Below are 57,671 nucleotides of genomic sequence, written 5' to 3'. Positions count from 1 at the left end.
GCCTCGGTCGAGGCCGGTGTCGCCCGGATAGTCGCCGACTGCGGCCGGCTGGACGTGATCATCCACAACGCCGGGCACATGGCCTTCGGCCCCGCCGAAGCCTTCACCCCCGAACAGTTCGCCCAGCTCTACGACATCAACGTACTGAGCACCCAGCGGGTCAACCGCGCGGCCCTGCCGCAACTGCGCAAGCAGGGCCGGGGACTGGTGCTGTGGGTATCCTCCAGCAGCGCCCGCGGCGGCACCCCGCCCTACCTGGCGCCGTACTTCGCGGCCAAGGCGGCGATGGACTCCCTGGCGGTGTCCTATGCCGGGGAGCTGGCGCGCTGGGGCGTGGAGACCTCGATCATCGTGCCGGGCGCCTTCACCCAGGGCACCAACCACTTCGCGCACTCCGGCGCCCCGGCCGACCAGGCCCGCGCCGCCGAGTACAACCAGGGCCCCTATGCCGGCGTGCCGGAGCAGGCACTCAACGGCCTGGCCGCCCTGGAGCCGGCTGACGCCGATGTCACCGAGGTCGCGAAGGCCATCGTCGAGATCGTCGGCCTGCCCTTCGGCTCCCGGCCGTTGCGCCGGCATATCGACCCGTCCCAGGACGGTGCCGAGATCGTTAATGCCATGGCCGACCGGGTGCGCGCCGAGATGTTTCGCCGCATCGGCCTGGAAGACCTGCTCAAGCCCGCCGTTCGCTGAAACAACGGCACCGATGGCCCGGGCACTCCCCGGGCCATCGCTGCTTTCCACCGGCTTATTCGCGGAGACACTCATGCCCCCGACCACCGACTCGCCCGTTTCGTCCAACACCCTGCTGTTCCCGGCCTTCGCTTTTCGCGGAGCAGGACGCTACTCCCTGGACCACACTCTAGGTCGGGAACCTTGAACCGCCATCGACCCTGGGCTCACCCCTGAATTCCGCCCGCGAGGACTTCATCATGCACACCGCGATCATCACTTGCTTCGGCCTGATTCTCCTGGCGCTGATGCTGTTTATCGGCGAAAAGCTCGGCCTCGGCCGCCAGACCCTGGCCTACAGTTTCGTCGTACTCTGGCTGGCGCTGACGGTGATCAACGGCGCGGTGGGGATGGTCCACGCCGGCCAGCCCCTGAGCACGGAGCTGGCGGTCGGCAGTGTGGTGTTCGGCGTGCCGGTGGCGGCGCTGGTGTTGTTCACGGTATTGGGCCGGGCCTGAGGCCCCTGATCGCGGGCAAGCCTCGCTCCTACAGAAGCACGAGGTCTTCTGTAGGAGCAGGGGGGACGCCCAGTCCTTGCCCGCGATGACGGTGGCACAAACGCCACCGCCCCGCGATCAACGCACCAGGTGCAGGAACTGCATATGGCGTTCGTACTGGTCGAGGATGTCGTTGATGATCTGCTCCTTGGTGTAGCCCATCAGGTCATAGTCCTGGCTACCCTCGGCCAGGTGCACCTCGGCCCGGTAGTAACGCCGGTTGCGCATCTCCTTGGGCCCCATGCCGCCACGGGCGAAGGACGGGGTGAAGTAGCCGCGCATCTGCACCTGGTAGACGAACGGATGCTGGTCGCCATGGCCGATTTCCAGGCTGACGTTGTCGTTGGCCGGGTCCGGTTGGGTGATCACGTTCAGGCCTTTCTCGACGAACACCGCGGTCACTTCTTCGATGGCCGGGCGCACCGTCTGATCGAGGAAGCGATACACCTCGTCGCGCGACGGGAAATGCACCGCCTGGCTCAGGCGCTGGCGCCAGCCGCCCTTGCCGCGCCGCGAGGACGACGACACCGGCGCCAGCGAATGCAGCTGGGCGATCTGCTTCTGCGACTCGAGGTAGAAGGCCTTGTGCAGCCCCCACATCATCAGCAGCAGGATCATCGAGAACGGCAGCGAGGTCAGCACCACCGCCGACTTCAGCGAGTCGATGCTGCCGGCGAACAGCAGCGCGCTGGTGACCAGTGCGGTCATCGCGCCCCAGAACACCCGCAGCCATTTCGGCCCGTCTTCATCGGCATTGCCGCCCTTGGCCGACAGGGTAGAGAGCACCACGGTGCCGGAGTCGGCCGAGGTGACGAAGAACACGAAGCTGATGAACACCGTCACGGCGATGACAGTCTTGCTCCAGGGGTAGGTTTCCAGCAGCAGGTAGAGGGTCATCGAAGGGTTCTCGATGGCCGACATGCCCAGCGCGCTCATGCCATGGTTGAGCACCTGGTCGATGGCGCTGTTACCGAAGATCGACATCCAGGCCAGGGTGAAGCCCAGGGGAATCAGCAACACGCCGAACACGAATTCACGGATGGTCCGGCCACGGGAAATCCGCGCGATGAACAGGCCCACGAACGGCGACCATGCGATCCACCAGGCCCAGTAGAAGACGGTCCAGCCGCCCAGCCAGTCGCTGGGCTCGTCATAGGCGTAGAGGTCGAAACTCTTGGTCGGCAAGGCGCCGAGGTAATCGCCGAGGTTCTGGATCAGGGTGTTGAGCAGGTGCTGGGTGGGGCCGGCGAACAACACGAACAGCAGCAGCGCACAGGCCAGCAGCATGTTGATGTCGGACATCACCCGCACGCCCTTGTCGACGCCGGACACCGCGACAATGATCGCCGCGCCCATCATCAGGGTGATCAGGCCCACCTGGACCCACTGGGTGTGGGCGATGCCGAACAGATAATCCAGGCCGGAGTTGAGGTGCAGCACGCCAAAGCCCATGTCGGCGCCGAGGCCGAACACCGTGGCGATGATGCCGAAGCCATCCACCGCGTAGCCGATGGGGCCGTTGATGCGCTTGCCGATCAGCGGGTACAGCGCCGAACGCAGGGCCAGCGGCAGGTTATGCCGGTAGGCGAAATACGCCAGGGCCATGCCGACGAAGGCGAACACGCCCCAGCCATGCAGGCCCCAGTGCAGGAAGAGAATCTGCATGGCCTGGCGCGCCGCATCCGCGGTCCCGGCCTCGCCCTGGGGCGGTTGCAGCATGTGGGTCAGGGGTTCCGACACGCAGAAGAAGAACAGCGTGATGCTGATCCCGGCGGCGAACAGCATGCCGGCCCAGGACAGGTAACTGAATTCCGGTTCGTCGTGGTCGGCACCGAGCTTGATCTTGCCGTAGCCGGACAAGGCGGTGACCACCACGAAGATCAGGTACAGGGTCATGGCCAGCATGTAGTACCAGCCGACCGTATTGGCCGCCCAGTTTTGCGCGGCCAGCAGCCAGGCGCCGGCTTGTTCCGGCAGGGCAATGACCACCAGGCCGAAGGCCAGGATAAAGCTCGCGGCGAAGTAGAACACCGGCGGATTCATGCGGATCAGGCCGCTGGCGGGAATGGACGATGCACTCATCAAGCGTGCACCTCGAGGGGGTAAAACGCGGCTGAAAAGATCGGACTCAGCAAAGGTAAGCCTCCTGTTGTGAGCGGGCAGCGAGCTGCCGGTTTAACTTGAACAAGCGTTCAAGTTAAACACGGATAGGCGCGCAAGGACTAATCGCCGGGCTCGGCGGTCGCCTGATTTCGCAGGTTTTAAGAAAGGTCTGATGTGTGGCGGAGGGAATCGTTCAGCGTTAAATAAGCCGATTTCTGTAGCCGCTGCCGAAGGCTGCGCCAAGGCCCGCAGGGCCTGCAAAAGACCCAAGAGCGGCGCCCCTCTCGGGGCGATCGCAGCCCGCGGCAGCGGCTACATGATGCAAGCACCTCGGCTTATTTTTGCGACCCATCGTCATGCTGCAGGTTGGCCTGGGTCAGGTTGCACCCGGCCGGCACGCTGCGGGTCAGCCAGACATTGCCGCCGATGGTCGAGCCCTTGCCGATGGTGATGCGCCCGAGGATGGTCGCGCCGGCGTAGATCACCACGTCGTCCTCGACGATCGGGTGGCGCGGGTGGCCCTTCTGCAACTGGCCGTCCTCGTCCGCCGGGAAGCGCTTGGCACCCAGGGTCACGGCCTGGTAGATGCGCACACGCTCGCCGATGATCGCGGTCTCGCCGATCACCACACCGGTGCCGTGGTCGATGAAGAAACTGCGGCCGATCTGCGCCCCCGGGTGAATGTCGATGCCGGTGGCCGAGTGGGCGATTTCCGCGCTGATCCGCGCCAGCAGCGGCAGGCCGGCGCGGTACAGATGGTGGGCCAGGCGATGGTGGATCACCGCCAGGATGCCCGGGTAGCACAGCAGCACTTCATCGACGCTGCGCGCCGCCGGGTCGCCATGGTAGGCGGCCAGCACATCGGTATCGAGCAACACTCGCAGCCCCGGCAGGGCCAGGGCGAAATCCTGGATGATGCGGATGGCCCTGGCGTTGACGTCTTCGTCCGCCTCGCCGCTCTGGCGCGCGGCATAACGCAGCTCCAGGCGAGCCTGGGCGAGCAGCGCATTGAGGGCCGCGTCCAGGGTGTGGCCGACGTAGAAGTCCTCGCTTTCTTCGCGCAGGTCCACCGGGCCCAGGCGCATCGGGAACAAGGCCCCACACAGCGCCTCGAGAATCTCGGCCATGGCCGCGCGCGACGGCAGTTCCCGACCACCCTGCTCACCACTGACCCGCCCGTTGCGGGTACGCCACTGGTCGCGGGCATCACGCAGTTGACCGACTATGGTCTGCAATTGCCAATGGCTGGAACGCTCGCTCACGATAAGACTCCTCACTCAGGCGGCCGGACGGTCTGGCCGCGTAAACGACGTCACTTTACGGTATGCGTCCCAGGCCAAATTAAGAACTAATTGTGCTGGCCTAAGTACCTTTTGGCATAAGCGATTGACGGTTGCCCCGGTAAATATCGCTGCCTATAGTCCCTGACACCTCTGACAACCTGTGCGGCCTCATGATCAAACGACAGCTCGACCGTTTTAACCGTCTCGACCTGCTGGGCGGCGCCACCGCCCTGGAAAAACTCGAACGCCTGTCCACCTGGCTGGGCCGCGATGTCTACGTCAAGCGCGACGACACCACGCCGCTGGCCATGGGCGGCAACAAGCTGCGCAAACTCGAATACCTGGCCGCCGATGCGCTGGCCCAGGGCGCGGACACCCTGATCACCGCGGGCGCCATCCAGTCCAACCACGTACGCCAGACTGCGGCCCTGGCCGCCAGGCTCGGCCTGGGTTGCGTCGCCTTGCTGGAAAACCCCATCGGCACCGATGACAGCAATTACCTGGGCAACGGCAACCACCTGCTGCTCGACCTGTTCGACGCCAAGGTCGAGCTGGTGGAGAACCTGGACAACGCCGACGAGCAGTTGCAGGCCCTGGCCGAGCGCCTGCGCAGCAGCGGCAAGCAGCCGTACCTGGTGCCGATTGGCGGCTCCAATGCCCTCGGCGCGCTGGGTTACGTGCGCGCCGGCCTGGAGCTGGCGGAGCAGATCAACAACAGCGGGCTCGACTTCGCCGCCGTGGTGCTGGCCTCGGGCAGCGCCGGCACCCACAGCGGCCTGGCCCTGGCCTTGAGCGAAGTGTTGCCGCAGTTGCCGGTGATCGGCGTCACCGTGTCGCGCACCGACGAAGCGCAACGGCCGAAGGTCCAGGGCCTGGCCGAGCGCACCGCCGAATTGCTCGGGGTGACGTTGCCGGAGAGCTTCAAGGTGGAGTTGTGGGACGAATATTTCGCCCCGCGTTATGGCGAACCGAATGCCGGCACCCTGGCCGCGGTGAAACTGCTGGCAAGCCAGGAAGGCCTGCTGCTGGACCCGGTCTACACCGGCAAGGCCATGGCCGGCCTGCTCGACGGCATCGGCCGCCAGCGCTTCGACGACGGCCCGATCATCTTCCTGCATACCGGCGGCGCGCCGGCGCTGTTCGCTTATGCCGGTTCGTTTGCCTGAATACTGACCTGTAGCCGCTGCCGCAGGCTGCGATCGGCGGCGCAGCCGTCGTAAAACCTGCGCATGCGGCGCATCAGAAAAGACGCGTTCGCCGGATTTGCGCCTGCTACGTCGGAATGCCGCCCAAAACGATCGCAGCCTGCGGCAGCGGCTACAGAGGGTTGAGAACGTATATTTACAAAAAGCATAACAATGTGAATTTATATTATTTTTACATCTATAAGCAGCCACTTATAGTCGCGCCGCAGGCGAATTTGCCGCGAGACGCATACGCTGCATTTAGTGCAGGATAAGGCGCTCGTTCCCGCTCACCGATTGACCTGCATCTCCCAACCGCATCTGCATAAGAAAACACAGGGGCTTGTCATGATTTTTTCCGCACTACGTCGAAATATCCTCATTGGCTCGCTGGGTCTGGCCCTCGGTGCCGGGTTGCTGGGGCAAGCGGTTGCCGGTGAGCAACTGCAGAAGATCAAGGACGCCGGCACCATCAACGTCGGCCTGGAAGGCACTTATCCACCATTCAGCTACGTCGACGAAAGCGGCAAGCTGGCCGGCTTCGAAGTCGAGTTCTCCGAAGCCCTGGCGCAGAAGCTGGGCGTGAAGGTCAAACTGCAGCCGACCAAGTGGGACGGCATCCTCGCCGCCCTGGAGTCCAAGCGCCTGGACGCGGTGATCAACCAGGTGACCATCTCCGATGAGCGCAAGAAAAAATACGACTTCTCCACCCCCTACACCGTTTCCGGCATCCAGGCCCTGACCCAGAAGAAGAACGAAGGCAAGTTCAAGACCGCCGCCGATCTGGCCGGGCACAAGGTCGGTGTCGGCCTGGGCACCAACTACGAACAATGGCTCAAGGACAACGTGCCGCAAGCCATCATCAAGACCTACGACGACGATCCGACCAAGTACCAGGACCTGCGCGTAGGCCGTATCGACGCGATCCTGGTGGACCGCCTGGCCGCCTTCGAGCTGATCAAGAAAACCAACGACACCCTGGCCGTTTCCGGCGAGCCCTTCTCCCGCCAGGAAGCCGGCGTGGCCCTGCGCAAAGGCGAACCCGAACTGCTGGCCGCGGTGAACAAGGCGATCGAGGAACTGCGCGCCGACGGCACGCTGAAAAAGCTCTCGGAAAAATACTTCAACGCTGACGTCACTCAATAATGGAAGCAGGTTTTCAGTTCGAACTGTCTTTCCCGCAGTTGAGCCAGCAAATCGCCGAAACCACGCAGCTGTTGCTGAACTCCGCGCCCTTCCTGCTCAAGGGCGCGTATTTCACGGTCATCCTCAGCCTCGGCGGCATGTTCTTCGGATTGGCGCTGGGTTTCGCCCTGGCGCTGATGCGCCTGTCGCGCTTCAAGCTGCTGAGCTGGATCGCCCGCGTCTATGTGTCGTTCTTTCGCGGCACGCCGTTGCTGGTGCAACTGTTCGTGATCTATTACGGCCTGCCGCAGCTGGGTATCGAGCTTGACCCGCTGCCGGCGGCGCTGATCGGCTTCTCGTTGAACATGGCGGCCTATGCCTGCGAGATCCTCCGCGCGGCCATCGGCTCCATCGAGCGCGGGCAGTGGGAAGCGGCGGCCAGCATTGGCATGACCCGGGCCCAGACCCTGCGCCGGGCGATCCTGCCGCAAGCCATGCGCACGGCCCTGCCGCCCCTGGGCAACAGCTTTATCTCGCTGGTCAAGGACACGGCCCTGGCCGCCACCATCCAGGTCCCGGAACTGTTCCGCCAGGCACAGCTGATCACCGCCCGGACCTTCGAAGTCTTCACCATGTATCTTGCCGCCGCACTGATCTACTGGGTTCTGGCCAGCGTGCTGGCGCACCTGCAGAACCGACTGGAAGAGCGGGTCAATCGGCACGACCAGGAGTCCTGAACCCATGATTGTGGTTGAAAAACTGACGAAGCAGTTCAAGGGTCAGACCGTCCTCAATGGCATCGACCTGACGGTGGCGGAAGGCGAGGTGGTCGCCATCATCGGCCCCAGCGGCTCGGGCAAGACCACCTTTTTGCGCTGCCTGAATTTCCTCGAAGAACCTACCAGCGGCCGGATCAAGGTCGGCAACATCGAGATCGATGGCAGCCGCCCGCTGACCCAGCAGCAGGGCCTGGTGCGGCAACTGCGCCAGCAGGTGGGTTTCGTGTTCCAGAACTTCAACCTGTTCCCCCATCGCACCGCGCTGGAAAACGTCATCGAAGGCCCGCTGGTGGTGAAGAAGACGCCCCGCGAGCAGGCGCTGGCCCTGGGCCGCGGGCTGTTGGCCAAGGTCGGCCTGGCGGGCAAGGAAGACGCCTATCCGCGGCGCCTATCCGGCGGCCAGCAACAGCGCGTGGCGATTGCCCGGGCGCTGGCGATGGAGCCGGAAGTGATCCTGTTCGACGAACCGACCTCGGCCCTCGACCCGGAGCTGGTGGGCGAAGTACTGGCGACCATCCGCGGCCTGGCCGAAGAAAAGCGCACCATGGTCATCGTCACCCACGAAATGGGCTTCGCCCGCGACGTGGCCAACCGGGTGATCTTCTTCGACAAGGGGGTGATCGTCGAACAGGGCGAAGCCAAGGCGCTGTTCGCCAACCCCAGGGAAGAACGCACCCGGCAATTCCTCAGCAAGTTCCTCACCTCGGGCCATCCCCAGGCCTGAGTGGCGCCCTCGCTGCCGAGCCCGGGATGGGCTGTGCAGCGAACGCAAACCCGCCATCACATTCCGCCAGACACATCGCATACGCCGGTTTACGACGGCTACGCCGCCGAGCGCAGGCTACGCCAGCGGCTACAGAAACCACGCTCCCTTGTAACCACGCGCCCCTGTAACCACATCCCCTGTAACCGCTGCCGAGCAACGCGAGGCTGCGATCGGTCTGGGCGGCATTCCGACACAGCGGCCGCCAGGCCCGCCACTGCATTGCGCCCGGAAAACCGTATGCCCCGGTTTTACGACGGCTACGTCGCCGCGCGCAGGCTGCGCCAGCGGCTACAGGCCTCGGATCTATCTCCCATTACCCTTCGCCTTTTCCTACCTGCCGTATACGTAAACCCCTTCTATACATATTCCTAAAAGTTAGTTTATTTAATTTTTATACGCGCATAGGGTATATGCACCGGACCACCGGACATTCTTGAACCCGATTTCGCCGCCACGACGCGGCACTTCCAAAGATGTGAGGTAGGTATGGTCCGGAACACAATCACCCCAGTGCAGATCGCCAGGGCATTGCGTGCAGCCAAGGAGTGGCACTGATGTCCAATCTGGCCGATGCAAATGTCCAGAGCGATCTGGATGTCGCCCCCCTGTTGTTGCCCGCACGGGTTCTGCTAAACGACGCAGAAGCCCTTCAAGCCGCCCATGAACTGGCCACCGTCGCCCGCCAGCAGGCGGCCCGGCGCGACCAGCAGCGCAAGCTGCCGTGGGCACAAATCGAACATTTCACCCGCAGTGGCCTGGGCAGTATTGCCATTCCCCGTGAGTACGGCGGCCCGCAGGTGTCTTTCGTGACCCTGGCCGAAGTCTTCGCGATCATTTCCGCGGCCGACCCGGCCCTGGGACAGATCCCGCAGAACCAGTTCGGCATTCTCAACCTGATCCTCGGCAGCGCCACCGAACGGCAGAAAAAGCAGCTGTTCCAGAGCGTTCTGGAAGGCTGGCGCATCGGAAACGCCGGCCCGGAACGCGGGACCAAAAACACCCTGGAACTCAAGGCGCGGATCACCGCCGACGGCGACGGTTACCTGCTCAATGGCCAGAAGTTCTATTCCACCGGCGCCCTGTTCGCCCACTGGGTGGCGGTCAAGGCGCTGAACGACGACGGCAAGCAAGTATTGGCCTTCGTCCGGCGCGGCACGCCAGGGCTGCGCATCGTCGACGACTGGTCGGGCTTCGGCCAGCGCACCACCGCCAGCGGCACCATTTTGCTCAACAACGTGCGGGTCGATGCCGACCTGGTGGTGGACAACTGGCGGATCAACGAGTCGCCGAATATCCAGGGCGCGGTCTCGCAGCTGATCCAGGCGGCCATCGACGCCGGCATCGCCCGCGCCGCCATCGACGACGCCATCAGCTTCGTGCGTGAACGCTCGCGGCCGTGGGTCGACGCCAACGTCGAACGGGCCAGCGACGACCTCTATGTGATCGCCGACATCGGCAAGCTGAAAATCGAACTGCACGCCGCCGAGGCCCTGCTGCGCAAGGCCGGCCAGGTGCTGGACCAGGTCAGCGCCGCGCCGATCAGCGCCGAGTCCGCCGCCCGCGCCTCGATCGCCGTGGCCGAGGCCAAGGTGCTGACCACCGAGATCTCCCTGCTGGCCAGCGAGAAACTCTTCGAGCTGGCCGGCAGCCGCGCCACCCTCGCCGAGTTCAACCTCGACCGGCACTGGCGCAACGCCCGGGTCCACACCCTGCACGATCCGGTGCGCTGGAAATACCACGCCGTCGGCGCCTATCACCTGAACGGCACCCTGCCGGCTCGCCATTCCTGGATTTAAGCGACCAGATCTCTGGAGAAGTACATGACTCTTTCTCAACACGTCGCGGTCATAACCAGCGATGAGCAAGCCCTGATCGTCGCCAGCGACCTGGCCGAGGATTTCAAGCGCGACAGCGCCCTGCGCGACCGCGAACGCCGCCTGCCCCACCCCGAACTCGAAGCCTTTTCCCGCTCCGGCCTGTGGGGCATCAGCGTGCCCAGGGAATACGGCGGCGCCGGTGTGTCCAACGTCACCCTGGCCAAGGTCATCGCCCTGATCGCCCAGGCCGACGGCTCCCTGGGGCAGATCCCGCAGAACCATTTCTACGCCCTCGAAGTGCTGCGGGTGAACGGCAGCGAGGCGCAGAAGAAACGCCTGTACGCCGAGGTCCTGGCCGGCCAGCGCTTCGGCAATGCCCTGGCCGAACTGGGCACCAAGACCGCCCACGACCGCACCACTCGCCTGACCCGGGATGCGCAGGACGGACGCGACGGCTATCGCATCAACGGTCGCAAGTTCTATTCCACCGGCGCCCTCTATGCCCAGCGCATCCCCACGTCGGTGGTGGATGAACAGGGCGTGCAGCAACTGGCCTTTGTCCCGGCGGACAGCCAGGGCCTGAACGTGATCGACGACTGGAGCGGCTTCGGCCAGCGCACCACCGGCAGCGGCTCGGTGGTATTCGAGGACGTGTTCGTCGCCGCCGAGGACGTGATTCCCTTTCAGAGCGCCTTCGAGCGCCCGACCACCGTCGGCCCGCTGGCGCAGATTCTCCACGCCGCCATCGACACCGGTATCGCTCGCGCCGCCTATGAGGACGCCCTGCATTTCGTGCGCACCAAGACCCGGCCGTGGATCGATTCCGGCAGCGACAAGGCCAGCGAAGACCCGCTGACCCTCAAGAGCTTCGGCCACCTGAGCATTCGTCTGCACGCCACCGAGGCGTTGCTGGAGCGTTCCGGGGAGTTCCTCGACGCGGCCCAGGTCGAACTCGACGCCGAGACGGTGGCCGCCGCGTCCATCGCGGTCGCCGAGGCCCGCGCCATCAGCAGCGAAATCTCCCTGGCCGCCGGCAGCACCCTGTTCGAGCTGGCCGGCAGCCAGGCGACCCTGGCCGAACACGGCCTGGACCGTCACTGGCGCAACGCCCGGGTGCACACCCTGCACGACCCCGTGCGCTGGAAGTACCACGCGGTGGGCAACTACTACCTCAACCAGACGAACCCGCCACTGCGGGGGACGATCTGATGAGCGCTCTGGAGAAAGGCAAAAAAAAGATCCTGCTCAATGCCTTCAACATGAACTGCATCGGGCACATCAACCACGGCCTGTGGACCCATCCACGGGACACCTCGACCCAGTACAAGACTATCGAGTACTGGACCGAGCTGGCGCAGCTGCTGGAGCGCGGACTGTTCGACGGGCTGTTCATCGCCGACATCGTCGGGGTCTACGACGTCTACCAGAACTCGGTGGACGTGACGCTCAAGGAGTCGATCCAGCTGCCGGTCAACGATCCACTGCTGCTGGTTTCGGCCATGGCCGCGGTGACCCGCAACCTCGGCTTCGGCCTCACCGCCAACCTCACCTACGAGCCGCCGTACCTGTTCGCCCGGCGCATGTCGACGCTGGACCACCTGAGCCGCGGCCGGGTCGGCTGGAACATCGTCACCGGCTACCTCGACAGCGCCGCCAAGGCCATGGGCCTGAGCGAACAGGCCGAGCACGACCGGCGCTACGACCAGGCCGACGAATACCTGCAAGTGCTCTACAAACTCTGGGAAGGCAGCTGGGAAAACGACGCGGTGATCAACGACCGCGAACAACGGATCTACGCCCGGCCGGAGAAGGTGCACAAGGTCGAGCACAAGGGCGAGTTCTATCAGGTCGAGGGCTATCACCTGTGCGAACCCTCGCCGCAGCGCACGCCGGTGCTGTTCCAGGCCGGCAGTTCCGATCGCGGCCTGCTGTTCGCCGGGCGCCACGCCGAATGCGTGTTCATCAGCGGGCAGAATAAAGCCTCGACCCGCGCCCAGGTGGACAAGGTCCGCGCCAGCGCTGTGGCGGCCGGGCGCAATCCCGAGGACATCAAGGTGTTCATGGGGCTCAACGTGATAGTCGCCGCGACCGAGGAGCTGGCCTGGAAGAAGCACGCGGAGTACCGCAGCTACGCCAGCGCGGAGGCCGGGGTGGCGCATTTCTCGGCGTCCACCGCCATCGACTTTTCCCAGTACGAGATCGACGAACCGATCCAGTACGTGAAGAGCAACGCCATCCAGTCGGCCACCAAGAACCTGCAGAACAACGACTGGACCCGACGCAAGCTGCTCGACCAGCACGCCCTGGGCGGGCGCTACATCACCGTGGTCGGCTCGCCGCAGCAGGTGGCCGACGACCTCGAATCCTGGATCGCCGAGACTGGCCTGGACGGCTTCAACCTGACCCGCATCGTCACCCCGGAAAGTTATGCCGACTTCATCGACCTGGTGATCCCCGAGCTGCAACGCCGCGGCTCGTACAAGACCGCCTACGACAACGGCACCCTGCGCGAAAAGCTGTTCCGGCAGGACGCGCAATTACCGGAGCAACACAGCGGCGCCACCTATCGACCCTAACCCTGTAGCCGCTGCCGCAGGCTGCGATAAGGCCCGAAGGGCCTTCCAACGATCTCAAGAGCACGTCCTCTTCGAGGCCGATCGCAGCCTTCGGCAGCGGCTACAGGTCACCTGAACATCCCATGCACTGACTGGAAACCTGACCATGAAAACCAAGCTCTTAAGCCACCCAGTCAAAGCACTGGCCCTCGCCCTCGGACTGTTCGCCAGCGCGGTATTCGCCGCCGACGCGCCGCTGAAAGTCGGCACCACCGCCGCCTTCGCCATCCCCCTGGAGGCCGCCGTCGAAGAGGCCGGCAAACAGGGCCTGAAAGTCGAGCTGGTGGAGTTCAGCGACTGGATCGCGCCGAACGTCAGCCTGGCCGCCGGCGATATCGACGTGAACTACTTCCAGCACATCCCGTTCCTGGAAAACGCCAAGGCCGCCGCCGGTTTCGACCTGGTGCCGTTCGCCCCGGGGATCATCAACAACGTCGGCCTGTACTCGAAGCAATACAAAAGCTTCGACGAACTGCCCGAAGGCGCCACGGTGGCCATTGCCAACGACCCGATCAACAGCGGCCGCGGCTTGCAGCTGCTGGCCAAGGCCGGCCTGATCAGCCTCAAGCCGGGGGTCGGCTACAAGGCCACCGAGGACGACATTGTCGCCAACCCGAAAAAGCTGAAGATCCTCCAGGTCGAGGCCGTGCAACTGGTACGCGCCTATGACGACGCCGATCTGGTACAGGGCTACCCGGCCTATATCCGCCTGGCCAAGACCTTCGATGCCGGTTCGGCGCTGCTGTTCGACGGCCTCGACCACAAGGAATACGTGATCCAGTTCGTGATCCAGCCCAAGAGCAAGACCGACCCGCGGCTGATCAAGTTCGTCGATATCTACCAGCATTCGCCGGCGGTGCGCGCCGCCCTGGACAAAGCCCACGGCAAGCTCTACCAAGCCGGCTGGGAAGGTTGAGATGAGCGTCGCCTACCTTGCGCACAAGTCGCCGAACCAACCGCCCGAACAGCGGCAGGACGCGCAGCAGACCGAGCTGCATCCAGAACTGAACCGCGCCCACGTGCGCTTCATCGGCCTGACCAAGACCTATCAGAGCCAGCAAGGCCCGGTGCAGGCCCTGCACGGGATCGACCTGGCGATCCAGCGCGGCGAAGTGTTCGGCATCATCGGCCGCAGCGGCGCCGGCAAGTCGTCGCTGATCCGTACCATCAACCGCCTGGAACAGCCTTCGGGCGGCCGGGTGCTGATCGATCAGGTGGACATCGGCGACTTCGACGAAGACCGCCTGGTGGAGCTGCGCCGGCGCATCGGCATGATCTTCCAGCACTTCAACCTGATGTCGGCCAAGACCGTGTGGCAGAACGTCGAGCTGCCGCTGAAGGTGGCCGGCGTGCCCAAGGAACAGCGCGAGCGCAAGGTCCGCGAACTGCTGGAGCTGGTGGGCCTGAAGGACAAGCACAAGGCCTACCCGGCGCAGCTCTCGGGCGGGCAGAAACAGCGGGTGGGCATCGCCCGGGCGCTGGTCCACGACCCGGCGATCCTGCTGTGCGACGAGGCCACCTCGGCGCTGGACCCGGAGACCACCCAGTCGATCCTCGGCCTGCTCAAACAGATCAACCAGCGCCTGGGTCTGACCATCGTCCTGATCACCCACGAGATGGCGGTGATCCGCGATATCTGCGACCGGGTGGTGGTGCTGGAGCATGGGCATATCGTCGAGCAGGGGCCGGTCTGGGAAGTGTTCGGCAACCCGCAGCACGAGGTCAGCAAAACCCTGCTGGCGCCCTTGCAGCACGGCTTGCCGGAAGAGTTGCAAAACCGTCTGCTGGCCCAGCCGAAGTCTGCCGACGCGGCGGTGGTATTGCGCGTGCAGTTCACCGGCAGGACCAGCGACGAGCCGGACCTGGCCGCGCTGTTCAGCACCCTGGGCGGGCGCGTGCGGCTGCTGCACGGCGGCGTGGAACGGATCCAGGGGCATGCCCTGGGGCAATTGCTGCTGGCGGTCAGCGGCTCGTCCCTGGGCGCCGAGGAGCAACGTTTGCGCGCGCAGCACTTTTTGCACAAGCAATGGACACAACAGGTAGAGGTGCTGGGTTATGTGGTTTGATCGCTTGCTCCAGGGCGTTATCGATACCTTCCTGATGGTCGGCGTGTCGTCGCTGATCGCGCTGCTGGCGGGCATTCCGCTGGCGGTGATCCTGGTCACCAGCGGCAAGGGCGGGATCTATGAAGCGCCCAGGCTGAACAGCGTGCTGGGGGCCTTCGTCAACCTGTTCCGCTCGATCCCGTTCCTGATCCTGATGGTGGCGCTGATCCCCTTCACCCGGCTGATCGTCGGCACTACCTACGGCGTCTGGGCCGCCGTGGTGCCACTGACCATCGCCGCCACGCCGTTCTTCGCGCGGATCGCCGAGGTCAGCCTGCGCGAGGTCGACCACGGCCTGATCGAAGCCGCCCAGGCCATGGGCTGCCGGCGCTGGCACATTGTCTGGCATGTGCTGTTGCCGGAGGCGCTGCCGGGCATCGTCGGCGGCTTCACCATCACCCTGGTGACCATGATCAACTCCTCGGCCATGGCCGGGGCCATCGGCGCCGGTGGCCTGGGGGACATCGCCTATCGCTACGGTTACCAGCGTTTCGACAGCCAGATCATGCTCACGGTGATTGTGCTGCTGGTGATCCTGGTGGCGGCGATCCAGCTCGGCGGCGACCGCCTGGCGCGGGTGCTCAACAAACGTTGAGAAACGCCACCTTCGTTGTGACGAATAACCTGTAGCCGCTGCCGAAGGCTGCAATCGGTTTGGGCGGCATTCCGTGCGAAGCGGCCGTGCTCTTGAGAGCGCCGAAGGCCCTTCGGGCCTTATCGCAGCCTTCGGCAGCGGCTACAGAGGGCCGAGGGGACGGGCATGGGGTATATTCGGCACATCACTCCAGCCAACGCAGCCCGCCATGAAACTCGCTCCCGACGACCTCGACCAGATCACCTCCACCACCCTGGGTCACTACAACCAGGTGGCCGAAGATTTCCGCGAAGGCACCCGCGACCACGATGTCAGCCAGAACATCGACGCGCTGCTTCGACATATCCAGGGCACAGCGCCCTTCACCCTGCTGGACTTCGGCTGCGGCCCCGGGCGCGACCTGCAGACCTTTACCCGCCTGGGTCATATCGCGGTCGGCCTCGACGGCTCCGAACGCTTTGCCCAGATGGCCCGGGACGACAGCGGCTGCGAGGTCTGGCAGCAGGACTTCCTCAAGCTCGACCTGCCCGCCGAGCGCTTCGACGGCATCTTCGCCAACGCCGTGCTGTTTCATATCCCCTCGCAGGAGTTGCCGCGGGTGCTGCGCCAACTGCATGCCACGCTGAAACCCGGCGGCGTGCTGTTCAGCTCCAACCCGCGCGGCGACAACCGCGAAGGCTGGAACGGCGCACGTTATGGCGCCTACCACGACCTGGCGGCCTGGCAGCAATTGCTCACCGCGGCGGGGTTTGTCGAGCTGGAGCATTACTACCGACCCGCCGGCCTGCCGCGGGAGCAGCAGCCGTGGCTGGCGAGTGTGTGGCGCAAGGTTTGAGCGGTTTGCCAGATAGGCCGTAGCGCCTGGTTCGCGGGCAAGCCTCGCTCCTACGTAGGAGCGAGGCTTGCCCGCGATGGCGTCCTCTCGAACGAGCACAATCTCAAGCCGTGGTTTTCTTCGGCTCCTGGATCTTGTACCAGGCCACATACAGCGCCGGCAGGAACAGCAGCGTCAGCAGGGTGGCGACGATGATGCCGCCGATCATGGCGTAGGCCATCGGCCCCCAGAACACTTCCCGGGCGATGGGGATCATGCCCAGGCTGGCCGCCGCGGCGGTCAGCAGGATCGGCCGGCGCCGGTGCTCGGTGGCTTGCACCACCGCGTCCCAGGATGAATGACCGGCGCGCTCGAATTCGTCGATCTGGGTCACCAGGATCACCGAGTTGCGGATGATGATGCCGATCAGCGCGAGAATCCCGAGGATCGCCACAAAGCCCATGGGCGTGCCCGACGGCACCAGCGCCAGGACCACGCCGATCAGCCCCAGGGGCGCGACGCTGGCCACCAGGAACAGCTTCTGCACGCTGTGCAGCTGGATCATCAGGAAGGTCGCCATGAGGAACAGCATCAACGGCACCACCTTGGCGATCGGCCCCTGGGCCTTGCCGCTCTCCTCCACCGTGCCGCCGGTGGCCACCGAATAACCGACCGGCAGGCTGGCGGCGAACTTGTCGATGTCGGGCTTGAGCAACCTGACCAGGTCGGTCGGCTGGATCTCATCACGCACCGAGGCCTTGATGGTGATGGTCGGCTTGCGGTCACGGCGCCAGACCAGCGGCTGCTCCAGTTCGTAACGCACGGTGGCGAAGGCCAGCAGCGGAATCGAGGTGCCGTTGGGGTTGACGATCTGCAGGTTCTGCAGGGTTTCCGGGGAACCGCGCTCGCTGTCGTCGGCCCGGCCGACCACGTTGATCAGGTAGATGTCGTCATGCACCTGGGTCACGGTGGAGCCGCTGACGATGCTGTTCATCAACTGCGCCACATCCTCCGAAGACAGCCCCAACTGGCGGGCCTTGTCCTGGGCGATGTCGATGCGCAGCACTTTGCCCGGCTCGTTCCAGTCGTAGATGATCTCGCCGATGTGCGCGTTCTTGTCCAGTTCGGTGGCCAGCTCGATGGCGTGCTTGCGCACCTGGTCGATGTCCTTGCCGCTGACCCGGTACTGGATCGGCCGCCCCACCGGCGGGCCCATTTCCAGGGCCTGGACGTAGCTGCCGATACCGACGAAGTCGTCGCGCAGACGTTTTTTCAGGCGTTCGGTCAGCGCCGTGCGCGACTCCAGGCCCTTGCTGACGATCACCAGCTGCGCGTAGTAGGGGTTCTGCAGTTGCTGGTCCAGCGGCAGGTAGAAACGGATCGCGCCTTCGCCGATGTAAGTGCTCCAGCGCACGATGTCCGGATCGTCCTTGAGGGTCGCCTCCAGGCGATCCACCGCCATGCGGGTCTCGGCGATCGAGGCGTTCTGCGGCAGGTTGAGGTCGACGAGAATCTCCGGCCGGTCCGAGGACGGGAAGAACTGGTTCTGCACGAAGCGCATGCCGACCACCGACAGCACGAACGCCAGGACGGTAATACCGATGGCCCACCAGCGGTTGCGCATGGCCCACAGCAGGCCGCCATTGAAGGCGCGGCCGATGCGGCCCGGCTCCTCGGAGTGGGGCTTCACATGGGTGCTGAGGATATGCACGCCGATCACCGGGGCGAACAGCACGGCGACTATCCACGACACCAGCATGGCCACGGCGATCACCGCGAACAGGGTGAAGGTGTACTCGCCGGCGGAACTGGCGTTGAGGCCGATGGGCACGAAGCCGGCGACCGTTACCAGGGTCCCGGTGAGCATCGGGAAGGCCGTGGAGGTGTAGGCGAAGGTCGCCGCCTGCTCCTTGCTCTCGCCCATCTCCAGGCGCGTGACCATCATCTCCACGGTGATCATCGCGTCGTCCACCAGAAGGCCCAGGGCGATGATCAACGCCCCGAGGGAAATCCGCTGCATGGTGATGCCGCTGTATTCCATGAAGACGAAGACCATCGCCAGCACCAGCGGAATCGAGCACGCCACCACCAGCCCGGCGCGCACGCCCAGGCTGACGAAACTCACCACCAGCACAATCACCACCGCCTCGAGCAGCGCGCTGGTAAAGCCGCCGACGGCTTTTTCCACCACCTCGGCCTGGTCCGACACCGTGTGCACGCCCACGCCCACCGGCAGCTCGGCGGTGAGCTGGTCCATCTTGAGGTGCAGGGCCTTGCCGAAGTCCTGGATGTTGCCGCCCTTCTTCATGGCGATCGCCAGGCCGATGGCCGGCTGGCCGTTGAAGCGGAACTGCGGCGTCGAAGGGTCGACGTAGCCGCGGCTGATCTCGGCGATATCCGCCAGGCGATAGAAGCGCTCGTTGAGCCGCAGGTTGACCGTGGCCAGGTCTTTCTCGGAAGCGAACTGCCCCGAGGTGCGCACGGAAATCCGCTCCGGCCCGGCCTCGATCACCCCGGCCGGGGTCACCGCGTTCTGCGACTGCAGGCTTTGCAGAACCTGGCGCTGGTCGATGCCCAGCGCCGCCAGCTTGCGTGTGGAGAAGTTCAGGTAGATGACTTCGTCCTGCTCGCCGACCATCTCCACCTTGCCCAGGTTCGGCACCTCGCGGATCTCGGCGCGCACCTGCTCCACGTAGTCGCGCAACTGACGCATGCTCAGGCCGTCGGCGGTAAAGGCGTAGACCGAGCCGAACACATCACCGAATTCGTCGTTGAACCCCGGCCCTTGCAGACCCTGGGGGAAGTCGCCGCGAATGTCGTTGATCTTCTTGCGCACCTGGTACCAGATCTCGGGGATGTCCTTGGCGCTGGTGGTGTCACGCAGGTTGACGAACACCGTCGATTCGCCGGGGCGGGTGTAGCTTTTCACGTAGTCGAGGGAGTCCAGCTCTTCGAGCTTTTTCTCGATGCGGTCGGTGACCTGCTTGAGGGTTTCCTCCTGGGTCGCGCCCGGCCAGCGGGTCTGGATGACCATGGTCTTGATGGTGAAGGACGGGTCTTCCTCGCGCCCCAGGTTCAGGTAGGAGAACACGCCCATCAGCAGGGCGACGAACATCAGGTACCAGATGAAGGACTGATGCTTGATGGCCCACTCGGATAAATTGAAGCTCCCTTTTGTGGCCGGCGTCATCGTGGGCTGTCCTCGTCGATTTTGACTTTCTGCCCCGGTTTGAGGCTGTTCACACCGGCGCTCACCACCCGCTCGCCGATTTTGATCCCGCTGCCGATCAATGCCGAATCATGGTCGCGGCTGAGCACCGTGACCTCCTGCGGCGCCACGGTCCGTGCCTGCGGGTCGACGATCCAGACCCGGGTCTGGCCGTCCACTTCCTGCAGGGCCGACAGCGGCACCTCGATGCGCGGGACGATGGCGGAGCTGAGGGTCACGCTGATGGCCGTGCCGAGGCGGAATGCTTCGGGGGTTTCGGTCAGGGTCAGGCGCGAGCGCCGGGTGCGGGTGGCGCTCTGCGCCTGGGGTTCGATTTCACGCACGATGGCGGTGGTGTTGATGCTCGGGTCCAGCTGCAAGGCGACCTTGAACACCACGTCGGCCGGCAACTGATCCACCAGGGATGCCGGCAGGTCGATCACCGCTTCCTTGATGTCCGGACGGGCCAGGGTCACCACCTGCTGGCCGGCGCTGACCACCTGGCCGGCCTCGGCATTCCAGGCGGTGACCACGCCGCCGTGATCGGTGCGCAGCTCGCTGTAGGCGAGTTGGTCGCGGGCCTGGCTGACCGCGGCCCTGGCCTGGTCCAACGAAGCGCGGGTGGTCTTCAGGTCGGTCTGGGCGATATCCAGCTGCGCCTGGGCGCCGACGCCACGATCGAACAATTGCTGCTGGCGCCGGGCGTTGGCCTGGGCATTGATCCATTGCGCCTCGATCCGGGCCAGGTCGCCCTGGGCGGAACGCAACTGGTTCTGCTGGTCGGTGGGGTCGAGGGTGGCGAGCAAGGCGCCCTTGCCCACCTCAGCGCCGACGTCGACATTGCGATTGGCGATACGCCCCGGCACCCGGAAACCGAGGTTGGTTTCATAGCGGGCCTGGATGCTCCCGGCGAACCGCCCGAGGCTTTCCTCGGACTCGGCGCGCACCTCGAACGACAGCACCGGGCGCACCGGCTCGGGCGCCGGTTCTTCCTTGGAGCAGGCGCCCAGCGTCAGGCCGGCGCATAACAGCAGGGACAGGCGCTTCATGGCTGGGCTCCTTGGGTGCCGGTCTCGGCAACGATCTCGACGAGCATCCCCGGGTGCAACAACTGGCCACCGGCGATCACCACTTTTTCGCCGCCCTTGAGGCCGTCGCTGATGATCACCTTGCCGGTCTGGTAACGCCCCACCGTGACGGTGTGCAGGGTAGCCTTGCCGTCCTCGCCCACCAGCCATACGGCCGGCTCGTTGAGGTTCTTGGTCAGCGCCGCCCAGGGCAGCTCGACACTGGCCTGGCCGGCCGCATGGGCGCTGGCGCTGACCACCGAGCCCAGGTCCATGCCCGCCGGCAGGCCGTCGAGGGCCACCTTGACCTGCACCGTGCCGCTCTGCGCCGACACCACCGGGGTGACTTCACGCACCTTGCCGGTGGTCTTGATGTTCGGGTTGTCCAGCAGGCTGACGGTGATCGCGCCTTGCTTCGGCGGGGCCACCAGCAGCGATTCGTAGACGTTGAACACGGCGTCGCGCTCGCCGTCGCGGGCCAGGCTGTAGATCGGCACCGTGGCCTGCACCACCTGGCCGACTTCGGCCTGGCGCGCGGTGATCACCCCCGGCGCGTCGGCGATCAGCGCGGTGTAGCTCAGTTGCTCGCGGGCGTTGGCCAACTGCGCCTGGGCCGCGCTCAGGGCGCTCTGGCTGCTGCGCAGCGCCGCCTGGGCGGCATCGTATTCGCTCTGGCTGGTATAGCCCTTGGGCAGGAGTTTCTGCTGGCGGACGAAGGCCGCGCTGGTCTGCTTGACCCGTGCCTGTTCGGCGAACACCGAGGCGGCGGCGGAATCGACATTGGTCTGCAGGTCTTTCGGGTCGAGCCGGGCCAGGACCTGTCTGGCCGTGACCCGGTCGCCGACGTCGACCAGGCGCTGGATGATCTTGCCGCCGACGCGGAACGACAACTCGGTCTGCACCCGCGCCTGCACATCGCCGGTCAGGGTCACCTGCGCGGCGAAATCGCGGGTCTGCACTGGCTGCACGCGCACCCGCGGCCGCTCCTTTTCGCTCGGTTTTTCCGCGCCACAACCGCTCAGTAGAGCAGCCAGCATCAAACCCACTATCCACTTCGATTCGAGACCAGCCATGCAGGCTCCTTGGCGCGACGCCATCGTACAGGTGACGATACGACTGTGAGCTTAGAACAGGGTTCCACTGCTGCACGCAAGGGGATCACAAACCCTGTAGCCGCTGCCGCAGGCTGCGATCGAGCGCAACGCGGGCGCTGCTTTGGCAAACGCAGGAAGTCCTGGGGAGCTGTCGCGGCGGCTACACAATCGGCACCAATCAGGCACACTGCGCCTCCATGCACAAGGAGCCCCGGCATGCTCAAGACCCTGGCAGTGGCCAATTACCGCTCGATCAACAAACTGGTGATTCCGCTGCAGCGGCTGAACCTGATCACCGGCCCCAACGGCAGCGGCAAGTCCAACCTGTACAAGGCCCTGCGCCTGCTGGCGGAAACCGCCCAGGGCGGGGTGGTCAACGCGCTGGCCCACGAAGGCGGCCTGGACTCGACGTTCTGGGCCGGGCCGGAGCAGATCAGCCGACGCATGCGCAATGGCGAGGTGCCCATCGAGTCCAGCGTGCGTCAGACCAGCAAGCGCCTGCGCCTGGGCTTTTCCGGCGAGGACTTCAGCTATGCCATCGCCCTGGGCCTGCCCATGCCACTGCCCGAACACGTGTCCTACTTCTCCCTGGACCCGGAAATCAAACGCGAATGCATCTGGGCCGGGCCGCTGTATCGCCCGGCCAGCCTGCTGGTCAACCGGGCCGGGCCGATGATCCGCACCCGCGAGGGTCGCGACTGGGACGTGCTGGCCCAGCACACGCCGACCTTCGACAGCCTGTTCGACCAGGTGGGCAACCTGCGCTCTTCACCGGAAGTGTTGTTGCTGCGTGAGAACATTCGCGGCTGGCGCTTCTACGATCACTTTCGCAGCGACGCCGAGGCGCCGGCGCGGCAACCGCAACTGGGCACCCGCACCCCGGTGCTGCATCACGATGGCCGCGACCTGGCGGCGGCCCTGCAAACCATCCGTGAGATCGGTGACCCCGAGGCCCTGCAAAGGGCGGTCAGCGACGCCTTCCCCGGTGCCCGCCTGAACATCGCCCCGCTGCAGGGCGGGCGCTTCGCCATCGAGTTCCATCAGGACGGTCTGCTGCGGCCGCTGTCGGCGGCGGAGCTGTCGGACGGCACCCTGCGCTACCTGCTGCTGGTCGCCGCCCTGCTGACGCCGCGGCCACCGACGCTGATGGTGCTCAACGAACCGGAAACCAGCCTGCACCCGGACCTGCTGCCGGCCTTGGCGCGCCTGATCATTCGCGCCTCGCAGCAGTGCCAGGTGTGGGTGGTGTCCCATGCCAGCCGGTTGATCGCGGCGTTGCAGCAACACCCGGAGTGCAACTGCATCGTGCTGGAGAAAAATTTCGGCCAGACCGAAATCGTCGGCCAGGGGATGCTCGATGAACCGGCGTGGTATTGGCCGGATTGAGCGGCCTCAAAAATATCGCGGGCAAGAACCAGGCGTCGCCCCTGCTCCTACGGGGTGCAATGCTTGCCGGCATGGTCGCATGCAATCCCTGTAGCCGCTGCCGCAGGCTTCGATCGACCCGGGCCGCGTTCGGAGAACGGTCGCAGCGGCTTCAAGGTCGCCGAGGTCCTTCGGACCTATCGCAGCCTGCGGCAGCGGCTACAGGGGCTCAGGCACAGACTGTCACCCCTGCCACTTGCCGCCTTCGACAATCACGCTTTCAGGCTTGGTGTCGTCGCTCAGTTCCTTGCGCACGTACTGGTCGTAAAGCTTGAGCAGGTACTTGTCCTCGCCCAGCTTGGCCAGCTCGGCGTTGACCCAGTCACGCAGTTCGATATTGCCCTTCTTCACCGCCGGCGCGATCGGCGCCTGCTCCCCCAGGGTCTGCGGCAGTACGCGGTAACCCGGGTTCTGCTTGGACCAGCTGAACAGGATCAGGTTGTCCTGGGCATAGGCATCGCCGCGGCCGTTGGCCAGGGCTTGCAGGGACTCGGAGTTCTTCTCGAACTTCAGCAGTTTCCAGTCCGGGTGGTTCTTGGTCAGCCAGATATCGGCAGTGGTGCCGGTGGTGACGATAGTGGTGCGGCTCGCCAGGTCATCCAGGCTCTTCACTTCGCTGCCATCCGGCACCAGGGCCTGTACCGCGACCTTGAGGTTGGGGTTGGTGAACTCCACCGCTTCCTTGCGCTCCGGGGTGACGGTCATGTTGGCCAGGATCAGGTCGACCTTGTCGCTCTGCAGGAACGGAATGCGGCTGGCCGGCTCCACCGCGACGAACTCCACCTTGTTCTCGTCGCCCAGCAGGTCCTTGGCGAATTGCCGCCCGATATCGGTATCGAAGCCCACGTAGCGGCCGGTCTCGTCGACGAAGCCGAACGGCGGCTTGTCGGTGAACACGCCGACGATCAGCTTGTCGCGGGCCTTGATCTTGTCCAGGTAGCCGGCCGCCGGGGCAGCGCTGGCGCTGGCCGCAGGCTTGGGCGCCTCGGCGGATTTATCGCAGCCGGCCAGCAGGGCGAGGCCGAACAGCGGGAGTAGCAGTAGCGAAGACTTGGCAGTTTTCATAAGAGCTCCAGTTCCTTTGCAGGGATCTTTTTTGGCAGTGTTTCAACGAAGGAGAATTTCTCCAGGAACTGCTGCGCTCGTGCGCTCCGCGGGTTCGTAAAGAAGATCTCGGGAGGGTGCTGTTCGAGGATGCGCCCGGCATCCATGAACACGATGCGGTCGGCCACCGCGCGGGCGAAGGCCATTTCGTGGGTGACGATCAACAGGGTCATGCCGTCCCGGGCCAGGCCCTGGATCACTTGCAGCACCTCCTTGACCATCTCCGGGTCCAGCGCCGCGGTGACCTCGTCGAACAGCATCACCTGCGGGTTCATGCACAGCGAACGGACGATGGCGATGCGTTGCTGCTGGCCGCCGGAGAGCTGGCGCGGGAAGGCATCGCGCTTGTCCGAAAGGCCCACCCGTTCCAGCAGCGCCTCGGCCTGGGCGCGGGCTTCGCGGCGGTCGCGTTTCTGCACCTTGAGCGGGCCGAGCAGGATGTTGTCGAGCACGCTCATGTGCGGGAACAGGTGGTAACTCTGGAACACCATGCCGATGTCCTGGCGCACCTGGCGCCAGTCGGTGGCCGGGTCCAGCAGCTCTTGGCCGGCGAATCTCAGGTGGCCGCCGTGGGCTTTTTCCAGGCCGTTGAGGCAGCGCAGCAAGGTGGACTTGCCGCAGCCGCTGGGGCCGAGAATCACCACCACTTCGCCCTGGGCGACCTTGAGGTCGATGTCCTTGAGCACCTGCTGCTCGCCGAAAAACTTGTTGAAACCCTGGAACTCGATCAGTGCGCTCATGCTTGCGTCCAGCGCCGCTCCAGCACGCGCGAGGCGGCCGACAGCGGGTAGCAGATAAAGAAGAAAAACAGGAACAGGGCGCCGTAGATCAGCACCGACTCGTAGGTGCGCTCGATGATCTGCTGGCCGACCTTGATCACGTCCACCACGCCGATCAGCACCGCCAGCGAGCTGGTCTTGATGATCCGCGTGTAGACGTTGATGGTCGGCGGCGTCATGCGTTTCAGCGCCTGGGGCAGCAGCACGTAGCCGTACAGCTGCGGGTCGGACAGGCCGATCGACAGCCCCGCCTCGCGCTGGCCGCGGGGCAGCGAATGCAGGGCGCCGCGCACCACCTCGCCGACTTCGCTGGCGCCCCACAGCGACAGTACCAGCACCGCGCAGGTGAAGCTGGGGATGCTGATGCCGAAGAAGATCGGGAATCCGAAGAACAGCAGGTACAGCCAGACCAGCACCGGGATCGCCCGGAACAGCTCCAGGTAGATGCGCAACACGGCGTTCAGCCATTTGCGGTCGAGGGTCCGCAGCACGCCATAGAGCACACCGCCGACGGTGCTGAAGGCGATGCTCAGCAGGGAGATCGATAACGTCTGCGCGGCGCCCTTGCCCAGTTGCGGCAAGGACACCCAGAGCAGTTCAAGACCCGAACTGGCCATGCTGCAACCTCCTTTCCAGACGGCTGAGCAACAGCGACAGCGGCAAGAACAGCAGCACGCAGATCAGCGTGAGCACGGCGAGCATTTCGTAGGTCTTGTAGTAGAGGGCGATGTAGCTCTTGGTGGTATAGAGAATCTCCGGCACCGCCACCGCCGAGACCACGGTGGTTTCCTTGAGCAGGAAAATGAAATTGGCGAACAGCGACGGCAGGCTGAGGATCCCGGCCTGCGGCAGGATCACGTAGCGCAGCAGCTGCCAGTGCGACAGGCCGATGGAGCGCCCCGACTCCAGCTGGGCCGTCGGCACCGCTTCGACGCCGGCGCGCAGCACCTCGGTGAGGTAGGCGCCGCCAAGAAAGGTCATGGTGATGATCGCCGCGGCGAACCCGGAAATCTTCAGCCCCAATGCCGGCAGGGCGAAGTAGACGAAGAACAGCTGGATCAGCAGCGGGGTGTTGCGCGCCAGCTCCACGTACAACCCGATCAGGCGCTGCAGGTAGGGGGTGCGGAACACCAGGATGGTGGCGTTGATCAGGGCCACCAGCAGGGAGGTGGCGATGGCGATCAGGCCGACCTGCAAGGTCACGCCCACGGCCTTGAGGAAGGCCGGCAGCGTACTGAGGATAAAAGCGTAGTCGAGGGTCATGGCAATCCTGGACGCCGCTGGGGTACAGCGGCGGTGGTGCAGTCCATTGGGCGGTGGGTAACCACCCGGCAGGCATCGACTTTAAAGCTATAAAAACAATAATTTAAATACCGTTAAAGCATATTGATATCACTCAAAAAACTAACCTGCGGGGTTTGCCATGCGCGCCTGAGCCGGCTACTTTTCTGACGCCGTAAGGGATCTTTCCGATTCCAAGGAACGGACAAGCGGCCCCCGACTTCAACGGGCCAGACACGTACATGGACGATAAGAACAATGACCGACCTCAATACCCCGCAACCTCTCGATCCGCAGGACATCGTCAAATGGCTGAAGGCGCTGTGCCGGGCCATGAAGCCTTCCTGAGCAAAATCCCTTCATCGTTGATTGCCCGTAGTTGCGTCCTTGCCGATACACCGCGGCGCCTGGATCGCGAGCACGCTTGGCTCCTACAGAAGCAAGGTGAAGCCGTTCTTGCGGGCAATAAAAAACGCCGACGCTGTAGAAGCCATCGGCGTTTAAACCTTGAAGGGGTTTGTACGACTTAAGCGTAGCCCATCAGAAGGCAGGCAATACCGCGCCGCTGTATTTCTTCGCGATGAATTCTTTCACTTGCGGGCTGGTCAGGGCCTTGGCCAATTTCTGGATGGCGGCGCTGTCCTTGTTGTCCGGGCGGGCCACCAGGAAGTTCACGTAAGGCGAATCGGCCCCCTCGATCACCAGCGCATCCTTGGCCGGGTTCAGGCCGGCTTCCAGGGCGTAGTTGGTGTTGATCATGTCCAGGTCGACCTGGTCCAGCACGCGCGGCAGCAGGGCCGACTCCAGCTCCTTGAACTTGAAGTTGTGCGGGTTCTTGGCGATGTCTTTCGGGGTCGCCAGGGCGTTTTTCGGGTCCTTGAGTTCGATCAGGCCGGCCTTCTGCAACAGGATCAGGGCCCGGCCGCTGTTGCTGCCTTCGTTCGGAATGGCGATGGTCGCGCCGTCTTTCAGCTCGGCCAGGGTTTTGACTTTCTTCGAGTAGCCGCCAAACGGTTCGACGTGCACGCCAACCACGGTCACCAGGTTAGTGCCCTTGCCTTCGTTGAAGCTCTTCAGGTACGGCAGGGTCTGGAAGTAGTTGGCGTCCAGACGCTTCTGATCGACCTGCACGTTCGGCTGCACGTAGTCGGTGAAGACTTTGATTTCCAGGTCCACGCCTTCCTTGGCCAGGGTTGGCTTGATCAGCTCGAGGATCTCGGCGTGCGGCACAGGGGTGGCCGCCACTACCAGTTTCTCGCCAGCCTGGGCCAGACCGGCACTCAGGGCAGCCGCCAGTGCGGTGAACAACAGAACCTTTTTCATGCAGTGTCCTTATGAGTCGTCAGTGACGACGGCTTTTGTAATGAAGGTGCCAGCGAAGTGCTATCTCTGGCGTGGAGCGGACAATACCGGGATTTTTTATGCCTTAACAATATCTTTTATTCACGTTGATATTCCATTTTGTTCATACACAATCGGACCGCTCTAGCCCGCATCCGGGGCGCTGTGCATGCCCCTGTAGCCGCTGCCGCAGGCTGCGATCGAGCGCGCAGCGCTCGTCAGGTTTTCAGGCTGCCTTCAAAGGGATTGCGCAGTCGTATGGGCGGCCGCTGCGCGGCCGATCGCAGCCTGCGGCAGCGGCTACAGAAAGCAGCCCGCTGCACGAATCAGGAATGGGAGAGGACTTCAGATCACCCCGTGTTGCTTGAGCAGGTGTTTCAGCGCCTGCAACTCGGCGGCGGAACCGTCCGCGATCAGGCCCTTCAACTGTTGATCCACCAGCTCCAGCCGCGACAGCTGCGGCGGCAGGTTCAGGTGCTCCGGCAGGATCTCCTCGCCACTGCTGACCAGCAGGGCAAAGTGAATGACGTTCTCCAGCTCGCGGGTGTTGCCCGGCCAGCTGTGCTGCTCCAGCACCTGCTGGGCGGATTCGCTGATCAGCGGCACCGGCAGGTCCAGGCGCTGGCTGTAGATGCCAAGGAAGTATTCGGCCAACGACAGGATGTCGCCGACCCGCTCGCGCAGCGCCGGCAGTTCCAGATGGCCCTCGCCGAGGTAGTGATACAGCCGCTCATGGAACTTGCCCGCCGCCACCGCCTGGGCCAGGTCGATGCTGGTGGCCGCCACCAGGCGCACGTCCACCGGGCTCGGCTGATGGGCGCCGACCCGGGTCACCTCATGGTTTTCCAGGGCCGACAACAGCTTGATCTGGATCGGCAACGGCAAGTCGCCGATCTCGTCCAGGTACAGGGTGCCGCCGTTGGCCGAGCCGAACCAGCCGGCGCGGCTGCTGGCCGAGCCGCTGAAGGTGCCGGCGGCGTAGCCGAACAGTTCGGCGTCGGCGTAGGTAGGGCTGATGGCTCCGCAGTTGACCGACACGAACAGGCCGCTGCGGTCGCTGGCGCGGTGGATATGCCGGGCCAGCAGCTCCTTGCCACTGCCGGTTTCACCGCGGATCAACACCGAGATCGCCCGCGGCGCCAGCTGTTCCAGCTCCTGGCGCAACTGCCGCGAACGGGGATCGACGAACACCAGCGCCTTGGCGCGGATGCTCAGCGGGCTTTTTTCAGCATCGGGAAAGGTCAGCAACGGCTGGCCGAAAGACTCATGCAGACTCATGGCAGACTCCCGCCCAAATCCGCTGGCAGGCGGGGGCGTTTAACAAAAAGAAAAAATCAGGCGCGGCGCAGGGAGTGCTGTTCCATGCGGTTTTGCAGGCGATAGAGATACGCGAAACCCTGCTCCCAGCGCTGGTGCCCGGACTTGACGTTGATATGCCCGGCACCGGACAGGATCCCCGCCTCGGCGCCCCAGTGGCGGGCCAGCTCCAGGGCACGCGGCGCACTGATGGCGCTGTCGTTGTCGGAGCTGACTATCTGGCTCGGGAACGGCAACAGGTCGCTGGGGATCGGCGCGAAATTGCGCAGCGCCGGGGCGCAGGCCGGACGCTCGACATCCGCCGGCGCCACCAGCAACGCACCACGCACCTGGCGCAAGGCGCTGACCGGCGCATGGGCGGCCCAGTGTGCGACGGTGATGCAGCCCAGGCTGTGGGCGATCAGGATCACCGGGGTGCTGTCGGCGGCAATCGCCTCGGCCAGCGCCGCGACCCAGTCTTCGCGCCGGGGCGTCAGCCAGTCGGCCTGCTCCACCCGCGCACTGTTCGGCAGGCTGTTCTGCCAGTGGCTTTGCCAATGATCTTCTGGCGATCCTTGCCAGCCCGGCACAATCAGGTAGCGAATTGATTCATTGCGCATGGGGAGCTCTCCTGCGTGTCTGTTCCCGATCGAGTATAGGGACGAGAGTTATATTCGTTAAGGAATAAGAAGCTATTTATTAAGACCCATAAAGAATATCAAACACCACCTGTATCGATCCTGTACGAACGCTGGCGTTCAGGCCGGCAAACCGCAGTGTCTGCATCGCGTCCGTCCAGGCAACCGCGCCTGGCCAAATCGCAGGCAAAAAAAAGGCCGCACCCTGCCAAGGAGACGGCCTGAAAAGTCGTGGCTTACAACACTGGGTCAGCGGGCGGTGATCACCGAAAGCTTGGTGATACCGGCACGCTCGATGGAGGCCATGGCACGGGCCACTTCGCCGTAGTTGACGCCGTCGTCCGCCTGCAACTGCACGCGAACTTCCGGGTCCTTGGCCTTGGCCGCCTGAAGATTGGTTTCCAAAAGGTCCGGCTGGATCTCGTCCTTGTTGATAAAAAGTTTGCCGGTGCCGTCGATGCTCACCACCAGCGGGTCCTTCTGCTCCACCGGGGCCACGGCCTCGGTCTTGGGCAGGTTGATCGGAATCGCGTTGGTCAACAGTGGCGCGGTGACGATGAACACCACCAGCAGTACCAGCATCACGTCCACCAGCGGCGTGACGTTGATCTCGCTCAGTACCTCATCGCTGTCCTGGGTCGAGAAGGCCATGTCAGGACGCCTCCTTCACTTTCTGCGCGCTGCCCTGGGCCGCGGCCTTGTGCGCGGTCGGGTGGATCAGCACGCGGAACGAACTCTTCTGCGCCAGGCTGTAGAAGTCATGGGCGAAGTCATCGAGGTCGGCGGCGGTCAACTTCAAGCGCCGCAGGAAGTAGTTGTAAACCAGCACCGCCGGCACCGCGACGGCGATCCCCACGCCGGTGGCGACCAGTGCCGCGCCGATCGGCCCGGCCACGGTTTCCAGGCTCGCCGAGCCCGCCGCGCTGATGCCTTTCAGGGCTTCCATGATCCCCCACACGGTGCCGAACAGACCGATGAAGGGCGAGGTGCTGCCGATACTGGCAACCACCGCCAGGCCGGTTTCCAGGGAACGCCGCTCACGGACGATCTGCTGGCGCAGGGCGCGCTCCAGGCGGTCCTGATGATTGATGGCCTGGCTCAGGTCCGCCGCGTGCGCTGTGTCGCCGACCTGGATCGCCGCGTAGCCGGCCTGGGCCACACGAGCGGCGGCACCGGGCTGGGTTTCGCTGAGCTCGGCCGCCGAGTCGAGGCTGGAGGCGGCCCAGAACTGTTTGTGAAACTTGCGATCCTGGGCCTTGAGGCGGGCGAACTGCGCGCCCTTGAGCAGGGCCAGGCCCCAGGTGGCCACGGAAAAGACCACCAGCAGCCAGATCACCGCGCTTTCGATGGATTCGAGTGGAGATGCCAATAAACTCATGATGTGTCCCTCTGTATAACCCTTGTAAGAGCGAGCGTGCTCGCGATAGCGCCTGGCGCAGGCTCAATGAATCTTGAAATCGATGGGTACGCTGACCCAGCCGTCCTGGGCGACATCACCCTGCTTGGCCGGCACGAAGCTCCAGCGCTTGACGGCCGATAACGCTGCGTCGTCGAGTTGCTGGCGACCGCTGCTTTTCTGAATCTGGATCTCGCCGGGCTTGCCGCTGGCCAATACGTGCACCCGCAGCAGCACCGTGCCTTCCCAACCGCGACGCTGGGCCAGCGACGGATATTCCGGCGCCGGGTTCTTCAAGTACGCGGCATTCGCCGAAGCCGGAGTCACGGGCGCCGGGGCCGGTGGCGCGGGCGGAGCCGGAGCGGCGACAGGCGCGGCCGGTTGTGGCGGCGCGGGCTGTTGCTGGACCGGTTTCGGCGCCGGCTTGGGCTCAGGCTTGGCCACCGGTTTCGGCTTGGGTTTGGGAATCGGCTTGGGCGGTGGCGGCTTGACCGCCAGTTCGTCCTCCACCGGCGGTGGCGGCTCCACCACCGGCTGTACCGGCTGCGGTGGCGGCGGTTCGACCACCGGCGGCGCGGGCCGAGAAAACTCGATGGTCATCGGCGGAATTTCCGGCGGCACGATCGGCAATACCGGGGTCGGCTGCTGGTTGATCCAGTAGATCACCGCACCGTGCAACAGTAGGGCGATCACCCCGAGCGCAATCGCCTCGCGCCGCCGCAGCCCGGCCTTGGGTGCTTTCTGCAAGCGCAATTGGCCCAACGGCAAGCGATGCGGCCGGCCGAGATCGACCAGATCGCCGCTCGGTGCCTGACGCCACAGCACCTCATGTGCACTGGCGGCGGTCTGGACATTGCCCATTGATTAACTCCCTACAGTCTTTTGCGAATAACCCGACCCACACCTGCGAACTTCCCAGGAGCAGCGTCGAGGGCTGAATGATTGGCGCCAGACACTTATCTCCGAAAGTAACCTTTAAAGTTATGGATAGATCAAAAACGCATACTTAAACCCGTCATCTCGCGCCAGGCCGTGCGGATCAAGGGCTGCGGGGAAGGAGTCAAAAAGCCATGCTTTGCGAGCATTGAAAATATTCGCCAAAGGCATCGCATCGCCGCGGCAAAACCGCAGCGAAGCGACAGCAGTGGCGAAATGAAGGAGTCCGACCGAACGTCGATCAAAGGAATCAGGGCGCACCCGATAAAGCGGATCTCAAGCACCCATGAACAGGGTGTTCAGACGTTCAGTACCTGGCTCTCGCACAGCTCCAGCAACTGGCTTTCCAGGGCCTTGCCGGCCCGGCTCAAGCCGCTGCTGCCGTACAACGCCAGGCGCACGCCCTGGATGTCCGGCAAGCCGCTGGCGGCGTCGAGCACGCGATGCCCGGCGCCCACCACTCGCACCGGCAGCAGGCTGATGCCCAGGCCCGCCGCCACCGCCGAGCAGACGCTGGCCAGGCTGGCGCTGGAGTAACCGATGCGCCAGCGCCAGCCACCAACCTCGAGGTGGTGCAACATTTCATGGCGATACAAACCGCCCACCGGGAACGCCACCAACGGCAACGGATCGCGGCCAAAGGCCGGGGTGGCGCGGCTGTCGACCCAGCACAGGGGTTCCGGCCACGACGCCAGGCAGTCGTCGCCGGCGCCCATCTGCTTGACCAGCAACAGGTCGAATTCGCCGCGTCGATAGAGCCGGGTCAATTCCGGGCCCAGCCCGCTGGTGACCTCCAGGCGCACGCCGGGATGGTCCTGGCCGAAGCGCGACAACAACGGCATCAGCCGCTCGGCGGCGAAGTCTTCCGGCACCCCGAGGCGCAACACGCCTTCGCTCTGTTGATGCAGCAACACATCGCTGGCCTCTTCGTTGAGGGCCAGGATCCGTCGCGCGTACCCCAGCAGACGCTCGCCCTCGGCGGTGGCCACCACCCGGCGCTGGTCGCGGTCGAGCAACTGGCAGTCCAGGCTCTCCTCCAGCCGCCGCACCTGCTGGCTGACGGTGGACTGGGTGAGGTGCAGGCGCTCGGCGGCACGGGTGAAGTTGGCGCAGTCGACGACGGCGACAAAACTGCGCAGCAGCACAGGATCGAACATGGCGACACCATTCTGAATGCCACTGATTGGCATGGTTATATTTAATTTCAGAATACATCAGGGCCTGAGCATACTCGGCGCTCATTTACCGCACAGGGAGCCTGATGCCATGCGTTACCTGTCTTGCAAACACGCGGTCCTGGCAATCTGTCTATTCGTGGTGGGGGTGGTGATGGCAAAGGATAACCAACTGCTCGAAGCGGTCCGCGACGGGCAGTTGCCCAAGGTCCAGGCGCTGCTTCGCCAAGGCGTGGACGTCAACGTGCGCGGCCTGGACGGCAGCAGCCCGTTGCTGCTGGCCACCGCCGCCAATCAGGTCGAGATCGCCCGGGCGCTGATCGAGGCCGGCGCCGACGTCAACCAGAAGAACCTGATCCACGACAGCCCCTACCTGCTGGCCGGCGCCAGCGGACGCAATGCGATCCTGCAGCTGACCCTGGCCCACGGCGCCGACCTGAAAAGCACCAACCGCTACGGCGGCACCGCGCTGATCCCGGCTTGCGAGCGTGGGCATGTCGACACCGTGCGCCTGCTGATCGAGGCCGGTGTCGACCTCGATCATGTCAATCGCCTCGGCTGGACCTGCCTGATGGAAGCCATTGTGCTGGCCGACGGCGGCCCGGCGCACCAGCAAATAGTCACTCAGTTGATCGCCGCCGGCGCCAACCTGAACCTGCCGGACAACGATGGCCTGAGCCCCCTGCAACAGGCGGAAAAACGCGGCCAGAGCGCCATCGCCAAACTGCTGCGGGACGCCGGCGCGTCCTGATGTATGCCTTAAGGAGCCCCCCATGAAAGACGATCAGGAGTACCTGCAACGCGCCGTCGAACTGGCCCGGCAAAACGTCGCGGCCGGCGGCCGGCCGTTCGGTGCGGTGCTGGTACGCGACGGCCAGGTGCTGGCCGAGACGGTCAACCAGATCCACCTGACCCAGGACCCCACCGCCCACGCCGAGCTGTTGGCCATCCGGGTTGCCAGCCAGCGGCTCGGGCCGCGCCTGGACGGCTGCGTGATCTATGCCAGCGGCCAGCCCTGCCCCATGTGTTTGAGCGCCATGTACCTGTGCGGTGTGGCGCGCGCGGTATTCGCCGCGGACAACGCCAGCGCCGCGCCCTTCGGCCTGTCCACGGCGACGATCTACGAACAACTGGCCCAGCCCCTGGCGGCGCAGCGCTTGCCGGTGCAGCACGTGCCGCAGGCGGCGATGCACGAGATCTACCGCGACTGGCAGGCCCACCATGCCGCTCGCTGAGTCGCGTCTGCGCCGCCTCGGCGGCTGGGCCCTGCTGATCGCCCTGGGGCTCAACCTGCGGCCGATCATCAGCTCCATCAGCCCGCTGCTGATGGAGATTCGTGGCGCCACCGGCATGAGCTTCCAGAGCAGCGCCTGGCTCACCAGCCTGCCGGTGGTCTGCATGGGCCTGGTGGCCTTGCTCGGGGTGCGCCTGGAAGCCCGCCTGGGAGAACGGCGCGGCGTCGCCCTCGGTCTGTTGATGATCCTCTGCGCCTGCCTGGCGCGGTTGCTCTGCGACCAGGCCGGCGCCCTGCTCGCCACGGCCCTGCTCGGCGGTGCCGGCGTGGCCTTGATCCAGGCACTGGTGCCAGCGCTGATCAAGCGCCAGTTCCAGCAACGGGTGGCCTTGGCCATGGGCATTTATTCGGCTTCGTTGATGGGCGGCGGCGGCCTCGCGGCGCTGCTCAGCCCGCAGGTCGCCACGCATTTCGCCCATTGGCAGGCCGGGCTCGGCGTGTGGCTGTTACCGGCGCTGGCGGCGCTGCTGCTGTGGTGGCTGCTGCCTTTCGCCGGGCCGAGGCAGCGCCTCGACGCCCCCTCCATCAACCTGTGGCGCAACCGTCGGGCCTGGTTGCTGGCGCTGTACTTCGGCCTGGTCAATTGCGGCTACATGAGCATGGTCGCCTGGCTGCCGGCCTATTACCTGCAATTGGGCTGGAGCGCGACCCAGAGCGGTTCGCTGCTGGCGTTCATGACCCTCTTCCAGGTCACCGCCGCGCTGTTGATGCCCGCCCTGGCGCAGCGCCAGAGCGACCGCCGGCCATTGCTCGCCATCAGCCTGAGCGCCCAGGCCCTGGGTTTCAGCGGCCTGGTGTTGTGGCCGCTGCAGGCCCCGCAGCTGTGGGTGGCACTGATCGGCTTCGGCCTCGGCGCCTGTTTCGCCCTGAGCCTGATCCTCACCCTCGACCACCGTCGCGATCCCCGGGAAGCCGGACAGCTGGCGGCCTTCGTGCAAGGGGTGGGGTTCCTGATCAACGCCGTGTCGCCATGGATGACCGGCTGGCTGCGGCAGCTCACCGGCAGCTTCATCAGCGCCTGGTGGGTACTGGTCCTGAGCGTGCTGGCCATGCTGGTGCTGACCCGGGTATTCAGCCCCTCCAGCTACCGGGAGCCACAGATAGCGACCACGGCACCGCAGCCGGCCTCCGTGACGCCTTAAAGATCAAGGCCCATGGCCACTATGCGCAACTTCTTGCGCACCCCTCTGTGGATAACTCTGTGAACAGTTATCCAAAGCCTCGATAAACCGGGACCTGCAGCCAAGTGCGCAACTTCTTGCACAGCACTGCGCAAGAAGTTGCGCACTTTCAAGCGCTTTCGAGCTGGAAATACCGTCAGCGATGCCAGAAAACGCCGGAAGCCCTTGTTCCATAAGGCACTTTCAACTCCTGGCATGCTCCTTGATATCAACTTGGCACCCAACCGGGCGATCCGTCCCACCGGGCACCTTTATTTTTTAGCAAGGAGAGCATCCATGGCTACACCAGCGTATATGTCCATCACCGGCACCAAACAAGGCCTGATCACCGCCGGTGCCTTCACCGCTGACTCCGTTGGCAACACCTACCAGGAAGGCCACGAAGACCAGGTCATGGTTCAGGGTTTCCAGCACGAAGTGATCATCCCTCGTGACCCGCAGTCCGGCCAACCAACCGGCCAGCGCGTGCACAAACCAGTAGTCATCACCAAGGTTTTCGACAAGGCTTCGCCACTGCTGCTGGCTGCCCTGACCTCCGGTGAGCGTCTGACCAAGATCGAAATCCAGTGGTACCGCACCTCTGCCGCCGGCACCCAGGAGCACTACTACACCACCACCCTGGAAGACGCGATCATCGTCGACATCAAAGACTACATGCACAACTGCCAGGACCCATCGAACTCGCACTTCACCCACCTGGAAGACGTGCACTTCACCTACCGCAAAATCACCTGGACCCACGAAGTCTCCGGTACTTCCGGTTCCGACGACTGGCGTTCCCCGGTCGCGGGCTAAGTCCGGCCGACCGTTACACCAACATCGGCCAGCTCTGCTGGTCGATGTTGTTTACGCCATAAGGGATTTCTTGCGTTCGTCGGCGCCCGGCCCCGGGGTCGACCCACGCGGCAGTACTGCACGAGGAACAAGGGATGTTCGCGCCGGCCAATCAGACCCACTTCAGCCTGACCGTCGAAGGTCTGGAGAACGACCTCCAGGTATTGTCCTTCACCGGACGGGAAGCCATCAGCCAGCCCTTCGCCTTCGAGGTCGAGCTGGTCAGCGCCCAGGCCGCCCTGGACCTGGAAAGCCTGCTGCACAAACCGGCCTTCCTGCAGTTGGCGCAGAACGGCACCGGCATCCACGGGCAGATCTACCGCGTCGCCCAGGGCGATTCCGGCAAGCGCCTGACCCGCTATTCGGTGACCCTCCGCCCACACCTGGCCTACCTCGCGCACCGCATCAACCAACGCATCTTCCAAAACCTCACGGTGCCGAAAATCATCGGCCAGGTCCTCGAAGAACACGGTATCCAAAGCAACGCCTACCAGTTCCAGCTGGGTTCGATCTATCCCGAGCGCAACTACTGCGTGCAGTACGACGAATCGGACCTGCATTTCATCCAGCGCCTGTGCGAGGAAGAAGGTATCCACTACCACTTCCAGCACAGCGCCGACAGCCACACCATCGTCTTCGGCGATGACCAGACGGTGTTCCCGAAACTGGCGCCAGTGGCCTACCAGCAAGACTCCGGCATGGTCGCCAACGACCCGGTGATCAAGCGTTTCGACCTGCGCCTGGAAGCCCGCACCAGCCGCACCACGCGCCGCGACTACGACTTCGAGAAACCGCGCCTGACCCTGGAGAGCGACGCCAAGAGCGAGTTCAAGCCGGACCTCGAGGATTACGACTACCCCGGGCGCTTCGTCGACCGCGAACGCGGCAAGCACCTGGCCAAGCGTGCCCTGGAACGCCACCGCAGCGACTACCGCCTGGCCGAGGGCAAGAGCGATCAGCCGCTGCTGGTCAGCGGGCATTTCCTGGCCCTGAGCGAACACCCGAAAGCGCAATGGAACGACCTCTGGCTGCTCACCGAGATCGTCCACGAAGGCAAGCAGCCGCAGGTGCTGGAAGAGTCGGTGACCAGCGACACCACGGCGCTGAAGGACGACTTCCACCAGGGTTACCGCAACCGCTTCCAGGCCACGCCCTGGGACGTGCCCAACCGGCCGCCGCTGCTGCACCCCAAGCCGCGCATCCTCGGCAGCCAGAGCGCGGTGGTCACCGGGCCCAAGGGCGAAGAGATCCACTGCGACCAATACGGCCGGGTCAAGGTGCAGTTCCACTGGGACCGCGAAGGCCAGTCGGACGACAAGACCAGCTGCTGGCTGCGCGTGTCCTCGGCCTGGGCCGGCGCCCAGTACGGCGGCATCGCCATCCCGCGGATCGGCATGGAAGTGCTGGTGACCTTCCTCGAGGGCGACCCCGACCAGCCGCTGATCAGCGGCTGCCTGTACCACAAGGAAAACGTCGTCCCCTACGACCTGCCGGCGAACAAGACCCGCAGCACCTTCAAGACCCTCAGCTCCCCGGGTGGCGGCGGCTACAACGAGCTGCGCATCGAGGACAAGAAGGGCCAGGAACAGATTTTCCTGCATGCCCAGCGCGACTGGGACGAGAACGTCGAGCACGACCAGAAGATCCGCGTCGGCAACGAACGCCACGACACGGTCGAGGCCAACAGCTACAGCGAATTCAAGGCCGAGGAACACCACACCGTGCACGCCGACCGCAAGGTCGAAGCGCGCGCCAGCGACCACCTCACCGTGGGTGTGAACCAGCACATCAAGATCGGCACCGGGCAGTTCATCGAAGCCGGCCAGGAGATCCACCTCAATGCCGGGGTGAAGGTCGTCATGGAAGCCGGCAGCGAGCTGACCCTCAAGGGCGGCGGCAGCTTTATCAAGCTCGACGCCGGCGGCGTGACCATCAGCGGCCCGCAGGTCAAGGTCAACTCCGGCGGCGGCCCGGGCAGCGGCTCCGGCGCCGCGCCACTGATGCCCGGCGTGCTGAAGCAGGCCGACGCCGACAAGGCCGGCGCCCTGTTGACCCCGGCGCAAATCAACACCCTCAAACGCAACGCGCCTTTCTGCGAAGAGTGCGAAAAGTGCAAGGACGGTGCCTGTGCCATCTGATCGCCTGACACCCCAGGCCTGGCTCGCTAGCCAGCCCCTGCAACCCGACGAGCGCCTGTACCTGGTGATCAGCAACGCCAGCGACGCCAACCCGCTCAAGGACTTCTACCAGACCCAGGGCGCCAGCGGCCTGACCGCCCTCTGGAGCGGCACGCCCTACGCCGACTGGCAGCCGGTCATGCCCTACCTCGCCGAACTCAAACCGACCTCCCCCTTCCTCGACTGGATCGCCACCACCGACGCCGACGACTGGGGCTGGCTCGCCGTCTCCCGCTGCGAACCGGCAGTGGTGTTCGAACACCTGCGCAGCCTGACCCAGGTGAAGATGCCGGGCGGTGCCGAGGTGTTTTTTAGGTTTTGGGATGGGCGGCATATTTATCCGATTTTGGAAGGGTTGGGCGAAGACGCCCCCCAAGTCCTGCCGATATTCGACCGCTACCTGATCAATGGCCGGGCGTTGAACGTCGGCCAAGGCGTAGTCAAGCCACCGAAGCCATTTCCCTGGTGGGAAGTGCCGGAGGCACTGGTCAAGAAGCTCGCCAAGGACGATCCCAGCACGGTGATCGACAACCTGATGCAGTGGCTGAGCGAAGACTGCCCCGAGCTGTACTTCGCCTTTCCTGAAAACAACCTGCGCCACAAAGTCGAACGCTTCGTCCGCCATCAACCGAATACAGAAGGTATGGCAGAACGCCTCGCCGCCCAGCTGACAAAGGAAGTCAACGCATGATTAGCAGCCCACTGGGAACCTTGGTCCTTCGGGTACTGGACGCCAAAAAGCCCGACGTGAACCTGATCCTCAAGGACTTCAATAATTGCCTGACTAACTACAAGGACTGGGCGGACGGTTTCTGGACAGGCAGGGTCATGGACGTCGACCAGAAGTTCAAGGTCGGCAACGAAGTCAGCGTCAAAAAGCGCAGGACCAGCACGGGTGACGTCGAGACCTTTGCAGTGTGTCCAAAGGACGGCAAGTTCACCCTCATCCATGCGTTCGAAACCGCACGCTACGTGCCCATCGGTAATACTCCGGTCCGCCTTGAACAGGTCGAAAAGGCAATGATCGGGTACTCCGTGGTGGGAGCCCCGATCAATAGAAAGATCGGTCCTAGCGGCATCGAAACCATCGACAACTGCACCCCGGGGAAGCTCTATCGCATTACCTTTTTTCCGGACGTGTCGGACAGTGATGTCAAAGCCCTCTATGGCTCTTACAAAGGCGTGATCACCCACCTCGATGGCTGGCTGAAAAGCGAGTGGACGAGCAAGTTCCAACCACAATGGAGCACTTACTCCGAGGCCGACCGCTCAGGTCGCGCAAGGATTCTGCTGCAAGAGGCGCTCGACAGCTTCGAGCAAGCGCTGCTCAATTTGTGGGACGACTTGAAAGACCTTATGGAGCTTTTGGCCGACCCGATAGGCAAGGCCAAACAGCTTGGCGATTACTTGTCGAACATAGAAATCGACAAGCTCTACGCCACCTCCAAGGACGCCATTGCCTCTGCCTTGTTGATACTCAACGACGAACCGCTGATGTTCATCTACGTCTCGGCGATTGTCGCCTGGGTCGGCATGTTACCGCCGCAAGTAATCGCCAGTGTGATTTCGAGTATCGGTGTCGAATTTCTGATCAACGTGGTCATCGGCATCTGCCTTACCGGCGGGGCCGGCCTTGCCGTGCGCCTGGGGACCAAGGCCCTGAGCAAAATGAAGTCTGGGGGAGCGCTCAAATACCTTGAAGGCCTGGCTGAGCAGCTGATGACGGCTAGCAGCAAACATAGCCTTCCGGCCCATACGGAGCTGTCCAAGCCTGTGATGCTCAAGGCCAAGGATGTTCCACTGGACGCGAGCAAGAAGGCCCCCCTCTCCATCAGCCCCAGCGATGCTGGCGGTGGGCCTGTACCTCTGCCCAAGACCGCCGATACACCCACGCTGATGGAGCAGAACGCCTCGGTGTTTGCCCGGAAGAAAACGGAGCCGCAAAGCCTGCTGGTCAAACAAGAACCTGTTAATGACGTACCCAAGCAATCCAAGAACCCGGCGAATCAACCGGCGCAGTGCACAAAGAACACCCGCTGCGAGGGCGACCCCATCTCGATGGTCACCGGTGAGGAGCTACTAACCCTCACTGACGGTGAACTCGACGGCCTGCTGCCCCTGGAGTGGACACGGCTGTATCGCACCAGCGCAGTGGAAATCGATAACCGCCTGGGCTTCGGCTGGAGCCACTCGCTGTCCCATCGGTTGCAAATCAACGATGAGGGCGTGCTGTGGACTGACAACGAAAATCGCCAAACCCAGTTTCCACTGCCGACCGAACAGTGTCCGGCCATTACCAATAGCCTGGCCGAAGCCGCCATCTATCTGGGGGATGCCCCGGGCGAACTGATCCTGACTCAGGCCGGGCAGGGCGCACGCTTTTATCACTTCCGCGCCGGGCGCCTGACCACCATCAGCGATGCCTACGACAACCAGTTGCACATCAGCTACGACCTGGTCGATCGCATCCAGCGCATCGACAATGGCGCCGGGCGCTCCCTGTTTTTGCGTTACGACGATCGGCATATCGTTGCCGTGGATTACCAGCAACGACGTCCCGACTACAACGAACAAGGTGAGCGCCAGGAGCCGTGGCTGACGGTCCAAACCCTGGTCAGCTACCAGTACAACGCACGCAACCAGTTGATCAGCGCCACCAATGCGGTCGGTGAAGTCGAACGCTATCGCTATGACGAGCAGCACGTCATTCAGGAACGGCAACTGGCCGGTGGTGCGAGCTTTCAGTGGGAGTGGGAACGCGAAGGCAAGGTGGTCCGCTGTATCCGTCAGTGGTCCAACATCGCACAAATCGATGCGCGTTATGTGTGGGACGACGAAGGCACAGTGACTGTCGTCAACTCCGATGGCAGCGAGCAGGTTTACGTACACGACGAGAATGCCCGACTGGTCAGCCAGACCACCCCTGACGGTGCAGAAACGCAAAAAGCCTACGATGAAAAAGGCCGGCTGATCGCCGAGAAAGACCCGCTTGGCGCGGTCACCGAATATCAATACAACGAAGCCGGGCGCCTGGTCGCAATCATCCCACCCGAAGATGAACCGACCACCTACCAGCACCACAACGGTTTCGTACGAGTAGCCCGTCGAGGCAAGGCCACCTGGAAATACCAGCGCAACCTCCAGGGCGACATCACCCAACAGACCGACCCGCACGGCAACGAAACCCACTACCGCTACGACCGCCAGGGCCGCCTGCTGGAAATCACCCATCCCGACGGCAGCCGTCATCAACTGGGCTGGAATGGCCTCGGCCAACTACTGGAAGAGCGCCTGCCCGACGGCGGCCAACGCAAATACCGTTACGACGCCCTCGGCCGGCAGATCACCCGCCAGGACGAATGCGGTGCCATCACCCAGTACCAATGGGACGCCGCCAACCGCCTGGCGCAGATCACCCTGCCCGGCGGCGCGACCCGCGCCTTCAGCTACAACGCCTACGGCAAAGTCACCGCCGAACGCGATGAACTGGGCCGCGTCACCCGCTACGAATACGCCGACAACCTGCATCTGGTCAGCCGCCGCATCAACCCGGACGGCAGCCAGCTGCGCTACCGCTACGACAACGCACGCCTGCTGCTCACCGATATCGAGAACGAGCGCGGCGAGCAGTACCACCTGGATTACTACCCCAACGGCCTGATCCAGCAGGAAACCGGCTTCGACGGGCGCAGCACCGCCTATGCCTATGACCTCAACGGCAACCTGCTGAAGAAAACCGAGTTCGGCGACAACGGCAGCGAGCTGGTCACCGAGTACCAGCGCGACGCCGCTGGCCGCCTGCTGGTGAAAACCCTCGCCGACGGCGAAGAAATCCACTACCGCTACGACGCCCTCGGGCGTCTGGTGAATGTCGACGACGGCCACTGGCCGCTGGCCTACGAATACGACCTGCAAGACCGCCTGATCACCGAACACCAGGGCTGGGGCACCCTGCGCTACGAGTACGACAAGCTCGGCCAGCTCAGCCATTGCCGCCTGCCCGACGGCAGCAAGCTCGACTACCGCCATGCACCGGGCGGGCAACTGAGCAGCATCGACCTCAACGGCTCGCGCCTGACCAGCCACCAGTTCAACGCCGGCCGCGAACAGCAGCGCCAACAGGGCCTGCTGCTCAGCCAGTACCAGTACGACGAGCAGGGCCGCCTGCAGGCCCACAGCGTCAGCCAGCAACGGCACGGCCAGCACCAGAACCTCTACCGCCGTGCCTATGCCTACGACGCCAACGGCAACCTCGCCGGCATCGACGACAGCCGCAAGGGCAACCTGCGTTATCACTATGACCCGCTGGATCGGCTGGTCAACGTACGTGGCGCCACCCCGGAAAGCTTCGCCCACGACCCAGCCGGCAACCTGCTGGGCCAAGGCGACCAACCCGCGGCCAACCTGGCCAACGTCAAGGGCAACCGCCTGCTGATGCAGGGCGACCGCCACTACGACTACGACGCCTTCGGCAACCTCAGCCGCGAACGCCGCGGCGCGGGCCAGAAGCTGGTCACCGAATACCAGTACGACTGCCAGCACCGGTTGATCGGCGTCAGCCTGCCCGGTGGCAGCACCGCCACCTACAAGTACGACGCCTTTGGCCGACGCATCGCTAAAACCGTCGATGGGCGTACCACGGAATTCCTCTGGCAAGGCGAACGGTTGATCGCCGAAAGCGGTGAGAATCGCTATCGCAGCTACATCTACGAGCCCGGCACCTTCCGCCCCTTGGCCATGCTCGATGGCGAAGGCCCGGCCCAGGCCACGCCGTTCTACTACCAACTCGACCACCTCGGCACGCCGCAGGAATTGACCGCCTACAGCGGTGAAATCATGTGGTCGGCGAAGTACCGGGCGTATGGCAATCTGGCGGCGCTGGACGTTTCCGAAATCGACAACCCGCTGCGCTTCCAGGGGCAGTACTTCGATACGGAAACCGGGCTGCACTACAACCGCCATCGCTACTACAATCCAAGCTCTGGGCGGTTTTTGACCCCGGACCCGATCAAGCTGGCGGGGGGGTTGAATAACTACCAGTACGTAAACAACCCAACGGGATGGGTGGATCCGTTGGGGTTGAATAGCGAATGCCTTGGTACTAACGGGGGAAAATCAGAGCTAGAAGACAGAACACCAGAAAACAACGCAAAGGTGAAAGAAGGAGCACCACAAGCCCCACACACAGATCGAACCTTCAAGCCTGGTGAAGATGTTATTCACTTTAAAAAACATGGTGGCGAAATCGCCGAAACTCTTGGATATGAAAATTACACTCTCCAACAGTACACATCTGATGCCAATTCGGTTATTCGAAATGGTACATTTGTACCTGAACTAAATGCTTATGTTGCAATACCTGGCGGAACCGGGAGCGCTAAAGGTTTACTAGTTGGGCTTGACAGGAAAACTGGTGAGATAACAACCTTGCACTTAAAGCCAGTATCCTTTTTTGAGGCAAAAGCACCTAGCCTGGGATGGAAAGCTCAACCAAAATCAGCTAGGACTGACACTGTTGGCCCTAACCCTCATATTGGGTACAAACCACCGCCATATAAAACACCAACAGGACCTAGCGAACAGCCATGATAGTAAAAAGCATTAACTGGATATCAAAATCAGCTCAAGATGCCGAGGTTGAGATCACTGATGGGAGATTTACCTGCATGGCTTTCTCTCAGCCATGCACTGTTGAGGTTGGCGATCAGGTGACTGATCTACTTCATGTATTCTCTATGAAAAACGCAATGATCAGTCAAGACACAACAGTTGGCATCTGGAAAGCCAGCGACGACTCCCTAGAACAGAAAGTCATTGCAAAAATAATTGACTCCACCGAACAAATTATCGCTGTTGGAGAAATATTGCTACTAATCGAAGACTACTTACCAGGTGGTATAACTGATGGAACCATTATTGAATTCCAATGCAGCAGAATAGACCTATGGTGATTATACTCTATTACCTAAAATTGATAGAGCATGAAAATCTCATACCGATGTTTCTTCGTAAAATCATGTAACACTGTAGGCACAGAAAGCCGTAGCTTTTTGATATTAAATGCTCTTCCAACCTCTCACCTGAGACACATAATTTTATTTAAATAGTTTTTTCCTACAAGACAAATCGACTTTTCCAGCTTGTAAATGTTTAACCCAGTATATAGCATCTTCAAGCCGCTGCGAAATCATTGACAAGAGTGCGGAAGCCCTTTTAAAACTAGATAAAAGACCAAACATACCCCAGAAATGGGTAGAGTTGTTTTGGGGCATCTAAAGTTTCGAGAAGATAACGAAAGAAGCGCAGACACGTTCTAATCAGCCATTTAAGCTTTAATATAGGCACTCATCCAAGGGTTGACACCACATATAGAACATGCAACATCCACCTATAGTGACGAGCGCAATCACATGTATCGAATCTTTGGAAAACAATGGCAAAAGTGAAATGAAAATAAAATTAGAATACAACCTTCAAGCCATTCGTGTGCCAAGCGGATGGACAATAACCATAAACAACCTGTTCGAAGTTGAGCTAACAGAGAAGACGTCCGACTGGTACAGCAACTCCGTACTTATTGGTGGCATGCGGAGAAGCACTGGTCATTGTTTTGATGCAAGATTGGAACCAGAAGGAGACCCCTTCGGAGATTTTGTAGTTGACTTCCTGACTATAAAGCATGACAACCGTGGAAAGCCAATAAGAAATTCTGAAGAATATATATGTGAATTTAGAACAAAGAGTAAAAGCGAGTTAATAGCCAAAATTGAAAATTACATGCTAGAAGCATGATCTCGCGGCATCAAAAAACTCTCAATTCACCATTATCCAACACCAGTTAAATCCCACCCACTCTTCAGGAAAATCAATTTAAATCCATGTACATAAATAAAACCCCAAAAACCGAGTCCGCTTCATACATTGGAGGGAAACCAGTCATCCCCCAAGGAATGAGCATACCCAAAAGCCCAAACGGCAGTTTGATGAGCTTTTACTTCACGCTGCAATTTCCAGAGACTCATTCACTACATGGCCACACACTAAGTATTTTTGCCGCGACTGAGGATTTCAACGAAGACTATACGATTTCTGAAATGCTCAAAGTCCCGCTATCGGGGGCGATAATTCCAGATAACTTTTTAAGCGATTACCAAAAATACTTTGCGGTCTTTCTTTTCAGGAGTGAAGATAAAACCTATGCAAGTGACTACCCGATACGGATCGCAATGACTCCCTTAGCATTTAGCCACAGTAAAGGCAGTGATGTGTTCGGGTGGGCTGGTGATAAGCCCAAGTGGCTCATGGGTGATGAGACACCGGCCCAGTACAAGGGAGCAGCCTTGGACTTTTTATTGCAAGTACATGGAGAGCAATCATTTCCGATTGTTGACACCGCCCCTGCACAACAAGAAATGGATATTTTTGGCAAAAGCAAGTCCCGAACAAAAAGAAACTATACGTTATTCAACCAGAACGAAATCTACTTCTTTGGAAGTAGAACAGAAAAAATTGATGACCGTATCTACATAATCACACAGTGCGACTGATATAAAACTCAACTAGTAATGCAGACCAATGAATAGACTGACGCTCAGGCAAAAAACATTATCCACAATTGCCTACTTGACCTTAGAGATTCTTCCTCCCTGACCACTCCAAGTTTTCTACCTGCAACGCTAGACAAGCTCGTGACCTCAGAGGGTTTTGGCATTGACATGTCGGGAATTTATCTCAGTACTGATGAGGACCTTGAAAGCATCCCCGAATGCCTGAAAGAAGGAATAACATTCGAGTTCATGGGCGAGCACGTAGTGCTTTCATTTTCTGACGGAGCCTCCGTCATCAGCAACTGGTGCGACAATAACGCCATATCAGATCGTGAAAGCATTTTGCTAAAATGCAAAATATTGAAAGCAAAATTCTCAACGGAAGATTAGTCAGTAACAAACATCAAGCTCGCATCGATAATCGCGATGCGATCAGGCAAAAGCTGGTCGCAGAGACTGACAGGAACACTACCGTAGCTGCCTCTGCAAACGGCTTATGCTTCACCCGTAGACCATGCTCGACGGGAGTCCCGCACAAGCCAAGCCGTCCTTCAATACGCCCCCCTGTCGGGCCTACTGCTCCACCTACCCCATTTGTTTATTCCCGCGCTCATCCGTCTAATCCCTATCCCATCCACCGCAACACAACGAAGCCCTCATGACTCGATACATGCTTTACCCGCTATTCCTGTTTTCCCTTCTGCTCACCGGCTGCGCCACCAAGTTCGACGTCGCGCTCAATGGCACGCCGGATCCGGACTATCAATTTGATCGGCAGGCGCTGGTGCTGGTGACGGCCACGACGGGGAATGACGAGAATTCGCTGAATGCCCGTTATTACCTGCGCGATATGGTCAATGCACTGAAGGACCAGGGGTTCCGCGAGGTGTTTACCGAGGCGTCGCTGCCCAAGAAGCATGCGCCGATCAAGATGACGGTCAGCCTCGATATCCATAGCAAGCAAGTCACTTACCGCTACACCGCCACCGACTACGGCCAGGTGCAGAACAGCACTTCCACGGTGTGCAAGGATGGCAAGAAAAAGAAGGAAAAGCTGGTCTGCACCAGCACGCCCAATACGTCTTATGGTCCGGTAGGCACCTCGGAACGCACCGGCTACACCACCCTTTCGACCTTTACCGCGACGGCTCGGGACGAAACCACTCGGCGTGCGGTGTATCTGCTGCGGGTGTCCTCTTATAACGAGGATTGCCAGAACGGCAAGGTCGAGGCCTTCCTGGTGGAGCAAGGCCTGCAGAACCTGGATTTCCGCGACCGCGTACAGCGCAATTACACGGTCACCATGCCTGAAAATTACAGCTGCAAATAAGCCTGTAGAGACCTCGCGATGCGCCGTCTGAACCGGCGCTATCGCGAGCGAGCCTTTATAGGTAACCCAGAGCCACGCAGCAGTCGGATCAACGGCTGGCATTAGTCGGTTGCAAAGCCGCCGTCGGCGCAATCACCGCCGTTTCCGAACGTGGCGTGCCTTGTGGCACCCAGTCATAGCTCACCGGCAATGCGCGGTACACCCAGTTGCTGATGGCGTCGCTGCCCGGAGCCTTGCCGAGGAACGGGCTGACGTATTCCCAGACGTTTTCGCCGCTTGCCGTGACCTGGAAGAAGCGGCCGTTCATGCCTTCATCAATCAGGGTATTGCCGTTGGGCAGGCGTCGGGCGCTGCTGATGAACGAGCTGTAGAAGGCCCAGCCCGGCTGCCTGGAACTGGCGGCGCTGTACTGCCAGACGATCTGTTGGGTCACGGGGTCGATCTCCAGCACCCGCGAGCCGGAAATCAGCCCCAATGGCACCGAGGGGTAGCCGGCCGTGCCCTGGTTGTCGAACACCAGCAGGTTGCCCGCGCCCGGCAGGCCGGCGGGGATGATGTGGGCGTCGTGCTGGCCGACGAACTGGTCCACCGGGCGCGGCAAGGTCGCCGGCGCTCGCGGGTTGAGGGTCGGCAGGTTGGGGCCGAGGCGCCAGACCACCTTGCCGCTCTGCTTGTCGATGATGACGATGAAGTTGGCATTGCGGGAATCGAACAGCAGGTTGTCCGGGGCGAAGCGTTTGTCGCCGGCGTCGAACCACTTGTTCGGGCCAACCACGCTGAGGTTGTTGATGTGCAGGTAGTCCGGGTCCTTGGTGGCCCGCACCAGCTTCAACTGCTCCGGGGTGAAGCCGAATTCCTTGAGGTGTTCGGAGGCCAGCCACTGCCACTTCACTTCGCCCTGGGGGCTGACTTCGTAGATCACGTCATCGATCACTTGCGGCACCTTGAAGCCCGCCACCGCATGCACCTTGTTGGCCAGCACCAGGGTGTTGCCATTGCTCAGGCGGCGCTGGTCATGATGCTGCTGGGCCGCGCCGCCAGGCGCCTGGTCGCCCCATTGCCAGACCACCTTGCCGTCCCAGTCCAGCTCGCCGATGCTCTGGTTGCCCAGGCCATTGCCGGCCGAGCCGAGTTTGCCGGGGTCCTTTTCGCTCAGTTGCAACAGCACCCGGCCACGCGCGCCGCCCACCAGCTGCGGGTCGATGATCGCCGAAGGAAAGCCGGCCTGGGGCCAGTTTTTCACCTCGTTGCCATTCATGTCGATCAGGTGGGTTTTCTTGTCCGCGCCACTGAAGATCACGTACTGATTGAAGGCCTTGGCCGGGTCGTAACGGGTCACGCCGGTGGGGTAGACGCTGGGGGCGGCGAAGGCCCCGGCACTGAATGACAGCAGCAGGGGCAACACGGGCTTGAGGTTCAACATGGTGGAACTCCTGTTCAGGTCGAACCGCGCCGCGGAACCCGGCGCGGGTTGCAAATGAGGGTGTTCAGAAGTCGTAGCGGCCGGTCACGCCAAGGGTCCGCGGCGTGCCGAGCAGCCCTTCATAGCCGCCATTCCCCCCCGACCACAGCGTGGTGTAGTAGGTCTTGTCGAAGGCGTTTTTCAGCCACAGCGACACGTCCCACTGCCCTTGCTCATAGTTGCCACGCAGGCCGGTGGAAAGGTTGACCACCGCGTAGCTGGGAATCTGGCCGTAGTCGGAATCCTCGACGGTGCCGACGGCCTTGGAGCGGAAGGCGTAGCTGCCGGTGACGTAGGGTTCGAGGCCGTTATCCAGGTTCCATTGGTATTCGCCGTTGGCGTTGCCGATCCATTTCGAGGCGCCGACCACCTGGTGGCCGCTGAGGTCGCAGGAGGCCGGGGCGCCCGGGCGCAGGCTGACTTCAGGCGGGCATGGCGCATCCTTGTAGGACAGGTAGCGCACGTCGTTGTAGGAGCCGTTGAGGTTGAGGGTCAGGCCACGGATGGGGATCAGCGTGCTTTCGATTTCCACGCCCCGTGAGCGCACCGAGCCGGCGTTGGTCAGGTACTGCACACGGTTGTTGGCGTCGTAGGCGTTGGTCTGGTAGCCGTTGACCTGGGTCCAGAACAGGTTGGCGTTGAGTTGCAGGCGCTTGTCCCACAGGGTGCTCTTGAAGCCCAGTTCGGCGTTGTTGGCGCGCTCGGTGCCGATCAGCAGCGAGTCGGCGCCAGCGGTGGGCGCCGAGCCGACCGCAAGGTTGACCCCGCCGGACTTCTCGCCGTGGGACAGGGTGGCGTAGCCCAGCAGGTCGTCGGTGAAGCGGTAGCTGAGGTTGAGCAGGCCCGAGGGGCTGGTGCTGTACTGGTTGAGGTCGCCGGAGTCGTAGGCCCCGGCCCGTCCGCGCCGCGCGGTGGCCGCGGCACCGGTCACCGCGGCGCCCCCCACTGGCGCGTTGCGAGTCACCCAGGCGCTTTTCTCTTCATAGGTGCCACGCAGGCCGGCGGTGAAATCCAGGCGCTCGGTGAGGTGCCAGGTGCCCTGGGCGAACAGCGCGAAGCTGTCGGTGCGGATATGCCCGTTGCCGATGCTGGTGACGTTGTTCAGGGCGCCGTTGGGCGTGCCGTTCCAGATGTCCGCCTTGGGGCCGTAATAGGCGAAGGACTTGTTGTCCAGGTCGGAGCCGAAGTAGTAGGCGCCGAGCACGTAGTCGAAGAAGCCGCCGGTGGGCGAGGCCAGGCGGAACTCCTGGGACCACTGTTTATCCTCCACCGAGACCCCGGCGTTATAGCTGGCCGGCACGTTGAGCCCGTCGTCGTTGCGCGGGGTGAAGTCCCACCAGCGGTAGGAGCTGACCGAAGTCAGGGTGAAGTCGCTGGGCAGGGTCCAGTTGGCCTCCAGGGAGGTGCCGCCCTGGAACACCGTGACATGCTGATCGTTGTCCAGATTGACCTTGCGGTGCGTGCCGTCGACCAGAGTGGCGCCGGCCGCGGCGGCCCGCGACTGATACTGGTTGACGCCATTGATGGTCGGCCCGGTGCTGTACAGCACCCGGGTGCCGGCACTGGAGTCCTCTTCGTTGTAGTCGCCGATCCAGCGCAGGTTGAAGTTCTCGTTGGGCTTGAACAGCAGCTGGCCACGGAAGCCCTGGCGCGAGCCGCCGTTGAGGTCATGGCCGTCGTGTTCGTTCTTGATATCGCCGTCGCTGCGGGTGCGATAGGCCGAGAAACGCCCGGCCAGCTCGTCGTTCAGCGGCCCGGAAATAGTGCCCTTGGTCTGGAAGTAGCCGTCCTCGCCCACCGAGGTCTCGATGCTGCGTTCGGGGGTGAAGCTCGGCGCGCGGGTGCTGATGTTGATCACCCCGGCGGTGGTGTTCTTGCCGAACAGCGTGCCCTGGGGACCGCGCAGCACTTCCAGCTGCTCGATGTCCATCAGGTCGAACACCGCCATGCCCGGCCGTCCCAGGTAGACGTTGTCGATGTACAACCCGACGCTGCCTTCCAGGCCGTCGCTGGCCGGGTTGTTGCCCAGGCCGCGGATCGACACGCTGGACTGGCGCGCATGCATGTAGGCGACGTTGACGCTCGGCACCAACTGCTGCAGATCCTGGATGCGATAGACCCGCTGGCTCTCCAGGGCCTGGCCACCGATCACGCTCATCGGCGTCGGTACGTCCTGGGCGCTCTCCTCGCGGCGCCGCGCGGTCACGGTCACGGTTTCCAGCTGGCCGCTGGCGGCGGGCCGGGTGGCATCGGCCTTGGCCGGGGCTTCGGCGGGCGTTTCGGCTTGCGCGGCATAGCCGTGGGACCAGCCGGCGCTACCGGCCAGCAGCAGGGCCAGCGGCAAGCGCTTGAGCCGTCGGGGCGAAGTGGGGGACACAAGGTTCAACGGACTCATGGGCGGCTCCTGGGTAAAAACAGACTGATCCGTATATTCTTTTAAGTTATTTATTTATGTTTTTAATAAGATTTACGGAATAAGAGATTGCCTTTATAAAGAGTCGACCTAATGCATAGCCAATGCATTTCCCCGATATTTTCAATGTGAAAAATGCATATCGATCTGCGCCAGCTCCGTCACTTCATCGCCCTCGCCGAACAGCGCAGCTTTGTCGCGGCCGCCTTGGCGGTGAACCTGTCGCAATCGGCCTTCAGCCGCAGCATCCAGGCCCTGGAGCACAGCGTCGGCTGTCAGCTGGTGGATCGCGGGCGCAAGGACCTGGCACCGACCAAACAGGGGCTGGTGCTGCTCGAACATGCGCGGCGGCTGGTCAGCGGCGCGCAGCAACTGGCCAACGAAATCAGCCAGTTCAACGGCCTGGAAGCCGGCGAGCTGCGCTTCGGTTGCGGGCCGGCGCCGGCGGCGGGTTTGATCCCGCGGGCCATCGGCAGCTTTATCGGGCGTTATCCCAAGGCCCGGGTGCAGTTCCAGGTAGATGACTGGCAAACCCTGAGCAAACGCCTGCTCAGCGAAGAGTTCGAATTTTTCGTCGCCGACACCCGGCAGTTCGAAGCCAACCCGGATTACCTGACCCAGCGCCTGCGCCCGCGCAAATGGCATTTCTGCTGCCGCGCCGGGCACCCGCTGGCCGAGCAGGAAAGCGTCACCGCCGCCGAGCTGATGAGTTACCCGCTGGCCGCGACCATCCGCCCGCCGAACCTGCGCAAGGTGGTGGTCGATCTCAGCGGCCGGCCGGATTTCGTCCCGAATGTGGAATGCGAGAACAGCTACAGCCTGCTCGGCGTGGTGATGCGCTCGGACGCGATCGGTATCATCGGCGCCTACAGCGATGCGCTGCACAATGCCCGGGGCGAGCTGGTGTGCCTGAAGGTCGAAGGCCTGGCCGACGACCTGGAGGAGCTGTACACCCGCTACGGCATCGTCAGCCGCGCCGGGTATCGGCTGTCGCCGCTGGCCGAGGCGATGATCGAGGAGATCAAGCGCACCGACGCGCTGGATGAGGATCTGTGTTCGCTGGAAAATTTCGCGGTCTGAAACACCAAACCTGTAGCCGCTGCCGCAGGCTGCGATCGCCCCGAAGGGGCGCGGCGATTTCAATATCGCTAAAGGCCTTCGGCCTTATCGCAGCCTTCGGCAGCGGCTACAGGGGTCGCCTTCGCCCATGCACATCACGCATGAAAAGCATGCGCCAAATGCGCTTGTCGGAACGCCCCGCGACAGCGAAAACCCTCACCTGTCTTTCGATCGGTGAACGCCATGTCCAACCCCGTCCAACCCGTGCGCAACGTGCTGTACATCATGTGCGACCAGCTGCGTCGCGATTACCTGTCGTGCTACGGCCATCCCCACCTGCACACGCCGAACATCGACCGCCTGGCCGCCGCCGGCGTGCGTTTCAGCCGCGCCTACACCCAGGGCACCATCTGCGGGCCGTCGCGGATGTCGGCCTACACCGGGCGTTATGTCAGCAGCCACCAGGTGGCGTGGAACGCCGTGCCGCTGCCCCTGGAAGAGCTGACCATCGGCGACTACCTGAGCCCCCACGGCATCCGCACCGCGCTGGTGGGCAAGACCCACGCCACGCCCAACCTCGATGCCCTGCAACGCCTGGCGATCGACCCCGAGAGCCAGCAGGCCGAGGCCCTCAACGAGGTCGGTTTCGAGCCCTATCTGCGCCACGACGGGATCTTCCCCGACAGCCCGCTGTTCGACGACAAACGCGAGTCGGCGCCCTACACCCAGTACCTGCGCGAACAGGGCTACCAGGGGCGCAACCCCTGGCACGACTGGGCCAACGCCGCCGCAGGTGAACAGGGTGAAATCCTCAGCGGCTGGAAAATGCGCAACGCCCACCTGCCCGCCCGCGTCCCCGAGCAGCATTCGGAGACCGTCTACACCACCGACCGCGCCCTCGACTTCATCCAAGAGCAGGGCGAGCAGCCCTGGTGCCTGCACCTGTCCTATATCAAGCCGCACTGGCCCTATCTCGCGCCGGCGCCCTACCACGCGCTGTACACGGCCGAGCAGGTGATCGCCCCGGTGCGCGCCGCCGCCGACGAGGCCAGCGACCACCCGGTGTATGCCGCCTTTCGCCAGCATCAGGAGAGCCAGAACTTCTCCCGCGACAAAGTGCGCCTGAACGTGGTGCCGACTTACATGGGCCTGATCAAGCAGGTGGACGATCAGCTCGGCCGCCTGTTCGATTTCCTGCAAAGCAGCGGGCGCTGGGACGACACCCTGATCGTGTTCACCAGCGACCACGGCGACTTTCTCGGCGATCACTGGCTGGGGGAAAAGGAGTTGTTACTGGAGCCGGCCGTGGGCGTGCCACTGATCGTGCGCGACCCACGGGCCGCGGCGGATATCAGCCGCGGCACGCTGGACGAGCGCCTGGTGGAAACCATCGATGCCCTGCCGACCTTTCTCGACGCCCTGGGGCTGCCCGGCGCCGAACACCGGCTGGAAGGCCGCTCGCTGATCCCGCTGTTGCACGGCACGGCGGGCGACTGGCGCCGCTATGCCATCAGCGAATACGACTACGCGTTCCAGGCCCCGGCCCGCGAACGCCTGGCCCAGCCCATCGACCGCTGCCGCATGACCATGGTGCGCAGCGAGCGCTGGAAATACCTGGCCTACGACGGCTTCCGCCCGCAGCTGTTCGACCTCTACAACGACCCCCAGGAACTGCGCGACCTCGGCGCCGACCCGGCCTATGCGGCGGTGCGCGAGGAGCACCTGGGGTATCTGTTCGACTGGCTGCGCGGGCTGAAGCGGCGGACCACCATCAGCCACGAAGAAATCGACCTGCGCGGGCAACGCTTTCGCTATGGCGAGCCGGAGGCAGAAAAGGTGGTGCAGATCGGGGTGTGGTGAGGCGGCGGCTTCGCGGGCTCGATTGCCGGCGAAAAATTTCAAACCCACCGCGCACTCCTGTAGCCGCTGCCGCAGGCTGCGATAAGGCCGAAGGCCTTTGGCGATCTTGAAACCGCCGCGCCCCTTCGGGTCGATCGCAGCCTGCGGCAGCGGCTACAGAGAGCCTTGGGACGCCTCTGTCACAGCCCCTTGATGGTCTGGCTACGCTGCCCGTGCACACCCACCGGCACGTCGCCCTTGAGGGTCACGCGGCGGACCACGCGGTCCTGGGTGCCGTAGTCGTCGACCGCGTAATGCTGGGTCGAACGGTTGTCCCAGATCGCCACGTCACCGGCGGTCCAGCGCCAGCGCACGGTGTTTTCCAAACGCGTGACGTGGCTTTGCAACAGGTTGAACAGGTGCGCCGAATCGGCCTGGGTATAGCCCTTGATGCGCTTGACGAAATGCCCGAGCACCAGGCTCTTCTCGCCGCTCACCGGGTGCACGCGCACCAGCGGGTGCTCGGTCTCGTAGACGGTGGAGGTGAACACCTTGCGGTAGCGCTCCAGCTTCTCCGCCGACACGTCCGGCTTGGCCCCGGCGTAGTCGTATTCGTTGCTGTGCACCGCCCAGAGCTTGTCTGCCAGCTCGCGCAGTTCCGCCGGCAGTTCGTTGTAGGCGGTGGCGGTGTTGGCCCAGACCGTATCGCCACCGGAGGCCGGCGCCACCACCGAACGCAGGATCGAGGCCTTCGGGTAGGCATCGACGAAGGTCACGTCGGTGTGCCAGGAGTTGGCGCGCTGGCCCTCGGCGCCGTCCAGTTCGAGCAGGTAACGGGTGCCGTCGCGCACCGGTACGGTGGGGTGTGCCACCGGCTCGCCGAGCAGGTGGGAGAAGGCTTCCTGGCTCTGGTCGTCGAGGTGGGCCTGGCCACGGAAGAAGATCACCTTGTAGTCCACCAGCGCCTGCTGGATGGCTTCGACCGTGGCGGCGTCCAGCTCGCCGGAGAGTTGCACGCCACGGATCTCGGCGCCGATACGGCCGGCCACCGGGTGGATCTCAAGCGCATGAACAGCGGGTTTAACGGCTAGTGCGGCATTGCTCATCGGGTAGACCCTCGTCTGACTGCTTACGGTTGAGCGGCAGCGAAACAACGCTCTATCTATATTCACTTTAGATCTAATAGATATTCACATGCTTCGTTGACGGAATAAGAGCTTGCATTTAAAACCTCATTCCTCACTCGTCGCAAATGCCTTCGGGCTATTTTTCGGATGCCGGGAAAGCATATGGATCTTCGCCAATTGCGTTACTTCATCGCCCTCAACGAACACCGCAGTTTTGTCCGCGCGGCCGACGCCATGGGCATCACCCAGCCGGCCTTCAGCCGCAGTATCCAGGGCCTGGAGCAGGAGTTCGGCTGCGTGCTGGTGGACCGTGGCAACAAGGATTTGCGTCCCACCCCGGAAGGCCAGGTGGTGTTGCAGCACGCCCTGAGCCTGGTGCAGGGCGCGGCCTTGCTGAGCAGCGAAGTGACGCAGATGACCAAGCTCGACGCTGGCGAGCTGCGCTTCGGTTGCGGCCCGGCGCCGGCGGTGAAACTGGTGCCCGACGCGGTGGCGCAATTCACCGGCATCCACCCCAAGGTGCGCATCTGCCTGGAGGTGGATAACTGGGAAAAACTCAGCCGCAGCCTGAGCCGCGAAGAGATCGAATTCTTTATCGCCGACATCCGCCATTTCGAAGCCGACCCGAACTTCCAGACCCAGCCCCTGACGCCCAAGCGCGGGGTGTTTTTCTGCCGCCCGGGGCACCCGCTGCTGGCCAAGGAAAGCCTGTCGACCAACGACATGTTCGACTACCCGCTGGCCACCACGCTGATCCCGCCGGGAATCCGCAAGCTGCTGGCCAACCTCAGCGGGCGCATCGACTTTTCCCCGACCATCCAGACCGAGCATTTCCCGGCGCTGGTGAAGATCGTGCGCCAGTCCAATGCGATTGGCGTGGGCACCGAAGAAGCCTTCGTCGAGGACATCGAACAGGGTTCCCTGGCGCTGCTGCACTGGCGCAACCTGCCGCAGAACATCGAGAGCATGAACGCCCGCTGCGGCATCGTCAGCCGCACGGGATTTCGCCTGTCGCCGGCGGCCCGCAAGATGATCGAAGTGCTGGTGGCGGTGGATCGGCAGCAGGTCAGCATGGCGTCCTAGGACGCCATCGCGGGCAAGCTCGCGCCTGCAGAAGACGCAATCTGTAGCCGCTGCCGAGCCCGCGAGGCTGCGATCGGCCCCGCAGGGGCCGCAAAACCATGCACCGCCTTCCTCCTGGTAAACCGCATGGACAGATTTGGCGAGGACTGCGTCCTCGTACGCAGCCTCGCAGGCTCGGCAGCGGCTACGGGACGTAAGCGGATTGCCAGGTGGCCTTACAGGCCGGCGGCGGCCAACTGCGGCGCCACCCATTCGCTGACCTTGAACGGCTTGCGGATCAGCCGCTGCTGCGCGGCCAGGTCCACCGCGTCCTGCAATTTACCGAGGAACACCGGGTCCAGGGTCGAGGGGAAGATTTCGCTGAAGCGCTGATCCTTGAGGTCCTGCTGCAGCACCAGCGGCGGGTAGCTGGCCAGCCCCGACACCAGTTCGATATAGGCGTCCTTGTTGCTGTCCTGGGTCAGCCACTGCACGGCCTGTTGCTGGGCCTTGAGCAGCTTCTCCACCACCTCGGGATAGGCATCGACGAAGGCGCCGCTGCCCACCAGCACCGCCTGCACGCTACCGGCGCCGCCCAGGTCCTTGGTGTTCAGCGGCACCTCGGCCAGGCCCTTGGCCTGCAAGGCGTTCAAGTTGGAACCGCCCCAGGTAGCATCGATCTGCTTCGCCGCCAGCGCCGCGACCGCCGCGGTGAAATCCAGGTTGATGATCTTCAGGTCCTTCTCGCTCAGACCCTGGCTAGCCAGCGCGGCATCCAGCGACAACTGCGTGGCCGTGCCGCGGAACACCGCGACCCGCTTGCCCTTGAGGTCCTGCAAGGTCTTGATCCCCGAGCCCGGCACCACTCCCAGGTACTGCTTGACCCCACGGGCGGTGGCGCTCAGCAGGCGGGTATCCAGGCCGTTGGACTTGCCGATGATCGCCGCCAGGTCCCCCAGGTAGGCGAGGTCCACCTGGCCGTTGGCGAAGGCCTCGTTGATCACTGGGCCGGCGCCCTTGAAGTAGTTCCACTGGATGCTGATGCCCTGGTCGGCGAAGGCCTTTTCGAAGATCTGCTGCTGGCGCAGCACGTCCGTCACCCCGCCGCCGCTGTGCTGGGTGCCGGCGCTGAGGTCCGGCACGGCGATGCGGATCTGCTTGAGTTCATCCGCCTGGGCCAGCAGCGGCAGG

48 protein-coding genes (2 of these 48 only partly in view) are annotated in these 57,671 nt (G+C 63.2%); 28 read left to right on the top strand and 20 right to left on the bottom strand.

The features are described 5' to 3' along the window. A protein-coding gene (locus AC3RCP_RS02525; RefSeq protein ID WP_492571704.1) for an SDR family oxidoreductase crosses the window boundary here: on the top strand, positions 1–693 show its 3' portion. It extends 204 nt beyond the left edge of the window; 693 of the gene's 897 nt are visible here — the last part of the coding sequence; its start codon lies off the left edge, out of view; its stop codon occupies positions 691–693. A 239-nt stretch (positions 694–932) separates the two neighbouring features. After that, complete coding sequence (locus AC3RCP_RS02520; RefSeq protein ID WP_053259255.1) at positions 933–1,190, top strand: hypothetical protein; 258 nt, start codon at positions 933–935, stop codon at positions 1,188–1,190. Between the two features lie 117 nt (positions 1,191–1,307). On the opposite strand, the gene betT is transcribed toward AC3RCP_RS02520, so the two are convergent. After that, positions 1,308–3,272 (bottom strand): choline transporter BetT, encoded by a 1,965-nt coding sequence (gene betT / locus AC3RCP_RS02515; RefSeq protein WP_172963077.1) that lies wholly within the window; start codon positions 3,270–3,272, stop codon positions 1,308–1,310. A 395-nt stretch (positions 3,273–3,667) separates the two neighbouring features. Beyond that, positions 3,668–4,594, bottom strand: a complete 927-nt coding sequence (epsC, locus tag AC3RCP_RS02510) for a serine O-acetyltransferase EpsC (RefSeq protein WP_053259253.1) — start codon at positions 4,592–4,594, stop codon at positions 3,668–3,670. A gap of 191 nt (positions 4,595–4,785) precedes the next feature. Between epsC and AC3RCP_RS02505 the strand changes: the two genes are divergently transcribed. From AC3RCP_RS02505 to AC3RCP_RS02455, 11 genes are all read left to right on the top strand, one after another. Beyond that, the gene (locus AC3RCP_RS02505; RefSeq protein WP_492571706.1) at positions 4,786–5,781 is read left to right on the top strand and encodes a D-cysteine desulfhydrase; all 996 of its coding nucleotides are present in this window, start codon (positions 4,786–4,788) and stop codon (positions 5,779–5,781) included. A gap of 366 nt (positions 5,782–6,147) precedes the next feature. Then, positions 6,148–6,945 carry a cystine ABC transporter substrate-binding protein gene (tcyJ, locus tag AC3RCP_RS02500; protein ID WP_007925306.1) on the top strand — a complete coding sequence of 266 codons (798 nt, stop codon included), beginning with the start codon at positions 6,148–6,150 and terminating at the stop codon, positions 6,943–6,945. Positions 6,946–6,995: 50 nt separating this feature from the next. Next, positions 6,996–7,661, top strand: a complete 666-nt coding sequence (gene tcyL / locus AC3RCP_RS02495) for a cystine ABC transporter permease (protein ID WP_037005081.1) — start codon at positions 6,996–6,998, stop codon at positions 7,659–7,661. 4 nt (positions 7,662–7,665) lie between these two features. Next, positions 7,666–8,427, top strand: a complete 762-nt coding sequence (gene tcyN, locus AC3RCP_RS02490) for an L-cystine ABC transporter ATP-binding protein TcyN (RefSeq protein ID WP_007925310.1) — start codon at positions 7,666–7,668, stop codon at positions 8,425–8,427. 596 nt (positions 8,428–9,023) lie between these two features. Next, complete coding sequence (locus AC3RCP_RS02485) at positions 9,024–10,265, top strand: SfnB family sulfur acquisition oxidoreductase (RefSeq protein ID WP_492571707.1); 1,242 nt, start codon at positions 9,024–9,026, stop codon at positions 10,263–10,265. A gap of 24 nt (positions 10,266–10,289) precedes the next feature. After that, entirely contained in the window at positions 10,290–11,495 is a 1,206-nt protein-coding gene (locus tag AC3RCP_RS02480; protein ID WP_492571708.1) for an SfnB family sulfur acquisition oxidoreductase, read from the top strand. Further along, the gene (locus AC3RCP_RS02475) at positions 11,495–12,862 is read left to right on the top strand and encodes an LLM class flavin-dependent oxidoreductase (RefSeq protein WP_492571709.1); all 1,368 of its coding nucleotides are present in this window, start codon (positions 11,495–11,497) and stop codon (positions 12,860–12,862) included. Before AC3RCP_RS02480 ends, AC3RCP_RS02475 begins: the two co-directional genes overlap by 1 nt. A 145-nt stretch (positions 12,863–13,007) precedes the next feature. Then, a complete protein-coding gene (locus AC3RCP_RS02470) occupies positions 13,008–13,817 on the top strand; it encodes a MetQ/NlpA family ABC transporter substrate-binding protein (protein WP_123573413.1) in 810 nt (269 codons plus the stop codon). A gap of 1 nt (position 13,818) precedes the next feature. Next, positions 13,819–14,967 carry a methionine ABC transporter ATP-binding protein gene (locus tag AC3RCP_RS02465; RefSeq protein ID WP_492571710.1) on the top strand — a complete coding sequence of 383 codons (1,149 nt, stop codon included), beginning with the start codon at positions 13,819–13,821 and terminating at the stop codon, positions 14,965–14,967. Further along, positions 14,957–15,601: a methionine ABC transporter permease gene (locus AC3RCP_RS02460; RefSeq protein ID WP_007925318.1), complete on the top strand. Its 645-nt coding sequence runs from the start codon at positions 14,957–14,959 to the stop codon at positions 15,599–15,601. Before AC3RCP_RS02465 ends, AC3RCP_RS02460 begins: the two co-directional genes overlap by 11 nt. Positions 15,602–15,809: 208 nt before the next feature. After that, positions 15,810–16,436: a class I SAM-dependent methyltransferase gene (locus AC3RCP_RS02455; RefSeq protein WP_007925320.1), complete on the top strand. Its 627-nt coding sequence runs from the start codon at positions 15,810–15,812 to the stop codon at positions 16,434–16,436. A 103-nt stretch (positions 16,437–16,539) separates the two neighbouring features. On the opposite strand, the gene AC3RCP_RS02450 is transcribed toward AC3RCP_RS02455, so the two are convergent. Genes AC3RCP_RS02450 through AC3RCP_RS02440 form a run of 3 tightly spaced genes read right to left on the bottom strand, consistent with a single transcriptional unit; the run spans position 16,540 to position 21,763 of the window. Then, on the bottom strand, positions 16,540–19,605 hold the full coding sequence (locus AC3RCP_RS02450; RefSeq protein WP_492571711.1) for an efflux RND transporter permease subunit: 3,066 nt from the start codon (positions 19,603–19,605) through the stop codon (positions 16,540–16,542). Beyond that, positions 19,602–20,672 carry an efflux RND transporter periplasmic adaptor subunit gene (locus AC3RCP_RS02445; protein ID WP_492571712.1) on the bottom strand — a complete coding sequence of 357 codons (1,071 nt, stop codon included), beginning with the start codon at positions 20,670–20,672 and terminating at the stop codon, positions 19,602–19,604. The genes AC3RCP_RS02450 and AC3RCP_RS02445 overlap by 4 nt, the downstream gene beginning before the upstream one ends. Then, positions 20,669–21,763, bottom strand: coding sequence for an efflux RND transporter periplasmic adaptor subunit (locus AC3RCP_RS02440; protein WP_492571713.1), 1,095 nt, complete (start codon positions 21,761–21,763; stop codon positions 20,669–20,671). The genes AC3RCP_RS02445 and AC3RCP_RS02440 overlap by 4 nt, the downstream gene beginning before the upstream one ends. A gap of 237 nt (positions 21,764–22,000) precedes the next feature. Here AC3RCP_RS02440 and AC3RCP_RS02435 point away from each other — a divergent pair, with 237 nt between their 5' ends. Beyond that, positions 22,001–23,170: an AAA family ATPase gene (locus AC3RCP_RS02435; RefSeq protein WP_101336488.1), complete on the top strand. Its 1,170-nt coding sequence runs from the start codon at positions 22,001–22,003 to the stop codon at positions 23,168–23,170. Between the two features lie 222 nt (positions 23,171–23,392). On the opposite strand, the gene AC3RCP_RS02430 is transcribed toward AC3RCP_RS02435, so the two are convergent. From AC3RCP_RS02430 to AC3RCP_RS02380, 11 genes are all read right to left on the bottom strand, one after another. Beyond that, the gene (locus tag AC3RCP_RS02430) at positions 23,393–24,274 is read right to left on the bottom strand and encodes a transporter substrate-binding domain-containing protein (protein WP_007925329.1); all 882 of its coding nucleotides are present in this window, start codon (positions 24,272–24,274) and stop codon (positions 23,393–23,395) included. Further along, positions 24,271–25,053, bottom strand: a complete 783-nt coding sequence (locus AC3RCP_RS02425) for an amino acid ABC transporter ATP-binding protein (RefSeq protein WP_009041663.1) — start codon at positions 25,051–25,053, stop codon at positions 24,271–24,273. Before AC3RCP_RS02425 ends, AC3RCP_RS02430 begins: the two co-directional genes overlap by 4 nt. Further along, complete coding sequence (locus AC3RCP_RS02420; RefSeq protein ID WP_085533338.1) at positions 25,050–25,709, bottom strand: amino acid ABC transporter permease; 660 nt, start codon at positions 25,707–25,709, stop codon at positions 25,050–25,052. The genes AC3RCP_RS02425 and AC3RCP_RS02420 overlap by 4 nt, the downstream gene beginning before the upstream one ends. After that, positions 25,690–26,355, bottom strand: a complete 666-nt coding sequence (locus AC3RCP_RS02415) for an amino acid ABC transporter permease (RefSeq protein ID WP_007925334.1) — start codon at positions 26,353–26,355, stop codon at positions 25,690–25,692. Before AC3RCP_RS02415 ends, AC3RCP_RS02420 begins: the two co-directional genes overlap by 20 nt. A gap of 558 nt (positions 26,356–26,913) precedes the next feature. Next, positions 26,914–27,696, bottom strand: a complete 783-nt coding sequence (locus tag AC3RCP_RS02410; protein ID WP_492571714.1) for a MetQ/NlpA family ABC transporter substrate-binding protein — start codon at positions 27,694–27,696, stop codon at positions 26,914–26,916. Positions 27,697–28,059: 363 nt separating this feature from the next. Further along, positions 28,060–28,992 carry a sigma 54-interacting transcriptional regulator gene (locus AC3RCP_RS02405; RefSeq protein ID WP_492571715.1) on the bottom strand — a complete coding sequence of 311 codons (933 nt, stop codon included), beginning with the start codon at positions 28,990–28,992 and terminating at the stop codon, positions 28,060–28,062. A 56-nt stretch (positions 28,993–29,048) separates the two neighbouring features. Beyond that, on the bottom strand, positions 29,049–29,630 hold the full coding sequence (locus AC3RCP_RS02400; protein WP_009046421.1) for an alpha/beta hydrolase: 582 nt from the start codon (positions 29,628–29,630) through the stop codon (positions 29,049–29,051). A 267-nt stretch (positions 29,631–29,897) separates the two neighbouring features. Next, positions 29,898–30,299: an ExbD/TolR family protein gene (locus AC3RCP_RS02395; protein ID WP_007923324.1), complete on the bottom strand. Its 402-nt coding sequence runs from the start codon at positions 30,297–30,299 to the stop codon at positions 29,898–29,900. A 1-nt stretch (position 30,300) separates the two neighbouring features. After that, a complete protein-coding gene (locus AC3RCP_RS02390) occupies positions 30,301–31,026 on the bottom strand; it encodes a MotA/TolQ/ExbB proton channel family protein (RefSeq protein WP_009046420.1) in 726 nt (241 codons plus the stop codon). 63 nt (positions 31,027–31,089) lie between these two features. Beyond that, positions 31,090–31,905 carry an energy transducer TonB gene (locus AC3RCP_RS02385; RefSeq protein WP_457295376.1) on the bottom strand — a complete coding sequence of 272 codons (816 nt, stop codon included), beginning with the start codon at positions 31,903–31,905 and terminating at the stop codon, positions 31,090–31,092. 374 nt (positions 31,906–32,279) lie between these two features. Further along, on the bottom strand, positions 32,280–33,137 hold the full coding sequence (locus tag AC3RCP_RS02380; protein ID WP_492571716.1) for a LysR family transcriptional regulator: 858 nt from the start codon (positions 33,135–33,137) through the stop codon (positions 32,280–32,282). 109 nt (positions 33,138–33,246) lie between these two features. Between AC3RCP_RS02380 and AC3RCP_RS02375 the strand changes: the two genes are divergently transcribed. From AC3RCP_RS02375 to AC3RCP_RS02325, 11 genes are all read left to right on the top strand, one after another. Beyond that, a complete protein-coding gene (locus AC3RCP_RS02375) occupies positions 33,247–33,906 on the top strand; it encodes an ankyrin repeat domain-containing protein (RefSeq protein ID WP_150048403.1) in 660 nt (219 codons plus the stop codon). 22 nt (positions 33,907–33,928) lie between these two features. Then, the gene (locus tag AC3RCP_RS02370; protein WP_274331284.1) at positions 33,929–34,390 is read left to right on the top strand and encodes a nucleoside deaminase; all 462 of its coding nucleotides are present in this window, start codon (positions 33,929–33,931) and stop codon (positions 34,388–34,390) included. Then, a complete protein-coding gene (locus tag AC3RCP_RS02365; protein WP_492571717.1) occupies positions 34,377–35,591 on the top strand; it encodes a CynX/NimT family MFS transporter in 1,215 nt (404 codons plus the stop codon). The genes AC3RCP_RS02370 and AC3RCP_RS02365 overlap by 14 nt, the downstream gene beginning before the upstream one ends. Positions 35,592–35,906: 315 nt before the next feature. Further along, positions 35,907–36,425 (top strand): Hcp family type VI secretion system effector, encoded by a 519-nt coding sequence (locus AC3RCP_RS02360; RefSeq protein WP_007925756.1) that lies wholly within the window; start codon positions 35,907–35,909, stop codon positions 36,423–36,425. A 134-nt stretch (positions 36,426–36,559) separates the two neighbouring features. Further along, a complete protein-coding gene (locus AC3RCP_RS02355; protein ID WP_492571718.1) occupies positions 36,560–38,602 on the top strand; it encodes a type VI secretion system Vgr family protein in 2,043 nt (680 codons plus the stop codon). Continuing rightward, positions 38,592–39,332, top strand: coding sequence for a DUF4123 domain-containing protein (locus tag AC3RCP_RS02350; protein WP_492571719.1), 741 nt, complete (start codon positions 38,592–38,594; stop codon positions 39,330–39,332). Before AC3RCP_RS02355 ends, AC3RCP_RS02350 begins: the two co-directional genes overlap by 11 nt. Then, positions 39,329–44,230, top strand: coding sequence for an RHS repeat-associated core domain-containing protein (locus tag AC3RCP_RS02345; RefSeq protein ID WP_492571720.1), 4,902 nt, complete (start codon positions 39,329–39,331; stop codon positions 44,228–44,230). Before AC3RCP_RS02350 ends, AC3RCP_RS02345 begins: the two co-directional genes overlap by 4 nt. After that, on the top strand, positions 44,227–44,592 hold the full coding sequence (locus tag AC3RCP_RS02340; protein WP_492571721.1) for a hypothetical protein: 366 nt from the start codon (positions 44,227–44,229) through the stop codon (positions 44,590–44,592). Before AC3RCP_RS02345 ends, AC3RCP_RS02340 begins: the two co-directional genes overlap by 4 nt. Positions 44,593–45,088: 496 nt before the next feature. Beyond that, positions 45,089–45,433 carry a hypothetical protein gene (locus AC3RCP_RS02335; RefSeq protein ID WP_492571722.1) on the top strand — a complete coding sequence of 115 codons (345 nt, stop codon included), beginning with the start codon at positions 45,089–45,091 and terminating at the stop codon, positions 45,431–45,433. Positions 45,434–45,624: 191 nt separating this feature from the next. Continuing rightward, entirely contained in the window at positions 45,625–46,188 is a 564-nt protein-coding gene (locus AC3RCP_RS02330; RefSeq protein WP_492571723.1) for a hypothetical protein, read from the top strand. Positions 46,189–46,846: 658 nt separating this feature from the next. Further along, the gene (locus AC3RCP_RS02325) at positions 46,847–47,518 is read left to right on the top strand and encodes a hypothetical protein (RefSeq protein ID WP_007928953.1); all 672 of its coding nucleotides are present in this window, start codon (positions 46,847–46,849) and stop codon (positions 47,516–47,518) included. An 88-nt stretch (positions 47,519–47,606) separates the two neighbouring features. Here AC3RCP_RS02325 and AC3RCP_RS02320 read toward each other — a convergent pair whose 3' ends face one another. Together AC3RCP_RS02320 and AC3RCP_RS02315 are read right to left on the bottom strand one after the other, a co-directional pair. Further along, positions 47,607–48,941, bottom strand: coding sequence for an aryl-sulfate sulfotransferase (locus AC3RCP_RS02320; protein WP_492571724.1), 1,335 nt, complete (start codon positions 48,939–48,941; stop codon positions 47,607–47,609). 64 nt (positions 48,942–49,005) lie between these two features. After that, on the bottom strand, positions 49,006–51,375 hold the full coding sequence (locus tag AC3RCP_RS02315; protein ID WP_492571725.1) for a TonB-dependent receptor: 2,370 nt from the start codon (positions 51,373–51,375) through the stop codon (positions 49,006–49,008). Positions 51,376–51,528: 153 nt separating this feature from the next. Here AC3RCP_RS02315 and AC3RCP_RS02310 point away from each other — a divergent pair, with 153 nt between their 5' ends. Together AC3RCP_RS02310 and AC3RCP_RS02305 are read left to right on the top strand one after the other, a co-directional pair. Continuing rightward, on the top strand, positions 51,529–52,473 hold the full coding sequence (locus AC3RCP_RS02310) for a LysR family transcriptional regulator (protein ID WP_009041643.1): 945 nt from the start codon (positions 51,529–51,531) through the stop codon (positions 52,471–52,473). Between the two features lie 222 nt (positions 52,474–52,695). Next, a complete protein-coding gene (locus AC3RCP_RS02305; protein ID WP_492571726.1) occupies positions 52,696–54,312 on the top strand; it encodes an alkaline phosphatase family protein in 1,617 nt (538 codons plus the stop codon). Positions 54,313–54,491: 179 nt separating this feature from the next. On the opposite strand, the gene AC3RCP_RS02300 is transcribed toward AC3RCP_RS02305, so the two are convergent. Further along, on the bottom strand, positions 54,492–55,397 hold the full coding sequence (locus tag AC3RCP_RS02300) for a TauD/TfdA dioxygenase family protein (protein ID WP_041985327.1): 906 nt from the start codon (positions 55,395–55,397) through the stop codon (positions 54,492–54,494). A gap of 183 nt (positions 55,398–55,580) precedes the next feature. Between AC3RCP_RS02300 and AC3RCP_RS02295 the strand changes: the two genes are divergently transcribed. After that, a complete protein-coding gene (locus AC3RCP_RS02295; RefSeq protein WP_007932927.1) occupies positions 55,581–56,501 on the top strand; it encodes a LysR family transcriptional regulator in 921 nt (306 codons plus the stop codon). A gap of 215 nt (positions 56,502–56,716) precedes the next feature. Here AC3RCP_RS02295 and AC3RCP_RS02290 read toward each other — a convergent pair whose 3' ends face one another. Continuing rightward, positions 56,717–57,671, bottom strand: the 3' portion of a protein-coding gene (locus tag AC3RCP_RS02290; protein WP_492571727.1) for an ABC transporter substrate-binding protein. 68 nt of this gene lie beyond the right edge of the window; only the last 955 of its 1,023 coding nucleotides appear in the window; the start codon falls outside the window, past its right edge; it ends in the stop codon at positions 56,717–56,719.

The sequence above is a fragment of the Pseudomonas sp. GW822-FHT05A08 genome, assembly GCF_058800485.1.
This window is presented reverse-complemented; position numbering and strand designations above follow the sequence as displayed.

Coding starts and splice junctions, on each gene's coding strand:
- AC3RCP_RS02355 (WP_492571718.1), top strand. CDS start 36,560: ATGTTCGCGCCGGCCAATCAGACCCACTTCAGCCTGACCGTCGAAGGT.
- betT (WP_172963077.1), bottom strand. CDS start 3,272: ATGAATCCGCCGGTGTTCTACTTCGCCGCGAGCTTTATCCTGGCCTTC.
- AC3RCP_RS02380 (WP_492571716.1), bottom strand. CDS start 33,137: ATGTTCGATCCTGTGCTGCTGCGCAGTTTTGTCGCCGTCGTCGACTGC.
- AC3RCP_RS02440 (WP_492571713.1), bottom strand. CDS start 21,763: ATGGCTGGTCTCGAATCGAAGTGGATAGTGGGTTTGATGCTGGCTGCT.
- AC3RCP_RS02425 (WP_009041663.1), bottom strand. CDS start 25,053: ATGAGCGCACTGATCGAGTTCCAGGGTTTCAACAAGTTTTTCGGCGAG.
- AC3RCP_RS02345 (WP_492571720.1), top strand. CDS start 39,329: ATGATTAGCAGCCCACTGGGAACCTTGGTCCTTCGGGTACTGGACGCC.
- AC3RCP_RS02465 (WP_492571710.1), top strand. CDS start 13,819: ATGAGCGTCGCCTACCTTGCGCACAAGTCGCCGAACCAACCGCCCGAA.
- AC3RCP_RS02360 (WP_007925756.1), top strand. CDS start 35,907: ATGGCTACACCAGCGTATATGTCCATCACCGGCACCAAACAAGGCCTG.
- AC3RCP_RS02365 (WP_492571717.1), top strand. CDS start 34,377: ATGCCGCTCGCTGAGTCGCGTCTGCGCCGCCTCGGCGGCTGGGCCCTG.
- AC3RCP_RS02370 (WP_274331284.1), top strand. CDS start 33,929: ATGAAAGACGATCAGGAGTACCTGCAACGCGCCGTCGAACTGGCCCGG.
- AC3RCP_RS02460 (WP_007925318.1), top strand. CDS start 14,957: ATGTGGTTTGATCGCTTGCTCCAGGGCGTTATCGATACCTTCCTGATG.
- AC3RCP_RS02475 (WP_492571709.1), top strand. CDS start 11,495: ATGAGCGCTCTGGAGAAAGGCAAAAAAAAGATCCTGCTCAATGCCTTC.
- AC3RCP_RS02405 (WP_492571715.1), bottom strand. CDS start 28,992: ATGAGTCTGCATGAGTCTTTCGGCCAGCCGTTGCTGACCTTTCCCGAT.
- AC3RCP_RS02505 (WP_492571706.1), top strand. CDS start 4,786: ATGATCAAACGACAGCTCGACCGTTTTAACCGTCTCGACCTGCTGGGC.
- AC3RCP_RS02300 (WP_041985327.1), bottom strand. CDS start 55,397: ATGAGCAATGCCGCACTAGCCGTTAAACCCGCTGTTCATGCGCTTGAG.
- AC3RCP_RS02295 (WP_007932927.1), top strand. CDS start 55,581: ATGGATCTTCGCCAATTGCGTTACTTCATCGCCCTCAACGAACACCGC.
- AC3RCP_RS02480 (WP_492571708.1), top strand. CDS start 10,290: ATGACTCTTTCTCAACACGTCGCGGTCATAACCAGCGATGAGCAAGCC.
- tcyJ (WP_007925306.1), top strand. CDS start 6,148: ATGATTTTTTCCGCACTACGTCGAAATATCCTCATTGGCTCGCTGGGT.
- AC3RCP_RS02410 (WP_492571714.1), bottom strand. CDS start 27,696: ATGAAAAAGGTTCTGTTGTTCACCGCACTGGCGGCTGCCCTGAGTGCC.
- AC3RCP_RS02385 (WP_457295376.1), bottom strand. CDS start 31,905: ATGGGCAATGTCCAGACCGCCGCCAGTGCACATGAGGTGCTGTGGCGT.
- AC3RCP_RS02445 (WP_492571712.1), bottom strand. CDS start 20,672: ATGAAGCGCCTGTCCCTGCTGTTATGCGCCGGCCTGACGCTGGGCGCC.
- AC3RCP_RS02325 (WP_007928953.1), top strand. CDS start 46,847: ATGACTCGATACATGCTTTACCCGCTATTCCTGTTTTCCCTTCTGCTC.
- AC3RCP_RS02375 (WP_150048403.1), top strand. CDS start 33,247: ATGCGTTACCTGTCTTGCAAACACGCGGTCCTGGCAATCTGTCTATTC.
- AC3RCP_RS02320 (WP_492571724.1), bottom strand. CDS start 48,941: ATGTTGAACCTCAAGCCCGTGTTGCCCCTGCTGCTGTCATTCAGTGCC.
- AC3RCP_RS02415 (WP_007925334.1), bottom strand. CDS start 26,355: ATGACCCTCGACTACGCTTTTATCCTCAGTACGCTGCCGGCCTTCCTC.
- tcyN (WP_007925310.1), top strand. CDS start 7,666: ATGATTGTGGTTGAAAAACTGACGAAGCAGTTCAAGGGTCAGACCGTC.
- AC3RCP_RS02390 (WP_009046420.1), bottom strand. CDS start 31,026: ATGAGTTTATTGGCATCTCCACTCGAATCCATCGAAAGCGCGGTGATC.
- AC3RCP_RS02455 (WP_007925320.1), top strand. CDS start 15,810: ATGAAACTCGCTCCCGACGACCTCGACCAGATCACCTCCACCACCCTG.
- AC3RCP_RS02310 (WP_009041643.1), top strand. CDS start 51,529: ATGCATATCGATCTGCGCCAGCTCCGTCACTTCATCGCCCTCGCCGAA.
- AC3RCP_RS02420 (WP_085533338.1), bottom strand. CDS start 25,709: ATGGCCAGTTCGGGTCTTGAACTGCTCTGGGTGTCCTTGCCGCAACTG.
- AC3RCP_RS02330 (WP_492571723.1), top strand. CDS start 45,625: ATGAGCTTTTACTTCACGCTGCAATTTCCAGAGACTCATTCACTACAT.
- AC3RCP_RS02520 (WP_053259255.1), top strand. CDS start 933: ATGCACACCGCGATCATCACTTGCTTCGGCCTGATTCTCCTGGCGCTG.
- AC3RCP_RS02450 (WP_492571711.1), bottom strand. CDS start 19,605: ATGACGCCGGCCACAAAAGGGAGCTTCAATTTATCCGAGTGGGCCATC.
- AC3RCP_RS02400 (WP_009046421.1), bottom strand. CDS start 29,630: ATGCGCAATGAATCAATTCGCTACCTGATTGTGCCGGGCTGGCAAGGA.
- AC3RCP_RS02435 (WP_101336488.1), top strand. CDS start 22,001: ATGCTCAAGACCCTGGCAGTGGCCAATTACCGCTCGATCAACAAACTG.
- AC3RCP_RS02395 (WP_007923324.1), bottom strand. CDS start 30,299: ATGGCCTTCTCGACCCAGGACAGCGATGAGGTACTGAGCGAGATCAAC.
- AC3RCP_RS02340 (WP_492571721.1), top strand. CDS start 44,227: ATGATAGTAAAAAGCATTAACTGGATATCAAAATCAGCTCAAGATGCC.
- AC3RCP_RS02315 (WP_492571725.1), bottom strand. CDS start 51,375: ATGAGTCCGTTGAACCTTGTGTCCCCCACTTCGCCCCGACGGCTCAAG.
- AC3RCP_RS02430 (WP_007925329.1), bottom strand. CDS start 24,274: ATGAAAACTGCCAAGTCTTCGCTACTGCTACTCCCGCTGTTCGGCCTC.
- AC3RCP_RS02305 (WP_492571726.1), top strand. CDS start 52,696: ATGTCCAACCCCGTCCAACCCGTGCGCAACGTGCTGTACATCATGTGC.
- AC3RCP_RS02485 (WP_492571707.1), top strand. CDS start 9,024: ATGTCCAATCTGGCCGATGCAAATGTCCAGAGCGATCTGGATGTCGCC.
- AC3RCP_RS02335 (WP_492571722.1), top strand. CDS start 45,089: ATGAAAATAAAATTAGAATACAACCTTCAAGCCATTCGTGTGCCAAGC.
- AC3RCP_RS02470 (WP_123573413.1), top strand. CDS start 13,008: ATGAAAACCAAGCTCTTAAGCCACCCAGTCAAAGCACTGGCCCTCGCC.